We start from the raw sequence: 49,377 nt of genomic DNA, 5'->3' as shown, positions 1-49,377 counted from the left end.
GAAACCCCCGCCCGACAAGGCGGGGGTTTTTGCATTGGGGCGGCGGAAATGCACGAGATGACAGAGAGCCGTCCCCATCTTGCAAACTGCATGCTCTCCCGAGGACTCCTTTTCAGCGATCTCGAGAGTGCCTTCGCATCGGCCGCACGCGCTTCACGAACGCTAACGCCGTGGCGCATCTCTTCCTCCCGTCATCGGCAACGGTTGCCGAGCACTGTCGGTGCGCGACAGCGGTAGCATCGGCTCACCTTTCGATCCAGCAGTTTCCTGATTTGCGGGCATGTCGTAAGTTCAACCGATCTGCGATGCATGTCCGGCGACGACACGCCACTCGCTACCCGATCGGCGCCACAGGCGCGTATAGGCGAACATGCCATCGAATGCGTTGCCGTCGAAACGACCGGCAAGCTTCGCCTTCGTCGTGGTGAGGATCATCTCGCCGACCGTCTTCGCCTGAGTCTCCTGGACATCGAGTGTGTCGAGGCGCAGCAGTTTCGCGCGATGCGCGGACAGATCGTCATCTTTCGAAATGACCAGCCCGCTCGGGACGGTGAAGACTAGGTCGTCGTCCAGCAACGTGTCGAGTGTGTCGACGTCGTTGGCGAGCATCGCCGCTCGCAGTGCGGCTTCATACGGTTCGATGACTGCACGAACGGCATCCATATCGGGGCCTCGCAACGGTTCGAAGGGTCCGAATTTCATACGCGACCGGCAATCGGGCTGCGGCGGCCCTCGCATTCCGGCACCAAGGCTATTCGACAGAGGCTACCCCGGTTTCGACAGCGCCTGACGTCGCACCATCATCACCAAGCAGATGCCGATCGACGCGACGATATTGACCGCAGGATAGAACGCGACCGTGACATTCCACGTGCTTAGCGCCAGCAGCACCAATGCGTACTTGAGCACGCACAACGCGAAATACGTGAGGCTCTCGCTCCACGGATCGCGAAGCGTCTTGCGTATGGTCGGTCCCAGGCCGGCAAGCTCGATCAGCGTGACCAGGCAGATCGACATCGTAGGGTCCTCGGTCAGCATCCAGAGCGGAATAGCCGATAGCGCTGCGCACAGGAAGAGCCAATCGATGCGGGTCCAGCCGCGCTCACCTCGAAACAGACTCGCGACGAAAGTCAGAAAGCAGGTCAGTGCGATCGCGGCAGTGCACCATGCAGACGGTCCGGCACCCGCAACGAACTGGCCGGTGGCCGCGATCACCGTGACGACCGACCAGATGAGCCATGTGAACAGGTGCGCCCGAACGGTGCGCCGGTAGATCGCGAGCGCGTACGGAATGGCTGCCGACAGGGACACAGCAGATCCCACGACACCCAGCACTGAAGCGGCACCCTGATCGACAGTCACTATCAACGCGGTCTTGTTCGCATGGGCGGTCAGTATGTGGTCAGGCAGCGCAACGCGCAACTTCGCGCCGGCATGCGGCACCGTCGATTCTGCGCCGTGTCGTTGCCGAAGCCGGAAGCGATTGAACGCCAACAAACTGCAGCGTGATTGCGTGCTCCCAGCCGAATCGAATGCGTGGGGATCGCCTCTTGAAGCAAAAGAGAGCGGTTCTTCCAGAATGTCCTTTGAAGGCCAACAGCTCGAGCAACCGCACGACTGCCGAATTTCACCGCGATCATGCACGTCAGCCTTACCCTTTAGCCCACTCGCACTGAACGTGGCGCACACCCGCGCCGCAATTCAATGCTCCGCCTGCGCCGCATTGACATCCCGCCGAAATGCGCCCGGGCTCGTCCCGGTCCATTTCCGGAACGCGCGATGAAACGCGCTGGGCTCGGTAAAACCGAGTTCCGCCGCGATTTCCGCGACGCTGAGCGTGTGCCCGCGCAGCAGCGACTGGGCCAGCGCACCGCGCAGCTCGTCCTTGATCGACGCGAAGCTCTGCCCCTCGCTGCGCAACCGTCGCCGCAGCGTCGCGGGCGTCGTGCCGAGGCGCACGGCCAGCGTGTCGAAGTCCGGCCACTCGGCGGCCGGTTGCGCTTTCAGATGCGCACGTGTCTTTGCCACCCAGCCGGTGTCGTGCCGATAGCGCACGAGCAGGTTGCCGGGCGCGCCGCGCAGGAAGGTTTTCAGCGCCTGCGCGGAGCGGATCGTCGGCAGCGCGAGGTACGCGGCGTTGAACGCGAGCCGGCTGTCCGGTCGATCGAAATGCACGGGCACGCCGAAGAACTGGTGGTAGTCGCTGCGCTGGTCGGGGCTCGGGCACGCGAAATCGATGCGCTGCAGCGGAATGCGTCGGCCGATCAGCCAGCAGGCGACGCCGAGCAGGATCAGCCAGAACGTCCGGTACGCGAACGCCGAATACGGTGCGCCCGCCTGCGTGAGGACGATCTGCGCCTGGCCGTCGGCGACCACGAGCTCGCCGCGCGGTTCGTCGAGCACCACGCGCAGGAACTGCAGCGCACGCCGCAGCGCTTTCTCGAGCGTACCCGCGTGCAGCACGGCGTGGCACAGCAGCGTGAAGCTGCCGCGCCGCATCGGGCGGGCCGCGAGCCCGAAGAATTCGTCGTCGATCGCGTTGGCGATCGCCAGCCACAGGCGACCGTACTGCTGTGGCGTGACGGGCTCGCGCACGGTGGCCGGCAGGCCGGCCACGCGCAGCACGGGCTCGGTCGGAATCCGTTGCCGGCGCAGGCTCTCGAGCGCATCCTCGACGAAATCCGGCGAGATCATCTGCGGCCCCATTTATTTCATGCCCTCCAGACATGGCAAAAGCGATCACGATTCTAGATTCTGTTTGTCATTGATTGCAATGTGGCGGCTGTCTACCATCATCGATATACCCCCGGCTCGCCGGCGGGCATAACGAACAGGAGACACGCATGCGTGATGGAGCAACCGCCCGGGTGGTGCCGGCCTACGCCGACGCCGTGGCCGGCTTCCGTATCGAGACCGCCGCCGCACATCTGCACAGCGACCTGGAGCAGGGCCTGAACGCCTGCGTCGAATGCTGCGACCGGCATGCGGCGGCGGACGCGAATGCGATCGCACTCGACTGGATCGACGTCGGCGGCCAGCATCGCAGCTTCACGTTCGCGCAGATGCAGGCGCTGTCGGCGCGGGTTGCGAACCTGCTGGTCGAGCAGGGCGTGAAGCCGGGCGACGTGGTGGCCGGCCTGTTGCCGCGCACGCCCGAACTCGTCGCGACGATCCTCGGCACGTGGCGCGCGGGCGCCGTCTATCAGCCGCTCTTCACCGCGTTCGGGCCGAAGGCGATCGAGCACCGGCTGCGCATGAGCGATGCACGGCTGGTCGTCACCAACATCGCGAATCGCGCGAAGCTCGACGAGATCGTCGATTGCCCGCGGGTCGCGACGGTGCGCGAGTCGGGCGACGCGCTGCCGGCGCGCGACATCGATTTCCGCGCGGCGCTCGACGCGCAGTCCGACGTATTCGAACCGGTGCTTCGAAAGGGCGCCGACCTGTTCATGATGATGTCGACGTCGGGCACGACGGGTTTGCCGAAGGGCGTGCCGGTACCGTTGCGCGCGCTGCTCGCGTTCGGCGCGTACATGCGTGACGCGGTGGACCTTCGCGCCGGCGACCGCTTCTGGAACATCGCCGATCCGGGCTGGGCATACGGCCTCTATTACGCGATCACGGGCCCGCTGCTGCTCGGCCATGCAACGACGCTGTACGAGGGTGGTTTCACGGTCGACAGTACCTACGACGTGATCGGACGGCTCGGCATCACGAGCCTGGCCGGTTCGCCGACGGCGTTCCGGATGCTGATGGCGGCCGGTACCGAAGCGGCCGCGCGCCTGAAAGGGCAACTGCGCGTCGTCAGCAGCGCGGGCGAACCGCTGAATCCGGAAGTCGTGCGATGGTTTCACGCGGCGCTCGGCGCGCCGATCTATGACCACTACGGCCAGACCGAACTCGGGATGGTCGTGAACAATCATCACGGACTCGCGCACGTCGTCCATGCCGGCTCGGCGGGTTTTGCGATGCCCGGCTATCGCGTCGCGGTGCTCGACGAAGCCGGTCGCGAACTTGGCCCCGGCGAGCCCGGCATTCTCGCGATCGACATCGCGCACTCGCCGCTGCTGTGGTTCTACGGTTACTGGCAGCAGGACACGCCGGCGATCGCGGGCGGCTATTACCGGACCGGCGACAACGTCGAACTCGAGCCGGACGGTACCGTGAGCTTCATCGGCCGCGCGGACGATGTGATCACATCGTCCGGTTACCGGATCGGTCCATTCGACGTGGAAAGCGCGCTGATCGAGCATCCGGCTGTCAGCGAGGCCGCGGTGATCGGCGTGCCGGACCCGGAGCGCACCGAGATCGTCAAGGCGTTCGTCGTGCTGTCGAAAGGCTTCGACGGCACACCGGCGCTGGCCGAAGAACTTTGCCAGCACGTGAAGCGGCGGCTGTCGGCACACGCCTATCCTCGCGCGATCGACTTCGTCGACGCACTGCCGAAAACCCCGAGCGGCAAGATCCAGCGCTTCGTGCTGCGCAAGCTGGAAGCCGAGAAGACCGCTCACTCCTGAATACTGAATACGGACTGCGAATGAATATCAAGGATCGCGTTTTTCTGATTACGGGCGCCGGTTCGGGCCTCGGCGCGGCGGTGGCGCGCATGGTGGTCGCCGAAGGCGGCAAGGCCGTGCTGCTGGACGTCAATGAAGACGCCGGCACGAACCTCGCGCACGAACTCGGCGCGCCCGCACGCTTCGTGAAGACCGACGTGACGAGCGAAGCCGACGGGCAGGCCGCCGTTGCCGCTGCGCGCGACGCGTTCGGCCGCATCGATGCGCTCGTGAACTGCGCGGGCGTCGCGCCGGGCGAGAAGGTCGTCGGCCGCGAAGGCCCGCATTCACTTGACCGTTTCGCGCGTGCGGTGTCGATCAATCTGGTCGGCACGTTCAACATGATTCGGCTGGCCGCCGACGCAATGTCGAAGCAGGACGCCGACGCGGAAGGCGAGCGCGGCGTGATCGTCAACACCGCGTCGGTCGCGGCGTTCGACGGACAGATCGGGCAGGCCGCGTATGCGGCATCGAAGAGCGGCGTGGTGGGCATGACGTTGCCGATCGCGCGCGAACTCGCGCGGTTCGGCATTCGCGTGGTGACGATCGCGCCGGGCATCTTCGCGACGCCGATGATGGCCGGCATGCCGCAGGACGTGCAGGACGCGCTCGGCAAGAGCGTGCCGTTCCCGCCGCGGCTCGGCCGCCCCGATGAATTCGCGGCGCTGGTGCGCCACATCGCCGAGAATACGATGCTGAACGGCGAAGTCATCCGTCTCGATGGCGCGCTGCGCATGGCACCGCGCTGACACTGGAGGAATGCAATCATGACGACACAGGATCCGATCGTAATCGTCGGCGCGGCGCGCACGCCGATGGGTGGTTTTCAGGGCGACCTGGCCGCGGCCAGCGCGAGCGAGCTCGGCGCGGTGGCGATTCGCGCGGCGCTCGAACGCGCGAACGTGCCCGCCGAGCGCATCGATGAAATCGTGTTCGGCTGCGTGTTGCCGGCCGGTCAGGGGCAGGCACCTGCGCGGCAGGCCGCGCTGAAGGCGGGCTTGCCGCTGGCGACGGGCGCGACCACGGTCAACAAGATGTGCGGCTCCGGGATGAAGGCCGCGATGTTCGTGCACGACCTGCTGCTGGCCGGATCGGCCAACGTCGCGGTCGCGGGCGGGATGGAGAGCATGACGAATGCGCCGTACTTGCTACCGAAGGCGCGCGCCGGGATGCGCATGGGGCATGGCCAGGTGCTCGATCACATGTTCCTCGACGGGCTCGAGGACGCATACGACAAGGGCCGGCTGATGGGCACGTTCGCGGAGGATTGCGCGCAGGCCTACCAGTTCACCCGCGAGGAGCAGGATGCGTTCGCGATCGCATCGTTGACGCGCGCGCAGCGCGCGATTGCAGAAGGACGCTTCGTATCGGAGATCGCGCCGGTGACGGTGAAGGCCGGCAAGACGGAAGCCGTCGTATCGATCGACGAGCAACCGGGCAACGCGAAGCTCGACAAGATTCCGACGCTCAAGCCGGCATTCCGCGAAGGCGGTACGGTGACGGCCGCCAATTCGTCGTCGATTTCCGACGGCGCGGCCGCGCTCGTGATGATGCGTCGCTCGGAAGCGGACCGGCTCGGCCTCGCGCCGAAGGCGGTGATCGTCGGGCATTCGACCTACGCGAACAAGCCGGGCCTGTTCGCGACGGCACCGATCGGCGCGATCCGCAAGCTGTCGGAGAAAACCGGCTGGAACCTGCGCGACGTCGACCTGTTCGAGATCAACGAAGCCTTCGCGGTGGTGGCGATGGCCGCGATGCGCGATCTCGACCTGCCGCACGACAAGGTCAACGTGCACGGCGGCGCGTGTGCGCTCGGCCATCCGATCGGCGCATCGGGCGCACGCGTGATGGTGACGCTGCTGGCCGCGCTCGAAGCGTATGGGCTGAAGCGCGGCGTCGCGTCGCTGTGCATCGGCGGCGGCGAGGCGACGGCGATCGCGATCGAGCGGGTCGCGTAACGCAAGCGCATCGACGCGTCACGCGCGAGACGGCACGCATGCCGTCTCGCGACGCGGGTGGCGGGCATCGTGCCCGTCGCCCGTTTTGCTTTCAGGGGCGTGCGCGATCGCGTTACGCGTTCGCCTCCGGCGACACCGCACCGCACGCACGGATCACGAGCTGTACGACCTGCTCGGTCCTCTCGGCGAACGCCTTCTGCGTGAACGCACGCTTGCCGCTCAGCGCGCGGATCTGCGCATCGAAATCCGCATAGTGCTGCGTGGTCGCCCAGATCAGGTACATCAACGCATGTGCATCGATCGGCGCGAGCAGCCCGCGCGCGATCCAGCCTTCGATCACCTTCACGCGCGTGTCGAACCAGGGCTTCACGCGTTCCGACAGGATGTCCTGCATGTGCGCGGCACCGTGGATGATCTCGTTGGCCCAGACCTTCGAGCCGAGCGGGCGCCGTCGCGACAGATCCATCTTCGCGCGCACGTAGCCGCCGATCGCCTCGACCGGATCGTCGCCGGCCTCGAACGATCCGGCCGCGCGGTGCCAGTCTTCGAACAGGTCGTCGAGCACGCGACGGTATAACGCAAGCTTCGTCGGGAAGTAGTAATGCAGGTTCGCCTTCGGCAGGCCCGCACGTTCGGCGATCATCGCCGTGCTCGCGCCGTCGAGCCCGCGCTCCGCGAATACGGCTTCCGCACAGGCCAGCAGATGCGCTTCGTTGGACTCGCGGATGTGCGCCTTGCGTCGCCGCAAAGGCATGTTCGCTTCGTCGTCGCCGGTGACTTCGGCGGCCGCTTCGTCATGTCTCATCGTTACCCTCGCGCGGCTCGCATGCCGCGTTGCGCTTCATTCTAGCCGCTGGTTCGCATCGAACGCACGTACTCGTCCGCATCGGCGTGCGCGATGCTGCGATGCGGTGGCACGTTTCTCGCTCGCTCGATTCACGCAAGAAAGACATTGCGCTGGGCATTTTGATCGTCTAAAACCTGTCCAATCGGACAGGATTTGATGATCGACGGAATGCAGTGCCGGCAATCTGCGGATCGATCGGACGAATCACGCGAACGATGCACATCTGCACCTCGCCGGTGCGGGTTTGCCCCGACGGCAGCAATGCGCGCACCGGCTGCGACCGGAATGACGGCATGACCGACCCCACAGGAGCGATACGAATGGACGCGGTATCGGAAACAGTGAAGCGGGCAGCATTCGACACGTCGATCAAGGTCGACGGCAGGCGGTTGTGGGACAGCCTGATGGAGGTGGCGAAGATCGGCGCGACGCCGAAGGGCGGCGTTTGCCGCCTCGCGCTGACCGATCTCGACAAGGCAGGCCGTGATCTGATCGTCGGCTGGGCGAAAGCCGCCGGCTGCACGGTGACGGTCGATACGATGGGCAATGTGTTCATGCGCCGCGCGGGCCGCGTGGCCGACGCGGCGCCGGTCGTCACCGGCTCGCACGCGGATTCGCAGCCGACGGGCGGTCGCTTCGACGGCATCTACGGCGTGCTCGGTGGCCTCGAGGTGATTCGCAGTCTGAACGATCACGGCATCGAGACCGAGCATCCGGTCGAGGTCGTGATCTGGACCAACGAGGAAGGCTCGCGTTTCGCGCCGGCGATGGTCGCGTCGGGCGTGTTCGCAGGCGTGTTCCCGCTCGAGTACGGGCTGTCGCGCAAGGACGTCGACGGCAAGACGATCGGCGAGGAACTCGCGCGCATCGGCTACGCGGGCGACGTACCCTGCGGCGGCCGCAAGTTGCATGCGGCGTTCGAGCTGCATATCGAGCAGGGGCCGATTCTCGAAGCGGAGTGCAAGACGATCGGCGTCGTGACCGATGCGCAGGGGCAGCGCTGGTACGAGATCACGTTCACCGGTCAGGAAGCGCACGCGGGGCCGACGCCGATGCCGCGCCGCCGCGACGCGCTGCTCGGCGCATCGCGCGTGGTCGATCTCGTGAACCGGATCGGCCTCGATCACGCGCCGTTCGGCTGCGCGACGGTCGGGATGATGCAGGTTCACCCGAACTCGCGCAACGTGATTCCGGGCCGCGTGTTCTTCACCGTCGATTTCCGTCATCCGGACGACGTCGTGCTCGCGAAGATGGACGCCGCGCTGCGCGACGGCGTCGCGCGCATCGCGGGCGAGATCGGGCTCGACACCGCGCTCGAGCAGATTTTCTACTACAAGCCCGTCGCGTTCGATCCGGCCTGCGTGGCCGCCGTGCGCGGCGCGGCCGATCGCTTCGGCTACTCGCATCGCGACATCGTGTCGGGCGCGGGGCATGACGCGTGCTACCTGGCGCAGGTCGCGCCGACGTCAATGGTGTTCGTACCGTGCGTCGACGGCATCAGTCACAACGAGATCGAGGACGCGACGCCTGCGTGGATCGAGGCCGGCGCGAACGTGCTGCTGCACGCGATGCTGTCGCGCGCATGCGAGCCGGCTTCATGACGGATCGGATCTAGCGCAGCCGGCAGGCTGATCGTCGCCTGACCGTGGCATTCCCAAGCAGGACCGCCCCGACTGTGCATTCGCAGCCGGCGGGGACGGCTTTGTCTCCACCCAGTCGAAGGAACGCGTATGACCACCAAGCCAACCGGCGATATCGCCGCGCATCGCCTGTCGTCCACGCAACTCTCGTGCGAATTCGCCGATATCGCGCCGCTGCTCGATCCGACTGCCGCCGCGGCCGCTGCCAGCCGCTGCCACTACTGCTACGACGCGCCGTGCGTGCAGGCCTGCCCGACGCAGATCGACATCCCGAGCTTCATCCGCAAGATCGGCAACGGCAACCTGAAGGGCGCCGCGACCGACATCCTGTCCGCGAATCCGCTCGGCGGGATGTGCGCACGCGTGTGCCCGACCGAGATCCTGTGCGAAGGCGCGTGCGTGCGGAATCATCAGGATGCGCAGCCGGTCGCGATCGGCGCGCTGCAGCGGCACGCGACCGACTGGGCGATGGCGAGCGGCGCGCTGCGCTTCACGCGTGCGCCCGATACGGGGCGCCATGTCGCGGTGGTCGGCGCGGGGCCGGCCGGGCTCGCCTGTGCGCACCGGCTCGCGCTCGCCGGGCATCGCGTCACGCTGTTCGACGCGCGGCCGAAGGCGGGCGGCTTGAACGAATACGGGATCGCCGCATACAAGACCGTCGACGATTTCGCGCAACGCGAAGTCGAATGGCTGCTATCGGTCGGCGGTATCGCGGTGGAAACGGGTGTCGCGCTCGGCCGCGACGTGACGCTCGACGCGCTGCGCGAGCGGCATGACGCGGTGTTTCTTGCGATGGGCCTGGGCGGCGTGCGCACGCTCGCGATCGACGGCGAGCAATTGACCGGCGTGATGAACGCGGTCGACTTCATCGAGCAGGTGCGGCAGGCCGACGCGCTGGAGAACGTGCCGGTCGGGCGGCGCGTGGTCGTGATCGGCGGCGGCAACACGGCGATCGACGCGTCCGTGCAGAGCCGCAAGCTCGGTGCGGAGCGCGTGACGATGGTGTACCGGCGCGGCGTGGACGCGATGAGCGCGACCTGGGCCGAACGCGAGTTCGCGCAAAAGAGCGGCGTCACGCTCGTCACGCACGCGAAGCCGATGCGCATCGCGGGCGTGGACGGGCACGTGACGGGTGTCGAATTCGAGGCCGCGTCGGGCGAGCGTTTCACCGTCGACGCGGACATGGTGCTGAAGGCGATCGGTCAGACGCTGGCGCCGGACGGTGTCGCGGCCGCGCTGCTGACGGCAGACGGCACGCGCATCGCGGTCGACGCGGACGGACGCACGGCGTTGCCCGACGTGTGGGCCGGCGGCGATTGCGCGGCGACGGACGGCATCGACCTCACGGTGCAGGCCGTGCAGGACGGCAAGCGCGCGGCGGCGGCGATCGACGCGGCGCTCGCGCAGCGCGCCGCCAAGGCCGCGTGAGCACGGCATACGCACCGGCATTGCGCGGATTGCGCGCATGGCGCGCGTCACGCGAACCACGATAAACGCCCCATTTTCACGGAGCCGAACATGGCCGACCTTCGCTGCACCATCGCAGGCATCACTTCGCCGAATCCGTTCTGGCTGGCCTCCGCGCCGCCGACCGACAAGGCGTACAACGTCAATCGCGCGTTCGAGGCAGGCTGGGGCGGCGTCGTCTGGAAGACGCTCGGGCTCGATCCGCACGTCGTCAACGTCAGCTCGCGCTACGGCGCGGTGCAGTGGAACGGCCAACGCATCGCCGGCCTGAACAACATCGAGCTGATCACCGACCGCCCGCTCGACGTGAACCTGAAAGAGATCGCACAGGTGAAGCGCGACTGGCCCGACCGTGCGCTGATCGTGTCGCTGATGGTGCCGTGCAACGAGCGCGACTGGAAATGGGTCCTGCCGCTCGTCGAGGATACGGGCGCGGATGCGGTCGAGCTGAACTTCGGCTGCCCGCACGGGATGAGCGAGCGCGGGATGGGCGCGGCCGTCGGGCAGGTGCCGGAATACGTCGAGATGGTCACGCGCTGGGTCAAGGAAGGCACGAAGCTGCCGTGCCTCGTGAAGCTCACGCCGAACATCAGCGACATCCGGATGGGCTCGCGCGCCGCGTACAAGGGCGGCGCGGACGGCGTGTCGCTGATCAACACGATCAACTCGATCGTCGCGGTGGATCTCGACCAGATGGCGCCGATGCCGACCGTCGACGGCAAGGGCACGCACGGCGGCTACTGCGGCCCGGCGGTCAAGCCGATCGCGCTGAACATGGTCGCGGAGATCGCGCGCGACCCCGAAACGCCGAACCTGCCGATCTCCGGAATCGGCGGGATTTCGTCGTGGCGCGACGCGGCCGAGTTCATGGTGCTCGGCGCCGGCAGCGTGCAGGTATGCACCGCCGCGATGCATTACGGATTCCGTATCGTGTCCGATCTTGCCGACGGGCTGTCGAACTGGATGGACGAAAAGGGCTACGCGACGCTCGACGACGTGCGCGGCCGCGCGGTGCCGAACGTGACCGACTGGAAATACCTGAACCTGAAGTACGACATCAAGGCGCGCATCGACCAGGACCGCTGCATCCAGTGCGGGCTGTGCCATATCGCGTGCGAGGACACGTCGCACCAGGCGATCACGGCCGAGAAGGACGGCGTGCGGCACTTCGAAGTGGTGGACGCGGAGTGCGTCGGGTGCAATCTTTGCATGCATGTGTGTCCGGTCGAGCAATGCATCACGATGGAGCGGGTCGACGCGGGCGATTATGCGAACTGGACCACGCATCCGAACAACCCGGCGCGCGCCGACGCGGGTGCGAGCCCGGCGGAGCCCGCGAAGCACGCGAAGGCGGCCTGACCGGCGGCCGGCGGCGCGGTATCGCCCGCGCTGCTGATTGTGTCCTGTTCTGCCGGCATCGCACGATGCCGGCGCTGACGTTTACGTGGAGCGCGTCCGATGAAACCAGCAGCGATTCCCGCCGATCCCGACAGCGCCGCGGCGCCGGCCGGCAGCCTGTACAACGACGACCTCGCGCCGACGACGGCGTCGCAGCGCACGTGGCGCTGGTATCACTTCGCGGCCCTGTGGGTCGGGATGGTGATGAACATCGCGTCGTACATGCTCGCGGCCGGGCTGATCCAGGAAGGCATGTCGCCGTGGCAGGCCGTGCTGACCGTTTTGTTCGGGAACCTGATCGTTCTCGTGCCGATGCTGCTGATCGGCCATGCGGGCGCGAAGCACGGGATTCCGTATGCGGTGCTCGTGCGCGCGTCGTTCGGCACGCAGGGCGCGAAGCTGCCCGCGCTGTTGCGCGCGATCGTCGCGTGCGGTTGGTACGGCATCCAGACCTGGCTCGGCGGCAGCGCGATCTACACGCTGCTGAACATCCTGACCGGCAACGCATTGCACGGCGCCGCGCTGCCGCTCGTCGGCATTTCGTTCGGGCAGCTCGCGTGTTTTCTCGTGTTCTGGGCGCTGCAGCTGTACTTCATCTGGCACGGCACCGATTCGATCCGCTGGCTCGAGAGCTGGTCCGCGCCGATCAAGGTCGTGATGTGCATCGCGCTCGTTTGGTGGGCGACGTCGCAGGCGGGCGGCTTCGGCACGATGCTGTCGGCGCCGTCGCAGTTCGTCGCGGGCGGCAAGAAGGCCGGACTCTTCTGGGCGACGTTCTGGCCGGGCCTGACCGCGATGGTCGGCTTCTGGGCGACGCTCGCGCTGAACATTCCCGACTTCACGCGCTTCGCGCATTCGCAGCGCGACCAGATGATCGGGCAGTCGATCGGGCTGCCGCTGCCGATGGCGCTGCTGTCGGTGGTGTCGGTCGTGGTGACGTCGGCCACCGTCGTGATCTACGGCAACGCGATCTGGGATCCGATCGACCTGACGAGCCGGATGACCGGCATCGGCGTCGGCATCGCGCTCGTGATCCTCACGCTCGACACGATGTGCTGCAACCTTGCGGCGAATCTGGTCGGTCCTGCTTACGATTTCTCGAGCCTGTGGCCGAAGGCGATCTCGTACCGCACGGGAGGGATGATCACCGCGACGCTCGCGATCGTGATGATGCCGTGGAAGATCCTCGCGACGACGGACGGCTACATCTTCACCTGGCTCGTCGGCTACTCGGCGTTGCTCGGGCCGGTCGCGGGCATCCTGATGGTCGACTACTTCCTGATTCGCGGCACGCGGCTCGATACGCGCGCGCTGTTCGACGAGCGCGGCGACTTCAGCTACGCACGCGGCTGGAACCCGGCCGCGCTGGCGGCGCTCGCGATCGGCGTGCTGCCGAACCTGCCCGGCTTCCTGCATACCGCGTTCCCGGCGTCGTTCCCGAACGTGCCGGCGTTCTTCAACACGCTTTACACGTATGCGTGGTTCGTCGGCCTCGTGCTGGCGTCCGGCGTGTACGGCACCTGGATGAAGTGGCGCGCCGGACAGCGCGCGCAGATCGCGAGCGCGTGATGCGCGAACGCATGCGGCACCCGACAGTCAACGAGGAGGCAACCAAATGGCAATCCTGATTCGCGGCGGCACCGTGGTCGATGCGGACCGCACCTATCGCGCGGACGTACTGTGTGCCGACCCGCAGGACGGCGGCACGATCCTGCAGATCGCGGAAGCGATCGACGCGCCGGCCGGCGCGACGGTGGTCGATGCGCACGACCAGTACGTGATGCCGGGCGGCATCGATCCGCATACGCACATGGAACTGCCGTTCATGGGCACGACGGCGAGCGACGATTTCTACTCGGGTACGGCCGCCGGGCTGTCGGGCGGCACGACCAGCATCATCGACTTCGTGATTCCGAGCCCGAAGCAGCCGCTGATGGATGCGTTCCACGCGTGGCGCGGCTGGGCCGAGAAGGCCGCGGCCGACTATGGCTTTCACGTGGCCGTCACGTGGTGGGACGAATCGGTGCACCGCGACATGGGCACGCTCGTGCGCGAGCATGGCGTGTCGAGCTTCAAGCACTTCATGGCGTACAAGAACGCGATCATGGCCGACGACGAGGTCCTCGTGAACAGCTTCTCGCGTTCGCTCGAACTCGGCGCGCTGCCGACCGTGCACGCGGAGAACGGCGAGCTCGTGTTCCAGTTGCAGAAGGCGCTGCTCGCACGCGGGATGACCGGACCGGAGGCGCATCCGCTGTCGCGTCCGCCCGAGGTCGAGGGCGAGGCCGCGAACCGCGCGATTCGCATCGCGCAAGTGCTCGGCGTGCCCGTGTATATCGTGCACGTGTCGGCGAAGGACGCGGTCGATGCGATCACGCGCGCGCGCAGCGAAGGGCTGCGCGTGTTCGGCGAGGTGCTGCCGGGCCACCTGGTGATCGACGAGTCGGTGTATCGCGATCCGGACTGGACGCGTGCGGCCGCGCACGTGATGAGCCCGCCGTTCCGGTCGGCCGAGCATCGCGAGGCGCTATGGCGCGGGCTGCAGGCGGGGCAGCTGCATACGACCGCGACCGATCATTGCGTGTTCTGCGCGTCGCAGAAGGCGATGGGCCGCGAGGACTTCACGAAGATCCCGAACGGCTGCGGCGGCGTCGAGGATCGCATGTCGGTGCTGTGGCATCACGGCGTCAATCATGGCCGCATCACGCCGAACGAATTCGTGCGGATCACATCGACGAACGCCGCGCAGATCTTCAACCTGTATCCGCGTAAGGGGGCCGTGCAGGTCGGCGCCGATGCCGATCTGGTCGTATGGGATCCCGCCGCGACGAAGACGATCTCGGTGAAGACCCATCACCAGCAGGTCGACTTCAACGTGTTCGAAGGCATGACCGTGCAGGGCGTCGCGACCCATACGCTCACGCGCGGCGCGCTCGCATGGACCGACGGCGAGCTGCGTGCGGTGCGCGGCGCGGGCCGCTATCTGAAACGGCCGCCCGCGGCCGGCTACTACGAGGCTGCGCGCATTGCGAACCGGCTGCGCGAGCCGCATCCGGTCGAACGCTCGGGCTGAGCGACATACGTCGTCCATTGCGCGGGGCGTGTCCGTTCGAACGGCACGCCCCGCGCGCGTTCATGCGGCTCGTCATGTGCATTGCCGCCCCGTCTATTTCCGGCCTCCACTCGATTCTTTCAATATATGGGATCGATCGAACGTCGTCGCGTCCGTTCAACTTGCATGTAAATAGAAAAACTGAGTAAATCGGCGACGCAAACGAAACCGCACGTAGCATGCCTTTTTGTTGGCGTTGTCGTCATGCATGACGGCGAGTAATATCCACCGACGGCGTTACACGCGCGTGCCGGGCCGGGCCGCCTGCCGAGCAGTCCAATAAACATAGAGAGAAAGGAGCACAAGGTGGATATTCTGCGCAGTCTCCTGGGCATGCTGTTCCTGCTGCTGGTAGCCTATCTGCTGTCGAACAACCGGCGTGCGGTGAGCGGCCGGACCCTGATCGCCGCGCTGCTCACGCAGTTCGCGATCGGCGCGCTGGTGCTGTTCGTGCCGTCGGGCCGCGTGGCGCTGGCGGCGGCCGCGAACGGTGTCAATCGCGTGCTCGACATGGGCAATCACGGCATCGCGTTCGTCTTTGGCGGGCTGGTCGACGCCCGGATGTTCCAGCTGTTCGGCGACGGCGGGTTTGTGTTCGGCCTGCGCGTGCTGCCGATGATCATCTTCGTCACCGCGCTGATCGCGGTGCTCTACTACGTCGGCGTGATGAAGTGGATCGTCGCGATCCTCGGCGCGGGGCTCGCGAAAGTGCTCGGCGTGAGCCGCATCGAGGCGTGCTCGGCCGTCGCGACGATCTTTCTCGGGCAGAGCGAGATGCCCGCGCTCGTGAAGCCGTTCGTGCGGCACATGACGGGCGCCGAGATCTTCACGGTGATGGCGAGCGGCATGGCGTCGGTCGCGGGCTCGGTGCTGGTCGGCTATGCCGGCCTCGGCGTGAAGATGGAGTACCTGCTCGCCGCATCGTTCATGGCGGTGCCGGGCGGGCTGCTGTTCGGCAAGCTGCTGTTTCCGACCGTCGAGCCGAGCCGCGTCGTGGTCGACGGGCTCGATTTCGACGACAAGCGGGCCGCCAACGTGATCGAGGCGGCGGCATCCGGCGCGTCGGTCGGCCTGCGGATCGCGATCAACGTCGGCGCGATGCTCATCGCGTTCGTGGGGCTCATCGCGCTGATGAACCTCATCGTCGGCGGCGTGGCCGCGTTCGCGGGCTTTCCGCAGGTGACGCTGCTGGGCATCATCGGCCACCTGTTCGCGCCGCTGGCGTGGATCATCGGCGTGCCGTGGCACGACGCGGCACTGGCCGGCAACTTCATCGGCGAGAAACTGATCTTCAATGAATTCGTCGCGTACGGCGACCTGTCGCCGTATCTGAAGGGCGGCGAGCACGTCGCGGCGGCCGGCCTGCAGGTGCTCGACCCGAAGACGCTCGCGATCGTGTCGTTCGCGCTGTGCGGTTTCGCGAACTTCTCGTCGATCGCCATTCTCGCGGGCGGCTTCAGCGCGGTCGCGCCCGAGCGCCGCTCGGAAGTCGCGCGGCACGGCTTGCGTGCGCTGACGGCCGCGACGCTGTCGAACCTGATGAGCGCGGCGATCGCGGGCCTGTTCTTTTCGCTGCACTGAGCAATCGAGGAGACGCAACGATGTTTCTGCCGCAGGAGTTCATTCGCCGCAAGCGCGACCGGCAGCCGCTCGATCGCGACGAGATCGCCGCGTTCGTGCGCGGCGTGACCGATGGCAGCGTGACCGAGGGCCAGGTGGCGGCGTTCGCGATGGCCGTGTACTTCAACGACCTGAGCACCGATGAGCGCGTCGCGCTGACGATCGCGCAGCGCGACTCGGGCGACGTGCTCGACTGGCGCGCGCTCGATCTCGGCGGGCCGGTGATCGACAAGCATTCGACGGGCGGCGTCGGCGATGTCGTGTCGCTGATGCTCGGGCCGATGGTGGCCGCATGCGGCGGCTACGTGCCGATGATCTCGGGGCGCGGGCTCGGCCACACGGGCGGCACGCTCGACAAGCTCAGTGCGATCCCCGGCTATGACGTGACACCGGACACGGACGCGTTTCGCCGCACGGTGCGCGACGTCGGCGTCGCGATCATCGGGCAGACCGCGCGGCTCGCGCCGGCGGACAAGCGCATTTATGCGATTCGCGACGTGACGGCGACCGTCGAGTCGGTCGCGATGATCACCGCGTCGATCCTGTCGAAGAAGCTCGCGGCGGGGCTCGACGGGCTCGTGATGGACGTCAAGGTCGGCTCCGGTGCGTTCATGCCGACTGCCGAGAAATCGGCCGAACTGGCACGCAGCATCGTCGACGTCGGCAACGGCGCGGGCATGAAGACGACCGCGATCCTGACCGACATGAACCAGTCGCTTGCGCCGTGCGCGGGCAATGCGCTCGAAGTCGCGTGTGCGATCGATTACCTGACGGGCCAGTCGCGACCGGCGCGCCTGCATGACGTCACGATGGCGCTGTCGGCGCAGTTGCTCGTCACCGGCGGGCTGGCGAGCGATGTCGCACAGGCGCGCACGATGTTGCAGCGGGCGCTCGACTCGGGCGCGGCGGCGGAGCGCTTCGCGAGAATGGTGGCTGCGCTCGGCGGCCCGGTGGACCTGATCGACGCACCCGCGCGTCATCTTGCGCGGGCGGATGTGATCGTGCCGGTTCCGTCGCCCGCGAGCGGTGTGGTGCAGCGGGTCGATTGCCGCGCACTCGGGCTCGCGGTCGTCGCGCTCGGCGGCGGCCGCACGCGCGCGGAGGATGCGATCGACTACCGTGTCGGCCTGACGGCGCTCGCGGAGATCGGGCAGCGTGTCGAAGCCGGCCAGCCGCTCGGCTACGTGCATGCCCGCGACGACGCGGCCGCCGCACGTGCGGTGGACGAGGTGCGGCAAAGCTACTTGCTGGACGAGGCGGGCGAAACGGGCGAGGCGCCGCCGACCATTTACGCGCAGATCGGCTGACCGGGCGCCGATGCCGGCGCGGCGGAACGCGCGGGTATCGGCGCCCGCTTCACATGACGGGTGTATCGTGCCGGCCGGGATGTGTCGTGTCGAGGCATCCCCGCACACGACTGGAGGCACCATCGAGATGGAACGAGACGAACTGATCGAACAGGCCAGGGCGGCGCGCGAACGCGCGTATGCGCCGTATTCGCGCTTCAAGGTCGGCGCTGCGCTGCAGGCGCGCGACGGAACGGTTTTTCACGGCTGCAACGTCGAGAACGCGTCGTACGGACTGTGCAATTGCGCGGAACGCACGGCGATGTTCGCGGCGATCGCCGCCGGCTATCGTCCGGGCGACTTCACGCGGCTCGCGGTGATCGGCGACACCGACGGCCCGATCGCGCCGTGCGGCGCGTGCCGCCAGGTGATCATCGAGATCGGCCGGCCCGATATCGAAGTGATCCTGGCCAACCTGAAAGGGGCCGTCGAGATTACGACGGCCCGCGCGTTGCTGCCCGGCGCGTTCAGCCTTTAGCGGAGCACGCCGCGGCACGCATCACGCGCCGTCGCGTGCGTCGCGCGCGTCGCGGATCGGGATCACGGTGCGCGCGCCGCACTGGCGCAGCAGGTCGCGCAGTTCGTTGATGACCGGAAACACTTCGTGGTTCCAGTCGGCGCCCTGCCGGTCGTGCGCTTCCTGCTCGCGCTCGACGATCCAGCGATCCTCGCGGAAGATCCGCTCGGTGAACCAGACGAGCAGCGGCCACGCGAGATCGAGCGCGAACGGAATGCCGGGCTTGTGGATCGACAGCAGTCCGAACGTGCGATTGGTGCGCTGCTCCGCATCGAGCGGCACGTAGACGATCCACAGGTCCATCACGAGCGTGCCTTCGCTCGAGCGGATCTGCAGCGTCTGGTACGGGTAGCCGGTGCGCACCGTCATCACGCTCTTGTCGGCCTGGTCGCCGGGCTTCTTGCTCGAGCCGAACACGAGCGCCTCGCCGACCGGCTGCTTGCCTTCCATCCGCGCGAACGTGTAATCGACCTCGACCCAGTCGTCGCCGCGGCGCCGGCCGAGTGCGCGCGCCCGCATCTGCCCCATCTGCTTGCGATGCAGGAACTGATGGTTCATGTCCATCAGGTTCTCGTGCATGAAAGAGTAGTGGCACTTGACCTCGCGGCCGAAGCGGCGCGTCTTGAATGCAGGGTCGTCCGCCGAGTCGAGCGCGGGGAACGGGCGTTCGTCGGCGAGCGTTGCGTCGCCGGGGAACACGAAGATCACTCCGTGCGCCTCGCGGCACGGATAGGCGCGCACGCCATTGGGCAAACGCTCGCGGCCGAGGTAGGGCACGTCGACGCAGCGGCCGCTGTCGCACGCGTAGGTCCAGCCGTGGTAGCAGCAGCGCAGCGTTTCGCCGCTCACGACGCCCGCATGCAGCGGCACCTGGCGGTGCGCGCAACGATCTTCGAGCGCATGCACAGCGCCGGATTCGGTGCGCACGAGCACGATCGGATCGCCGGCGAAGCGCACGCCGAGCGTCTTGCCGCGCTTCAGCTCGCGCGACCACGCGAGCGGATACCAGTGATCGGGATGGATGGGCACGCGGCGCAGGTCGCGCACGACCGCGCCGGTGGACGGTTCTTCGAGGGTGCTGCTGTCAGACAAAGGCACTGCGCGCATGCGTGACGCCTCCTGGCTGGACGGAAGGTCCGGACGCCGCAACAAGCGGCGTGGCTTGGGAGAAGTCTACGCGAAGTTGCATCGCATGGCGGACGCGATGCGGGTTTGCCCCGGCACGGCGGGTGCGGATTGTTTGATGCGGCGCAATCCGCGGCACGGGCGGCAGGGGCGGCATGCGAGGCCGCCCGGCCTCGGCCGCACGACGGGCCGCAGCCCGTCACGCGGCCGGTTGCCGGTCACGAGCGGGCGTCGCGCCACAGGACCGGATCGGCGCGGTACAGCGCCGGGAAGTAGTGTTTCAGCCCGGCGACCTTCGGCAGGTCGTTGAACGCGATGTACGGCGCGTCGGGATGCTGTTCGAGGTAGTTCTGGTGATAGGCCTCGGCCGGGTAGAACCCCTTGTAGGCCTCGATGCGCGTGACGACCGGCGCCGGAAACGCGTGCGCGGTGCCGAGCTGCGCGATGTACGCGGTCGCGACCGCGCGTTGCTGCGCGGTGGTCGGGAAGATCGCCGACCGGTACTGCGACCCTTCGTCGGGGCCCTGCCGGTTGAGCTGGGTCGGATCGTGCGCGACCGAGAAGAACACCTGCAGCAGCCGGCCGTAGGTGATCTGTGTCGGGTCGTAGACGATGCGTACCGATTCCGCGTGCCCCGTCAGCCCGGACCCGACGAGTGCATAGTGCGCGGTTTCGGACGCGCCGCCCGCATAGCCGGCCGTGACCTGCTTCACGCCCTTCACGTGCTCGAACACGCCCTGCACGCCCCAGAAACAGCCGCCGGCAAGCACGGCCGTCTCGTCGTGCGATGCGCCGGGCGTTTCGTCGAGCGTCGGCGCGGGCACGGTGCGCATCGGCTCGGCGGAGTTGACGATGCGCTGGTAGCCGAACACGGCGGCGGCCGCGACGGCGAGGGCGCCGATGCGGCGCAGCATCGCTGTGCGCCGTCTCGGCGTCGCAGCGCGGGTGGGTGTCGGGTTCATCGTTGGCTCCTTCGGAATGCGTTGGGGAAGACGGCGGTCGGGTGTCGGCCTGGCATGCGTTCAACCGAACGTGAATGCGTACGCATCGACACCCGGATCGAGAAACTCGATCGCGAACGTGCGATCGGCGATCGCGCCGGGCTGGCGGACGAGCTGGTACAGGCGCTGCCCGGTGACCGTGCCGTAGCCCTGCGCGTCGACGTCGGCGCCGTGTGCGGCACCGGGGGCCGCGCCGTCGAGCGTCACGCGAAAGCGCACCGGCTTGCCGTTCGCACCCGGGCCGAGCACGAGGTGCAGGTCGCGCGCATGGAAGCGGTAGACGATCCGGCCGGACGGCGCGGCGAGCGACGCGCGCTCGGCGCCGACCTGCCAGGTGCCCGCGAGGCCCCAGTCGTTCAGGTCGGGGTGCGCGGGCGCGTCGTAGCGGTGTGCCGTGTCGCGCACCACGCCGCCCGGGGACGTGAAGTCGTCCGCGCGTGCATAGCCGACATAGGTTTCGGGCGAGCGGACGTCGGCACTGTCGGCCGCCGCGAGCGCGCCTTTCGCGGGCGCGCCGGCGAGCCCGAGCGGCACGTTAAGCGCTTCCGGGTGGCCGGCTTCGGCGAGCAGCGACTGGATCGCGCGTTCCGACTGCGCATATTCGCCTTCGCCGAAGTGATGGCGGCGCACGCGTCCCTGCGCGTCGACGAAGTAGTGCGCGGGCCAGTATTCGTTGCTGAACGCGCGCCAGATCGTGTAGTGGTTGTCGATCGCGACAGGGAAGTCGATGCCGAGGTCGTGCACGGCCTTCTTCACGTTGCCGATGTCGCGCTCGAACGCGAACTCCGGTGCGTGCACGCCGATCACGACGAGACCGTACGGCGCGTACTTGTGTGCCCAGGCCGTGGTGTACGGCAGCGTGCGCAGGCAGTTGATGCACGAATAGGTCCAGAAGTCGACGAGCACGACCTTGCCGTGCAGGCCGGCCGCGGTCAACGGAGGCGAATTCAGCCACTGCACGGCGCCGTCGAGCGACGGCAGCGTGCCTTCGACGGGCAGCGCGGCCGGCGCCAGCGGCGCGGGCGTGACCTCGGCCGCGCGCATCATCGCGCCGCCGGGCTGCGCGGCATCGGCCGTGGCGGCCATCATCGCGTCGCCCGAACCGTTCGCGGTGCGGTCTGCCGGGCCGTCCGCCGGCGAGCCCGTCGCGGCCATCGCCGCCGGCGCGCCGTTCGAGCGCCCGCCGAGCCGGTCGACGAGCTTCGCCTCGAGGCCGCCCGTCGTGACGGTCGACAGCTGCGCGAGCGCCCCCGTATCGAGGCCGAGCGCGATCGCGGCGACGCCCGCCAGCAGCGCGGCGCCGATCCCGCGCTTGATCCATTCGCCCGCGCCGAGCGAGCGCTTCATCGCGGCGAACACCTTGCCGCCGATCACGAGCGCGACGCCGAGCGACGTCGCCGCGCCGGCCGCGTACGCCACGAGCAGCAGCGTGGTGCCGACGCTCGCGCCGCGCAGCGCGGCGCCGGTCAGCACGAGCCCGAGGATCGGGCCGGCGCACGGTGCCCACAGCAGGCCGGTGGCGACGCCGAGCAGCAGCGACGACAGCGGGCCGGCCGGGCGGCCGTCGCGCTGCGCGAGGCCGGTGAGACGGTTGCCTGCGGCGACGAGCGGGCGCGTCAGGTGTTCGGCGAGGCGCGGCATCAGCAGCGCCAGGCCGAATACCGCGAGCAGCACGATGGCGGCCCAGCGGCCGGCCTGGTTGGCCTGCGCGACCCAGCCACCGCCGACGGCGGCGAGCGTCGCGACGACGGCGAACGTGAGCGCCATGCCGGCCAGCAGCGGCAGGCCGGTGCGCACGAACGGCTGGTCGGCGCGCGCGAACACGAACGGCAGCACGGGCAGGATGCACGGGCTCAGGATCGTGAGCACGCCGCCGAGATAGGCGAGGACGATGAGCAGCATGATGCGTTCTCCAGTCGGTCGGGAGTGGGGCCGGATCAGGCGGCGGCCGGGTGGAAGGCGAGTGCGAGCCCGTTCATGCAGTAGCGCAGGCCGGTGGGCGGCGGGCCGTCGTCGAACACGTGGCCGAGATGGCCGCCGCAGCGGCGGCAGTGCACTTCGGTGCGGACCATCCCGAACGACGTGTCGGCGTCGGTCGCGACCGCGTGGTCGAGCGGCTTCCAGAAGCTCGGCCAGCCCGTGTGGCTGTCGAACTTGGTGGCCGACGAGAACAGCGCGAGGCCGCAGCCCGCGCACGCGAACGTGCCGGCGCGGTGCTCGTCGTTCAGCGGGCTGCTGAACGGCCGCTCGGTGCCGGCGTCGCGCAGGATCGCGTACTGGGCGGGCGTGAGCCGGCGATGCCATTCGGCGTCGCTGAGGGTGACCTCGTATGGCGCGGCCACCTTCGGCGCAGCCGCCGACGCGGCGAATGCGCGGCCGACCAGTGCGCGGCGGCCGGCCGACGACAGCGCCGCGAGCGTGGCGAGGCCGGTGGCGCCGGCGAACAGCAGCAGATGTCTGCGGGTGGGCATGATGGGCTCCTGGAAGCAGGTCCTGAAAACATGCGCCTATCGTAGACAGCGGCCGGTGTCGAAGTCCTCACGGAAAGTTAAAGGAATTGTGATTATTTTTCGGGTGTTCCGGCCGGGTCCGCTGAAATCCGTCAGAGCCCCGTCGGACAAGGGTTTTCGGGGAATTGGTGGTCCGTCCATTTCCGCAGAAATCCCGCACGAACCGCAACTTTTTAGTGTCTTTTTAGTGTTCGCGGTGAGGGGTAGGCTCTGGGATGGTCCAATGGCTTAACCGCGCCCGCCAAGCGCCTGCGGCTTCGACTGAACTCCCGTTATGCGGCCGGCCTGCGCACCAACCGGCTGGTCGGTACGACGGTCGGTGGCATCTGTCGCCACGGTCGCGAGCTGCCGCGTGCCGGTCCATTTCACACCGGCTTCGCAGCCGGGTCCTTTCTCTGAATCGAGCGCGCCGCGGTTCACGCGGTAAATGATCCAGGGTCGCGGGCTCAGCGCCGACTGCAGTCGGCTCGTCGTCACGCCCTTCAGGCGATTCTTGACCGACTGACAAAAGCGATCCCTGGACAGCCAACGAGCGCTTTCCAATTCGTGCCGGACCCGAGCGAGTCCAGCGCGTACTGGCCCTGACCGTCGGCGCTCTCGAGCAGGTTTGTCGCGGTGCGAGGCACGGGCGCCGACTTGCTGCATACCCCTCCTTATGTTTGGTGAAATCCCGAAATGTGGTAAATGAATAACATTGCATTGTCTTTCTGGCGAGACGTTGTCACCCGGAATCTGGCAATTTATCGGCATTCTTGGTTATTCTGCTGCCGAGGGGGGATGTGGTTGTGTTTGACAAATCCCGTAATTAGGGATTACAGTAAAAAACACCTTAGCCAAACCCGTCGAGCAGCCGCATGAACATCCCACAGTTGGGCAGCGATACCGAAGCAAGAAGCGGGGCGAGCGTCGTGCTCACCACGGCGCGCGACGCCGGTGTCGACGTCTGTTTTGCCAATCCAGGCACGACCGAGATGCCGTTCGTCGGTGCGCTCGATACCGTGGCGGGCATGCGCTCGATCCTCGGGCTGTTCGAGGGCGTGTGCACGGGCGCCGCGGACGGCTATGGCCGCATGACCGGCAAGCCCGCGATGACGCTGCTGCATCTCGGCCCCGGCCACGCGAACGGCATTGCCAACCTGCACAATGCGCGCCGCGCCCGCACGCCGATCCTGAACATCGTCGGCGATCACACGCGAGAGCATCTGAAGTACGACGCACCGCTGACGTCGGACATCGAATCGCTCGCCCGTCCGGTGTCGGTGTGGTATCGCAGCGTGGCGCGCGACGCCGATCTCGCGACGGATACGGCCGACGCGATTTCCGCCGCGATGGGCACGCGGCGTGGCGTCGCGACGCTCGTGCTTCCAGTCGATCTCCAATCGGCCCGGGTGCGCAGTGCGGCGTGGCCCGCCATCGTGCGCCCGGCCGCGGTGACGTTCGATGCCGCTCGGGTCGAACAGGTGGCCGACCTGCTGCTCAGCGGTCATCGCGCTGTCCTGCTGATGGGCGCCCGCGCGCTGTCGGCACGTGGGCAGCGGGCGGCAGCGCGCATCGCGGCGGCCACCGGTGCGACCTGCTTCAGCGAGACTTTTCCTGCGCGGGCGGAGCGCGGCGGCGGTCTGCCGGACATCGACCGCCTGCCTTATTTTCCCGAACCGGCGCTCGCCGCGCTGGCCGGTCGGCGCGTGGTGCTGGCCGGCGCGCTCGCGCCCGTCACCTACTTCGGCTACGAGGGCATTCCGGGCGAACTCGCGCGGCCCGAGGACATCGTGACGCTGGCAACACCAGCCGATGCGGCGGACGACGCGCTGGAGGCGCTGGCCGATCGCATCGGCGCGGCAACGAACGACGATGGGGTGCGTATCGAACGCTGGCGCGTGGAGGACGGGCCGCTGACGCCGCAGACCGTCGGCCGCGTGCTGGCGAATGCGCTGCCCGACGACGCGATCGTGTCGATCGAAGGAGGCACGTGCGGTTATCCGTTCGTGACCGCGTCGGCGCGCGCGCGCCGTCACACGATCCTCACGAACACGGGCGGCGCGATCGGCCAGGGCTTGCCGGTGGCGCTCGGCGCCGCCGTCGCGTGCCCTGAGCGCCGCGTGTTCGCGCTGCAGTCCGACGGCAGCGCGCAGTACACGATCCAGGCATTGTGGACGATGGCGCGCGAGCGTCTGCCGATCGTCATGCTGATCGCCTCGAACCGGCGCTACGGCATCCTGCAGACCGAGCTCGCACGCGGCGGCCTGCCGGCCGACACGCCGCACGCGAGCCGCCTTACGTTGCTCGACGATCCGCCGATCGACTGGCTCGCGCTGTCGCGCGGCTACGGCGTACCGGCCGAGCGCGCGAATACCGTGCAGGCGCTGTCCCAAGCGCTCGACGTCGCGCTCGCGCACTCCGACGGGCCGCGGCTCATCGAAATGTGCCTGCCCTGATCGCGCTACCCGCAGATTTCTTCAATCCCGACTCTGATCTTTCATCGTTATGGACCTGCAACTCCACGGAAAAGCCGCATTCATCACCGGCGGCAGCATGGGCATCGGCAAGGCGGTCGCGCTCGAACTGGCCCGCGAAGGCGTCAACGTCGCCATTGCCGCGCGACGCCTCGAACACCTCGAGGCCGCCGCCGCAGAGATTCGCGCGACGCTCGCGCCGCTGGGCGACGCGGCCGGCGCGATCCTGCCCGTCACGCTTGACACGACCGACATGGCGTCCATCGAAGCGGCGATGGCGACGAGCGTCGAACGTTTCGGCCGGCTCGACATCCTGCTGAACGGCGCTGCGCATCCGGGCGGCCTCGTGCGCGCGGAGCTGGAGCACGCGGATCCGCAGGGGCTGCTCCAGGACATCGACATCAAGGTCGTCGGCTACCTGCGTTGCGCGAAGGCGGCCGCGCCCTACATGCGGCGCCATGGTTTCGGCCGGATCGTCAATATCGGCGGGCTCACCGGCCGCGGCAGCAAGCAGCTGTCCGGCATGCGCAACGTCGCGATCGTGCACCTGACCAAGACGCTGTCCGACCAGCTCGGCCCGTTTGGCATCACGGTCAACACGATTCACCCGGGCGTCGTCGAGACGCCGCACATTCACGAGCTCTACGAGAAGGAAGCGCAGAAGCAGGGGCTGACGGCCGCGGAGGTCGAGGCCAACTACGTGAAGGTCACGCCGATCCGGCGCGTGCTGCAGCCGGAAGAAATGGGATGGATCGTGGCGTTTCTCGCGTCACCGAAGTCCGGCTCGATCACCGGCGAGTCGATCGGCTGCGACGGTGGGCTCACGCGCGGCATTTTTCTCTGACACAAGGAGCATCGCATGACCGCAACCGTACTGGTCGCCACCGCGGGACAAGGCATCCTGCGCTCGAACGACGACGGCAAGACCTGGCATCGTCTCGGGCTGGACGAGCCCATCGAGTTCGACGGCATCGTTCGCGCGCTCGCGGTGGACCCCGCGACGCCGTCGCGCGTGTATGCCGGCGCCGATTCGGGGCTGTGCATCAGCGAGGATGGCGGCGCGCACTGGTTTCGCCCCGAGAACCTGCTGAACGGGCAGACAGTCTGGTCCATCGCGATTGATCCGGCGAATCCGGCCGTGCTGTATGCGGGCACCGGCGCGCCGTCGCGTGCCGCGCTTTACAAGTCGAGCGACGCGGGGCTGACCTGGGCGCGAACGGCTCCCGAGTTTCCGGAGTTCTGTTCAGGCGTCAATCGTCCGCGGCTGCTGACGATCTGCGTGGACCCGGAAGACAGCCGCAACGTGTGGTACGGCGTGGAGGAAGGCGGCGCATGGCGCAGCCGCGACGCCGGTGCGACCTGGACGCGCGTGGACGGCCCCGGCACGACGATCCGCAACAGCGACATTCATGCGATCGCCGTGCTGCCCGCCGGGCCGCACCAGCCGAAGACCACGGTGCTGCTGACAGTGAACGCGGTGCACGTGAGCGACGACGACGGCCTGACCTGGGACGGCAAGCTGTCGCGCGACCGCTTCGACGGGCTGTACTACACGCGCACGGTCGTCCCGCTGGCGGCGCCCGGCGGCGACCTGCTGATGGCGATCGGCGACGGCACGCCGGGCACGCGCAGCCGTATCTACCGCTCGCCCGATCGCGGCCGTGCATGGCACGAGACGGATCTGCACACACCGCCGAATTCGACGTTCTGGGCATTCGGCGTCCATGCGGCGCGGCCCGGGCTCGTCTATGCGGGGACCAAGTACGGGCACCTGTTCCGTTCGCACGACGGCGGCCGGAGCTGGACCAAGGAATGGCGCGATTTCAGCGAGATCACGGCCGTGGCGTGGACGCCGTTCGAAGCGCCGCTCGTCGCCCACGCGCAGTCGACGCATTGAGCGGAGCGAGCGATGACCCAGCCTGACCTCCAGCAACGGGCGGCGCACGCGAACGAAAGCGGGCTGCCGCTGCCGGTACCGCGTGTGCAGCGCACGCACCTGTCGCTGTTCGTGCGCGATCCGGTGCGCTCGAGCATCTGGTATGCCGACGTGCTCGGCATGACGGAAACCGCTCGCGGCGAGCAGTGGGTGTTCATGTCGTTCGGCCAGAAACACCATGACATCGCGCTGATTCGCGCGGCGTCCGATGCGGAACTCGGCACGATCGGCCTGCAGCACTACGGCCTCGAAATCGCGGGCGGCCTGACCGAGCTGCGCCGGCTGTACGGGATGCTGATCCGTCGCGACGTGCCGATCGTGAAGATCACCGATCACAAGGTCGGAATCGGCGTGTATTTTTCGGACCCGGACGGCAACCGGCTCGAATTCTTTTGCGAAACCGTCACGGACGACGAGGAAGGCAAGCGCGTGCTGCACCGGTACAACGCGCCCAGCGATCCCTTTCAGCTCGAGCCGCTGTTCGACTGACGTGCCCGCCATCCATTCCGACACCATCGATACTTTATAGAGGATTACTGATGAGCAAGATAGCCAATTTCGAGGGCTTTCATATCCGCAAGTGGTATACGCAGATCGAGGATTCGCTCGCGAACGAGACCGGCCAGCTCGCGGACGGCGAACCGCTGCGCAAGATCGTGATCGCCGCGGCCGTGCACAACCCGTATGCGGGGCGGTACAGCGAAAATCTTGACGATCTCGTACGCCCGTCGCCGGCGCTCGGGCAGGAATTCGCGCGACGCATCGAGTCGTTCGCGGCGGGCCGCGCGATCGAGAGCTACGGCAAGGCGTGCCTGGTCGGCTCGGCGGGCGAATACGAACACGGCAACGCGTTCCTCACGTCGATCTTCGCGGAGCCGATCCGTGCGGCATTGGGCGGCGGCAAATCGTGGGTGCCGTCGAGCGGCAAGCGCGGCCCGATCAACACGGTGATCGACGTGCCGCTCGCGCACAAGGATGCGCTCTACGTGCGCTCGCACTACGACACGGTGACGTGCCTGTTTCCCGACGCGCCCAACGACGACGAAGTACTGGTGATCTTCGCGTTCGCGACGCGCGGCCGCCTGCATGCGCGGCTCGGCGGGCTGAAGGCGAGCGAGATCGTCGGTCGCGATGGCCTGGTGTGAAAGCAGGGGCTGCCGGAGAGCGAATGATGAATACGGTGTCCGTCAAGGATGAATGGGTCGAGAGCGACGGGTTGCGGCTGCACTACGTGAGCTGGGGTCGCGACGATGCGCCGGCCGTGGTGATGCTGCACGGCTTGCGCAGCTACGCGCGGACGTGGGAGCCCGTTGCCGACGCGCTGGCCGACCGCTACCGGGTCGTCGCGCTCGATCAGCGCGGGCGCGGGCTGAGCGACTGGGATCCTCGGCGGGACTATCACGCGGCGGCCTACGTGCGCGATCTCGATGCGCTGGTACGCGCGCTCGACCTGCGACGATTCGTGCTGGCCGGGCATTCGATGGGCGGCGCCAATGCGTTCGTCTACGCGGCATCGAATCCGGACCGGCTTGCCGGTCTCGTGATCGAGGACATGGGCCCGGGCGCGTCGGCCGGCTCGCAAGGTTCCGAGCGCATCAAGCGCGAGCTGAAGGAAACGCCGGACGCGTTCGCGTCGTGGGACGACGCGCGCGCATTCTGGCGGCATCAGCGACCGAACATCGCGGAATCCGCGCTCGATTCGCGCGTCGCGCACTCGCTGAAGGAGGACGCACACGGACGGATCGTGTGGCGGCACGACGCCGCCGGGATTGCGGCGGCCCGGCTGGCCGCGACGCCGGAGCAGCTCGTCCATCTGTGGCCGCTCGTCCTCAACCTGCACGTGCCCACCCTGCTGTTGCGCGGCAGCGCGTCGGACTTCCTGTCCGCGGAGGTGGCGGCCGAAATGGCGGCCGCCAATGCGGAAATCGAGCGTATCGACCTGCCTGGCGCGACGCATTACGTACATGACGACCAGCCCGATGCATTCAATCGTGCGCTGCGATCATGGCTCGATGGTCTCGACGATCCGGCATGGCGGACGGGAGCCGACGCATGAAGGCGAACAATCCGGAGCGGACATCGGTCGCGATCGTCGGCGCCGGGCCGAACGGCGTGGCGATGGCGAATCTGCTCGGCCTCTACGGCATCGCGACGGTGATCGTCGAGAAGGCGGCGGACGTCGTCGAATTTCCGCGCGCGGTCGGCATCGACGACGAAGCGTTGCGGATGTTTCAGACAGCGGGGCTCGCCGACGAACTGAGCCGCGACATCATCCAGAACGTGCCGCTGCGCATGTTCAAGGCGAACGGTGAATGCTTTGCCGATATCCGCCCGTCGATCCGCGAATTCGGCTGGTGGCGGCGCAACATCTTCATGCAGCAACTGGCCGAACGAACGCTGCGTGCCGGGCTGGCCCGCTATCCGCACGTGTCGCTGCGAACCAGCGAGGAAGTGGTGGATGTGGAACAGGACGACGGAGGCGTCACGTTGCAGGTGCGCCGCGAGGACGGCCGGCAGTATGCGCTCCAGGCCGACTACGTGGTCGCGGCCGACGGCGGACGCAGCCCGATGCGCGAGCTGCTCGGCGTCACGCTCGCCGGCACGACGCATCCGATCAAGTGGGTCGTGGTCGATGTGAAGAACGCCGGCCTCGACCAGCCTTGCACGGCGCTGAACTGCGACCCGCGCCGCCCGAACGTCTGCATCTATCTGCCGTTCGATTTCCGGCGCTGGGAATTTCTCGTGTTTCCGCACGAGGACGAAGCGGCGATCGCCCAGCCCGACTCGATTCGCGCGCTGATCGCGCCGTACGTCGACGACATCGATCGCGTCGAGATCGTGCGGGCGCGCACCTACACGCACCATTCGCGCGTGGCCGAGCGTTTCGTCATCGGTCGCGTGGCGTTCGTCGGCGATGCCGCGCACCTGAGTCCGCCGTGGATCGGCCAGGGCCTGAACGCGGGCCTGCGCGACGTGGGCAACCTCGCGTGGAAGCTGGCCGGCATCGTCCGTGGCGCGTTGCATCCCGGCGTGATCTCGACGTACGAATCCGAGCGGCGCGATCACGCGAAGGCGATGATCGACCTCGCGGACACCTTCGGCGCGATGCTGATGCCGACCAACCGGCTCGTCGCGTTTCTGCGCGATCGCGTCCTCGGGCTCGTCCGCTTTGCACCGGGGCTGAAGGACTACATCCTGCAGATGCGGTTCAAGCCGATGCCGAGCTACACGCGCGGCATCGTGCTGCCGGGCGGCTCGGATGCGGTCGGCAGGATGATCGTGCAGCCCGACGTCGAAACGGCCGATGGCTTGCGCCGCAAACTCGACGACGTGCTGGGCCCGTGGTTCTCGATCGTCGGCTGGCAGTGCGATCCGCTAGCGTGCCTGAGTGACGACGATCGTGCGTACTGGACGTCGCTCGGCGCGACCTTCGTGCAGGTCAGCCGTTCGCGCAGCGGGACGAGTCGCGCCCGGCGCGTGACCAGCGTGCACGGCAGCGCCTGCGTCGAGGACGTCGACAACGCGCTGGCGGCATGGTTCGACCGGCATGCCGGCCCGCTGGTGGTGGTGCGCCCCGATCGCTACGTGGCGGCGCAGACGGACGCCGTGGGGATGGCCCGCGCGACCGCGGCCTTTCAGGCGTTCGCGCCGCGACAACGGGAGGAAGCGCATGTTTGTTGAGCAACGCACCTATACGCTGGTGCCGGGCGGCGTCGCCGAATATCTGCGGCTGTATGCGGAATGCGGGCGCGCCGCGCAGGAGCGGGCACTCGGCACGATGATCGGCTGTTTCGCGACGGAAGTCGGGCCGCTGAACCAGCTCGTCTATCTGTGGGCATTCGATTCGCTCGACACGCGTGCGCGGCGCCGGGCCGCGCTGATGGCCGATCCCGAGTTCGGGACGTTCCGCGGCAAAGTCCGGCATCTGCTCGTCAGGCAGGAAAACCAGATTCTCCGGCAGGAAATCGGCGGCTTGCTGCAAGCGCCGCAACAGGCGGCGTGACACGACCGTCGCACCGTCCGCGCCAACCGCGCACTTTCAACCGAGGGTACCGTCTTGATTCCGTTTACGCCGCTGACTTCGCGCATGGTGCCTGATGCGTGCGCCGATTACCCGCCGCTTCGTCTGTATGTCGATGGACGGTTCCTGCCGGCCGACGGCCGGCGCACGCAGCCCGTCATCGATCCAGGCAACGGCCGCGTGCTCGGCGACCTGCCGCATGCGACGCGGGCCGATATCGACGCCGCCGTGCATGCCGCGCATCGCGCGTTCGCGGCATGGCGCCGCGAGTCGCCGCTCGTGCGCTCGGACATCCTGCGGCGCGCCGCTTCGCTCGTGCGCGAGCGCGCCGAGTCCATCGGCCGCCACATCACGATGGACCAGGGCAAGCCGCTTCGCGAGGCGGTCGCGGAGGTCGTATCGTCCGCGGAACAGCTCGAGTGGCACGCGGAGGAGGGGCGTCGCACCTACGGCCGCGTCGTGCCCGCGCGTTCGCCGGACGTGATGCAGACGGTGCTGCGGGAGCCGATCGGCGTGTGCGCGGCGTTTTCGCCGTGGAATTTTCCGTTCAGCCAGGCGATGCACAAGATCGCGGCCGCGCTTGCGTCGGGGTGCACGCTGGTGCTGAAAGGGCCCGAGGAATCGCCGAGCGCGCTCGTCGCGCTCGCGCACCTCTTCCACGATGCGGGGTTGCCGCCGGGCTGCCTGAACATCGTGTGGGGTGTGCCGGGCGACGTGTCGACGCAACTGATCGAGGCGCCGCAGGTGCGCAAGATCTCGTTCACCGGTTCGGTGCCGGTCGGCAAGCGGCTGGCGGCGCTCGCCGCGGCGCACATGAAGCGCATGACGATGGAGCTGGGCGGACACGCGCCGGTGATCGTCTGCGCGGATGCCGAGATCGAGCGCGCCGCGGCGATGCTGGCCGCGTACAAGTTTCGCAATGCCGGGCAGGTGTGCGTGTCGCCGACGCGGTTCTTCGTGCAACGCGCGGTGTTCGACCGCTTCGTTGCCGCGTATCTGGAAGCGGTCGGCAAGATCCGCGTCGGCTACGGACTGGAGGAGGGTGTCACGATGGGGCCGCTCGCGCATGCGCGGCGCGTGTCGGAGATCGACGCGTTCGTCGCCGACGCGAAGGCGAACGGCGCGGCGATCGTCGCGGGCGGCACGCGTTTGCCGGGGGGCGGCCATTACTTCGCGCCGACGGTCGTCGTGGCACCGCCGCGCGAGGCGCGCCTGATGAATGACGAGCCGTTCGGCCCGATCGTCGGGATCGTGCCGTTCGAGGCACTCGACGATGCGCTCGCCGAAGCCAATCGTTTGCCGTTCGGCCTGGCGTCGTACGCATTCACGACATCGGTACGCAACGCGCACCGCATCGGCCGCGCGCTCGAAGCCGGCATGGTCAACATCAATCACTTCGGCATGGGGCCGGCGGAGATCCCGTTCGGCGGCGTGAAGGACAGCGGCTTCGGCAGCGAGGGAGGCACGGAGACCTTCGACGGTTATCTGGTCACCAAATTCATCACGCAACTGAACTGACGGTGCGCACGCCGGCGCCCGCGCGCGGCGTCGCGCCAGCCGTCAGGTGGCTTCGCCGATCTGCGCGGTAGCGTCGATCAGCAGCTTGCCGAGCACGTGCTCGTCGAACAGCGCGAAGTGCTCGGCGCGAAAGACCAGCGACAGGCTGCTGTTGATCTCGCCGCTGCTGGCGGTGCGGATCGGGGCGGCGATGCCGACGAAACCGGCGTCGAGTTCGCCGCGCGAGATCCAGTAGCCGGTCTCGACGATCTGCTGGCAGTGCCGCCAGAACTGTGTCCAGTCGGCCGCGAACTCGCCGAACGCGGCGTTGTGCCGTTCGTGCAGCCGTTTCAGGCGCGCGCGCGACATCGCGGCCACGATCACTTTCGACGATGCGCCCTGGAACAGCGGCATGATGCGGCCGCGGCCGAAACCGAGCTGCAGGTTCTCGGCACCGGTTTCGTGCATGACGTTGATGATCTGTTCGTCGAACAGCGTCGACACGAGCGCATCGCCGCCGGTGACCTGGACCAGTTTCTGGATGACGGGCTTCGCGGCGGTGAGCGTCGGGTCCGACTGCCGCATGTTGTAGTCGAGATGGATGATGCGCGGGCCCAGCGTATAGCGGCCGTTGGTGCCGACGAGCAGGCCGACGGAAGCCAGTTCCTTCACGTAGCGATAACACGTGGTGCGTGAAAAGCCCATGTGTTCGGCGATTTCCTCGGCGGTCATCGACGTCGCGGACGAAGAGAAGACGTCTAGGATGGACAGCATTTTGGTGAGGCTCGACATGACGTGATCCGGAAATCAGGCGGCTTGCGGCAATGGAACGGGAGAATCGGAAACGGCTCGCGCCGCGCCGCGGTCGCGGGTGACGCGACACATCGGCGACGGCAGGGCCGTAGTCTAACTTAAGTCGTGGCGGCGGCAACCGGACCCGCATCAAGGAAGGCGCGTGACACATGCCGCTGATCGTCCTGTGATCGCGTCGCGTCGAATCAATATGGAATCCTATGTTGACGATGTAGATAACGCAACTCGACACGGCCTGCGTGCGATCCGGCGTCGCGGACGCGATGCATGAATATTCGATGAGGAGAAGAAGATGGGAACGTGGTTGAAGATGGTGGCGCTGTGCGGCTGCGGTGCGGTTTCGCCGGTGTTCGCGCAGTCGAGCGTGACGCTCTACGGTTCGCTCGACACCGGCATCACCTATACGAGCGATGTCGCTTCCGCGCCGCGCGGCGGCCGCCAGCTCGCGCTCCAGGCGGGCGTGTCGCGCAACGACGTGTGGGGCCTGACGGGCAGGGAAGACCTCGGCGGCGGCAACTTCGCAGTATTCCGGCTCGAAAGCCAGTTCCAGACATCGGACGGCACGTTGACCGTGCCGGGCTCCGCGTTCAGTTCGCAAGCGTACGTCGGGCTCGGCGGCGACTGGGGCACCGTGACGCTCGGGCGGCAGTTCGATTTCGTCGGCGATCTCATGCCGTCGTTCGCGATCGGCGCGAACACGCCGGCCGGGCTGCTCGCGTGGGGCTTGCCGGCGAACGCGTCGGCGGGCGGCGCGCTCGACAACCGCGTGTGGGGTGTGCAGGTGAACAACGCGGTGAAGTACGTGAGTCCGACGTTCGGCGGTGTCGCGTTCGGCGGCATGTGGGGGTTCGGCAACGTGCCCGGCACGGTCGCGCGCAGCAGCGTGCAAAGCGCGATGCTGTCCTACACGCAAGGCGCGTTCAGCGCAGCGCTCGCCTATTTCGGCCAGCACGACGTGACGGCCGGCGGCAATCTGCGCAACTTCTCGGGCGGGGCCGGCTACAACGTCGGGCCGTTCCGCGTCTTCGGCATGGTGTCGGACGTACGGATCAGCGCCGCCGCGCCGTTGCGCGCCACCACCTACGACGCCGGGTTGACCTATTCGGTCGCGCCCTCGTTGCAGTTCGGCGGCGGTTTTCAGTACCAGCAGCGCGGCGGGGACATCGGCTCGGCCAACCAGATCACCCTGAGCGCCGACTATTCGCTGTCGAAGCGCACGGGGCTGTACGCGGTGGTCGCGCGCGGGCACGACAGTGCTTACGGTGCCCAGGTCGAGGCCGCGCTCGGCGCAGCGGCGGCGGGCACGTCGCAGACCGCGGTGCGCGTCGGGGTGCGGCATCAGTTCTGACCGCACGGGAAAGCACGGGTTGCCGCGTGCGGCAACCCGGCCCGCGGGTCGCCGCGCTCAGAACCGATGCATCATCCCGATCCGCAGCGCCAGCTGGTTGCGGCCCGACGACTGCCCGGCCGTGCCGAGCACGTGCGCATAGTCGAAGTCGGTACCGGTGTTGCCGGTTGCATGCTGGTATGCAGCCTGGAGGTAGGTCGAGGTCCGCTTGCTGAGGTCGTAGTCGAGCATCATCGACAGCTGGTGCCAGCTCGGCGATGCGTCGCCGGCCGTCGTGGCGACATGCGCATGCGTGAATGCATAGGCGGCACCGAGCCAGAAGTCAGGCCGGAAGAAATACTGGCCGTTGACCTCGAAGTTGTCGAATTTCCACGCGTTCTGCGTGCCTGCCGCAGGCGGGTTCGCGAAGTAGAGATTCGATTCGGGGTTGGTCACGTCGACGTGCGAATACGCGGCGGAGAGCGTGAACTTGTCGCTGAACTTGTATGACGCGCCGGCATCGATGTTCTGCTGCGAGCGGCCGCTGAATACCGTGTCGTCGCTCGACAGCGCGCCGCCCGCGGTCGCGCCGCCGTTGTTTGCCTTCAGGTAGGCGACGGCGGCAGAGAACGCGCCCATCTGGTACTGCACGGCCGCGCTGTAGACGCGGTTTCGCGCGAAGCCGCCCGCCTGGTTCGAGAGGCCGTAGAGCACTTCGCCCTTGAAGCCGGCATACGCGGGCGACACGTATTTGACGCTGTTCTGGATGCGGTAGTCCCAGTCGGCGTTGTCGTTGTCGTACGGGTGCGCGCCGAAGTCGCCGAGCCAGTTTCCGGTGGCCGTGAACGGGCTCCACATGTCAAGCGTGGGGTCGTACTGGCGGCCGAGCGTAAGCGTGCCGAACCGGTCGGAATCGAGTCCGACATAAGCCTGCCTGCCGAACATCCGGGACGTCACGCCGAGCGCGCCCGTACTCGCGCTGAAGCCGTTTTCGAGCTGGAACAGCGCCCTCAGGCCGCCGCCGAGGTCTTCGGTACCTTTCAACCCCCAGTTGCTGCCGACGGTATCGCCGCTGATCATCTGGTAAGCCGTGCTGCCGCCCGCGTTGCTTGTGAAATTGATGCCTTCGTCGATCAGGCCGTACAGCGTCACGGTGCTTTGCGCGTGGGCCGGCAGGCCGAAACCCATGGCGCTCGCGGCCGATACGGCCGCCATCATCTTCTTCATCGTCGATCTCCAGGTGTGGGCGGCCCACGCGTGGCGACACGGTTTCCGACGGCGTGCGTCAGCACCGGACGCGTGCAGCGGGTTCGTTTATCATTAGTTAAACGAAGTATGAATCGGGAAGAAAATCGGTCCGCCGCGATCGAGCGGACCGAATACGGCGCCTCGCCGGGCGCGAGGTTCCGCGTAGCGGAGCTACAGCATCCGCCGCAGCACGTCGTTTTCCGGGTTGCGGTCGAAGAAGCGGTGCTTCAGCGCGCCGAGCACATGCAGCACGATGAGCGCGAGCAACGTGTAGGCGAGCGTCCGGTGCAGCCACTGAAACGCCTCGAACCAGTGGTCGTTCTTCGGCAGCAGCTCGGGTACGCGGAAAAAGAAGAACGGCACGCCGTCGCTCTGCGTGAAAGTGCTGGACATCGAATAACCCATCAGCGGCACGACGATCGCCAGCGCGTACAGCAGGTAGTGGCCGATCTTGGCGAGCTTGCGGTCGAGCGTCGGCAGGGTGGCAGGCAGCGGCGGCAACGGCTTCATCGACCGAATCGCCAGTTGCGTGACGACCACCAGCAGCGTGAGCACGCCGAACTCCTTGTGCGTCGGGTAGTACCAGTCGAACTTGGCCGGCAGGTTGTCGTCGAGCCGGACCATCGTCCAGCCGGTCCAGAGCTGCGCGCCGATCAGGATCGCCCTGACCCAGTGCAACAGCCGAAGCGCGAGCGGGTATTTCTCCACGGTGAATGCAATGGCCTGGTGTTCCATTTGATTTGTCTTCCTTTGAAGCGACGCTGCGACAGGCGGGATGCCGATCGTCAACGTCTCGCGCCGATCTTCGTCGAACCGAGGCCGGATGGCGATGCGCACGAACCTTCGACGAGAGGCTCGTGCGCCAGGCTATTTCGCGCGCTCAGGCGATCGCCAGCGAATCCGCGCAGCATTCCTGCAGTGCTTCGCGCAGCGTCACCGCGATGAAGTCGGCTTCGTCCTGCCGCAGCGTCAACGGCGGCGACATCACGACCTTGTTCGCGATCGCCCGTACCAGGACGCCGCGCTTGCGCGCGGCATCGGCCACGCGGGCGGCGAACCCCTGTCCCGGATCGAGCGGCGTGCGGCTGGCCTTGTCGGTCACCAGATCGAGCGCCAGCATCAGTCCCTTGCCGCGGACGTCGCCGACCGTCTCGAAGTCGGCCTTCAGCGGCAGCAATTGCTCGAGCAGGCGCTGGCCGACCCGCGCCGCATTACCGGGCAGATCCTCGGCCTCGACGATGTCGAGCACGACAAGCGACGCCGCGCAAGCGAGCGGATGCCCGCTGTACGTATAGCCGTGCATGACCACGTGCGAGAAGCCCGCACCATGTTCGATCGCGTCGGCGATCCGGCCGTTGTACAGTGTCGCGCCGAGCGGCACGTAGCCGGCGGAAATGCCCTTGGCGACGCACAGGATGTCGGCGGCGACGCCCCAGCCGCGGCTGCCGAGCAGGCTGCCGGTGCGGCCGAAGCCGGTGACCACCTCGTCGGCGATCAGCAGGATGCCGTTGCGATCGCATACGGCCCGCACGCGCGGCCAGTAATCGGCCGGTGGGACGATCAGGCCGCCGGCGCCCTGCACCGGTTCGGCGACGAACGCGGCAATGGTCTGCGGGCCGTGAAACGCGATCGTTTCCTCGAGCTGCCGGATGCAGTGCTCGACGAGCTGTTGCGGATCGTCGCAGTTCCACGGATTGCGGTAGAGCCACGGCGTGTCGAGCAGCACGCAGCCGGGCAGCAGCGGGCCGTGATTGTAATGGTAGACGCCGTTGCCGCCGATCGACGTGCCGCCCATGTGTACGCCGTGATAGCCGTTGCGCAGCGACAGGAATTTCGTGCGCGACGGCTCGCCTGCGGCGACCCAGTACTGACGCGCCATCTTGAGCGCGGTCTCGATCGCGTCGGACCCGCCGCTGCCGAACATCACCCGTTGCATGTCCTCCTGCGCGAACATAGCGCACAGGCGGTCGGCCAGGTCGTAGACGCGCGGATGGGCGACGCCGTCGAAGGTCTGGTAGTAAGACAGCTCGTCCATCTGCCGAGCGATCGCGCTTTTCACTTCCGGCCGGTTGTGGCCGACGTTGACGTTCCACAGTCCGCCGACGCCGTCGAGCATGCGGTGGCCGTCGACGTCGTACACGTAGTTGCCGTCGCCGCGTGCGATGACGACGGTGGGGGTCGTATGGCCGGCGGCGGCCGAGCTCATCGGATGCCAGAATCGTTTTTGACGCTTTTGATAGTCCATGGTGTCTCTCGTCTCTCTTACGAAGTGCTTGAACAGAGGGGTGCGACGTGGTGTGCGCCGCGGGTCACAGGGCTGCGGTGACGATCTTTTCCTCGAGGTATGCATCGAGCGCGGCCTTCGACAGGTCGCGCCCGATCCCGCTTTGCTTGGTGCCGCCCCACGGCAGGCGTGCGTCGATCGGGCTCCATGCATTGATTGCGACCGCGCCGACGTCGAGCCGCTCGGCGACGCGGTGCGCGGTGTCGACATCCTGTGTCCACACCGAAGCGGAGAGGCCGAACGGCGTGTCGTTGGCGATGCGAACGGCCTCGTCCTCGGTCTCGAACGGCATGACCATGCCGACCGGGCCGAACACTTCGTCGCGGGCGATTCGCATGCCCGGATGGACACCGCCCAGGATAGTCGGTCGCATGAAGCAGCCGCGCGGCGGCACCTGTTCGTTGCCGACGAGCATGACCGCCCCTTCGGCGAGCGCGCCGTCGACGAGCGCACGGACGCGCGCGAGGTGACGCGGGTTGATCAGCGCGCCCATCTGCACGCCGGGCTCCGACGGCGGACCGACACGGATGGCCCGGGCCGCCTCGGCAAGCCGCTCTTCGAGTGCGTGCGCGATCGAGCGGTGCGCGAGCACGCGCGAGCCGGCCGCGCACGTCTGGCCCTGGTTCGCGAACATGCCGGCCATCAGCGACGGAATCGCACGATCGAGATCGGCATCCGCGAACACGATCTGCGCGGCCTTGCCGCCGAGTTCGAGCGTGACGCGCTTGAAGGTCTTCGCTGCCGCGGTCGCGATCGCGCGGCCGACTTCGGTGCTGCCGGTGAAGCTGATCTTGTTCACGAGCGGGTGCGCGACCAGCGCGGCGCCGACTTCCGCGCCCACGCCGTGAACGATGTTGACGACCCCGGCGGGCAGGCCGGCTTCGCAGACGAGATCGCCGAGCCGGGCGACGGCCAGCGGCGTGTCCTCCGACGGCTTGATGACCACCGGGCAGCCGGCCGCGAGCGCAGGCGCGAGTTTCCACACGGCGATCATCAACGGCGCGTTCCACGGAATGATCAGACCGGCGACGCCCACCGGTGCACGCCGCGTGTAGCTGAGCGTCGGTCGGCCCATGAAGCCGTCGGTCGGAATCGTGCGGCCCTCGAGCTTGTCGGCCCAGCCGGCGAAGTAGCGCAGCGTGTCGATGCACATCGGGAGGTCCATCATGCGCATCTCGGCAAGCGGGCGTCCCTGTTCGACGGCCAGCAATTCCGTCAGCGCATTGCCGTTGCGCTCGACCAGATCCGCGAGCCGAAGGAGCCAGCGGGCGCGGGCCGAGCCGCCGGCGCGGGCCCACGCGTCGTCGTGCAGCGCGGCGTGCGCGGCACGCACCGCGCGATCGACGTCCTCGGCGGTCGATGCGGGCACGGCGGCGACGTAGTCGCCGGTTGCCGGCGCCAGCTTTTCGAAAGTGCGGCCGGTCGCTGCATCGCAATGCCTGCCGCCGATCAGATTCTGAATTTTCATCATGGTGTCCATGTTTCACAGGGGCGAATCGTCGGGCTGAACGGGGCGGCGGCGAGGGCGGCTGCCACCGTGCTGCGGCGACGTCGCTTTCACTGTATGTCGATGAAATCGTGCGCCTTGTCCGCTATCGGCAATCGTTGCTGTGCGATCGGGATAGGGAATACCCGTGCCGGCGCGACGCATTGCGAGTCGCGTCGGCAGCGGGAGATGCCCGGGGAGGGCGTAACGAGACGACGGGGCGGCGCGGCACCGTCCGGGCAGCGGCTACTGGGCGGCGCGCCCGAGTTCGCGGTACAGGTCGGGATCGCTGCGCTTCAGCCGCAGCGCGGCGCGGATGCCGAGCGCGCCGACGGCGACGAGGAAATACGGAAACATCGCGACGAAGGTCGAATCCGATCCACTCAGCACGGACAGGTTGCGCACGACCAGCACGAGGCATGCACCGAGCGCGATCACGCTGACGAGCGGCGCGATCAGGCGGTGCACGACGCTGGCGTCCCGGCGATCGCGCGCGAAGAACGCGATTACCGAGGCCGCCACCAGGATCTGCACCGCGATGATGCCGATCGTGGCCAGCGCACTCATCCACGAGAACACGACCGCGAACGGATCGAGGCGGAACACCGCCGACCCGACGATGGCCGCGAGCGCGATCAGCGTCTGCACCTTGCCGGCGACGTCCGGGCAACGATGCACGGGGCACGTATGACCGAGCTTGCGCCACAGCACGCGTTCGCGGCCCATCGCGTAGAAATAGCGCGTGATCGTGTTGTGGAACGACAGGATGGCCGCGAAGAGGCTCGTGACGAGCAGCACGTTCATCGCGTCCGTCGCGATGCCGCCGAGCAGCCGGCCGCTGACGGCAAACCACAGATTGGCCGGATCGCGGCCCGCCTGTGCGGCGATCTGCCCCTCGCCCCACGCCTCGACGATCGCCCACGACGACAGCGCGTAGAACGCCATGATGAGGATCACGGCCAGGTAGGTGGCGCGCGGAATCGTGCGTTTCGGGTCGCGCGCCTCCTCGGAGAAGATCGCCGTCGCCTCGAAGCCCATGTACGAGCCGAGCACGAACACGAGCGCGGTGCCGAGCCCGGGTGCGAACACCATCGCGGGGCTGAACGGTTTCGCGCTGAAGCCGCCGGCGCTCGCGCCGTGCGCAATGATCGCGAGATCGAGCAGCATCACGATCGCGATTTCGCCGATCATCAGCATGCCGAGCAGCCGGCCGCTGAACTCGATGCGCCGCGCGCCACAGAAGTGGACCGCGACGACGCACGCGAGCGCGTACGCCCACCACGGTACGTCGACGCCGTAGTGACGCTGGATGCTGTCGTTCAGGAAGAAGCCGAACATGCAGTAGATCGCGATCTGCACCGCGTTGTACGCGACGATCGCGACGAACGCGCCGCCTACGCCGGCGGGGCGTCCGAGCCCGTTCGCGATGTACGCATAGAACGCGCCCGCATTGGAGATGTGCCGACTCATCGCGGCATAGCCGATGCTGAAGATCAGGTACATGACGCCCGCCAGCACGAATACGCCGGGCACGCCGGGGCCGTTGCCGAGCGAGAATGCCGCGGGCGTCGCGCCGACCATCGCGGTGAGCGGCGCGGCCGCGGCGACGACGAAGAAAACGATGTGTGAAAGTCCGACGGCGTTCTTGCTGAGCCCCGCTTCGGACCGGGGTGACGATTCGTTCATGAGTAGTCCCGCTGGCCGGATCGTCCGTCAGGAATCGACACCGGCATGCCTGATCGATATTCCCGTGCCGCGCGCCGATCCTGACGAGCCGGCAAGGGATGCCGACGGCCGACCACCGACGACGACACAGGTGTGCGCTTGGACGGCCGCTCGATGCGGTGAAGCGCACACAAGTAGGCCGACGACAAAAATTTAAGGTGCCTAAATCACGCGCGTTGTCCGTTATCGGCAATCCGCATGCGCGGGGGCGGCAGGGGATTACCCGGATGCGCCGTCACCATGCGTCGTTCGCGGGCTCAGCTCAGGCGCGGCGTGTGTGATGGCAGCTCGTGGAAATGCTGCTGGTAGTACGCGGAGAAGCGCCCGAAGTGGCAAAAGCCGAATTGCGCCGCCGCGTCGCCGATCCGCATCGTCTCGGGCGTCGTCATCAGGAAGCGCCGCACGGCGTTTAGCCGGATCGAGCGGAGATAGGCGGTCGGCGTCGTGCCGACTACGTTCTGGAAACTGTATTGCAGCGTGCGGCGGCTGATTCTGAGGTGGTGACAGAGATCGATCACCGTCGGCACGTCGTCGCATTCGAGCGCGATTTCCTGGCTGCGACGAACGATGTAGCTTTGCGTCGAGGCCGACGGCAGCGCGCCGGCATCGGCATCGTCGGACTGCACGAGGTCGAGCAGGATGCCGACGACACTGTGCGCGAGCACGCGTTCGTCGAATGCATCGCGTGCGGTGAGCGAACCGCTGTCGAGCGCCTGGCAAAGCACGCGCTCGAGCCCGTCCAGTGCATGGCCGTAGCGTGCGGGCGAGATCGGCAGCACTGGCTGCTTCAGGATGCGGGCAGGCAGGTTCGCGAGTTCGTCCAGTTCGCGATCGCCCGTGAGCGTGCGATCGATCGTGAAGGCGAGCACCTCGGTGTCGCACGGCAGATGCGCGACGAACTCCTCGCCGCCGCGCAGCGTCAGCAGGCTCGGGCGCTCGACGGTGCGCCCCTGGACCACGGGCGCGACCGCGCTGACGATCGGCAGCGCGAAGCAGAGCCGGTCGCGCGGCGCGAGGCCGTGCTGCATCACGCGCTGATTGATGCGTTCGCGAAAGACGTGGAAACGCTGGCCGGCGACCTGGCGCAGCGTGGTCGTTGCGGTGCCGGGACTGATCTGGTCGTAGTGCTGCGACCAGTTCACGATCGCCTGGGAATGGAGGAACACATCCGAGAAGCACAGTGTTTCAGCGTGCAGATTCATGGCGTGGCTGATGCATACCGTCTGAAATTCGATGCCGGCCGAGGCCGACGCAGGTTGCCCGGGCGCGGGCAGCACGCGCGATGCGCGCGGTTCGCCTGGATTCGCCCGGATGGATGGCTTCCGAAGATGCCGTGCCATGCGGCCGGTCCCGCCGACGATCATATCCAGAAAAAAACAACGGGTGACGCGATCGAAAACCCCGTTGACGCTCGCGGCCGTTTGTTTTTGTAAATCTCATTATATGGGATTGAATTTATTTTTATGATGGGGGTTTACGTGCGATATGGCGCGATACCTTGCAGTGTAGGCGAAATGACCGTGATATCCGCGGGATTTCGATGTTTTCTTACAAAACTGACGAATGAAGGCTGGCGATGCGGAGCAGGCGACGCCTGGCGGATTTTCTCGTGTTAACTACCAATGAATCCCGAATTGTGAGATTCGTATAATTCTCCCGTGGCGCTTCGACTGGCCGTGCACATGCATGGCGCCGCCGATTACAGCCGCGAGCAACGCACGCGACTGCAGATGCATGTCCACCTACCGGGAGCGGTCCATGTCCGAGTCACCCCCTGCCGTCTTGTACCGCCGGATCGCGCTGCGCGTGATTCCGTTTCTGTTCGTCTGCTACGTCATCAACTTCGTCGATCGCGTCAACATCGGGTTCGCCAAGCTGCAGTTCCTGCAGGATCTCGGCTTGAGCGAAGCCGTGTTCGGCTCCGCGACGGCCATTTTCTTCATCAGTTACGCCGCCTTCGAGGTGCCGAGCAATCTGGTGCTGGCGCGCATCGGCGCGAGCCGCACGCTGATGCGCATCATGGTGCTGTGGGGCCTTTGCACGGTGGCGCAGATGTTCGTAACCGGCAGCGTGTCGCTGTACGTGGTGCGGTTTCTGCTCGGCGCCGCCGAGGCCGGCTTCTTTCCGGGCCTGATCCTGTACCTGTCGTACTGGTTTCCGGACGCGGTGCGCGCCCGTGTCAACAGCATGCTGCTGCTCGCCGTTCCGGTTGCAGGAATGGTCGGCGGACCGCTGTCCGGCTGGATCATGGCGCACATGCAGGGCGTGATGGGGTTGCGCGGATGGCAATGGCTGTTTCTGATCGAGGGGTTGCCGGCCATCGCGCTCGGGCTGGTTGCGCCGCTGATGCTGAGTGACCGGCCGGAACAGGCGGCATGGCTGTCGTCTTTGGACCGGCAGGCGCTCTTGCGCGATCTGGACGCCGAGCGGGCCTCGGCCGTGGTCGGCCATGACCGGGTCGGCGTTGTCGACATCGTTGGCAACGGTCGCGTGCTGGGGCTTGCCGCGATCTATTTCTGCATCTACGTCGGGATGGGTACGGTGACGTTCTGGTCGCCCACGGTGCTGAAGTCGGCCGGGGTGTCGAGCGTCTCCGGAATCGGCTGGTTATCCGGGCTGATATCGGTGTTCACGATGATCGGAAACGTGGCGATCGCATGGAGTTCCGACCGATTTGGCGAGCGCCGGTGGCATACGGTCGTCTGCATGCTCGTCACCGCGTGCAGTCTACTGCTCCTGCGCTTCTCGGTCGGCCACGTATGGATCACCGTGGCCTTGCTGGCGATCGCGCAGCTGTGTGCGTTCACCGTGCCGATCGTTTTCTGGACGATTCCGGCTGCACAACTGACCGGTCGCGCGGCGGCGGCGGGCATCGCGGTGATCAGCATGCTGGGTTCGCTCGGCGGCGCCTTCAGTTCGTGGCTGGTCGGCCTCCTGTTTGCGCGTACGGGGGCGCCGTATGCCGGGCTCGGGGTGGTCGCGGGGCTGCTGGTGGTCGGTTCGGTGCTCGTGACGAGCCTGGTGCCGCGCACTCTGCCGCCGCGCCGCGCGGCGAGCGAACGGGCGTGTCTCCGTACAAGCCGGGGAGGTCGAGCGTGCTAGAGGACAAAGACACAAGGCGGCTCGTTGCTCACGGGGAACGCATTCAAAAAAGTGGCGTGCTCGGAAAATCGTCGCAGATCAATCGTCTTTTCGAATTACTGCTCGAACGTTCGCTGGCCGACGCCGCACCGAAGGAAATCGAGATTGCGCAAACGGTCTTCGGCAAATCCATCGACGTGGATCTTGCCGCCGATGCGACCGTGAGGGTGCATGTCCACCGGCTACGGAAGAAACTCGAGGAACTGCCACCGGACGAGCATGGTGAACGCCTGGCCCTTCCGCGCGGGGAATATCGGCTCGTCGTCGTTCCGCCGGCTGCGGCCGCGGCAGACGATCGTGCCGCACCGCGCCGCCGCCTGCCGCGCGGCGCCTGGATGTGGTTCGCAGGAGGCGCCGTGCTTCTCGCCGGGCTCAATCTGATTTGCTGGAACTGGTTCGCAGGCAATCCCGCCGGAGACGCTCGCCTCGGGACCAATCTCTGGAGTGCGCTGGCGGGGAGCCATATTCCGACTCTTGTCGTTTATGGCGGCGATTATGTTTTCGGCGAGCTGGATTCCGACAACGAGGTTTCCCGCCTGATACTCGACCCCCGAATTCACTCTGCGGATGAGTTGGGTCAGTACCGGTTGCGGACCTCGGGCGCGAATCAAAAATATATCGACTTGAACACCTACACCCTTCCTGAAGGTGTGGCGCCGGCTATGGCTGCCATTACTCCCATCATTGCGACCGCGCGAGCCGGTGAGCTGCCGTCGCTGCAATCCATCGCGATGTCGCGCTTCACCAACAATATGTTGCGGACTCACGATCTCGTCTATGTCGGTTTGCTGAGGAATCTGGCGGACCTGAAAGAACCGCTTTGCGATATCTCGGGTTTCTCTCTGTCGGACGACGGCGATACGCTTGTCGATCGGGCGAGCGGGAATCAGTTTCAATCCGACTGGGACAACCCTTCGACCGAGGGGATTATGCGCCGCGACTATGCATATATAGCCAGCTTTCCGGGCTCATCGGGAAATCATATCGTCGTTATTGCTGGCACCAGGGATCCTGCGCTCATGGAGGCGATACATGTTGCGTCGAGTAAATCTGAACTGGACAAGCTGAAGAAGAGTCTCGGCTCCGATAACACGTTCGAGGCACTGTATGAAGTCCGTACATTCGGACCGTCAAATGTCGGTAATAAGCCGGTCATTGTTCGCCATCTCAAGGTCGGCCAGATGTGGCCTGTAAGAGAAAGCGAGCTTGCGCCCAAAAAAGCCGGAGCCGGCGAACCCGCAAAACCAAAATAAAAAGTTGCGCTGCGTACGGTGATCCATGGAGCCGGTCCGGGCTCGAGATCGTGGTGAGCATGCGGGACGCACCTGTTTCGACGGCGATCCGGATGTGCTCTCGATGCCGCATCGAGATTGAATGCCCGATACCGCGCCGTCTTCTATTTCTCTACCCGTTCCTCCCGTTTCGAGACGTCGTTATTTCGGCTGGGCCGAACCGGTGCGCGCCGCAAGCGAGCGGAGCAGAAGAGCGAGCGCAATGGACGCCGGAATCGATATGCCCGCGATACGCAGGCATCCGCGATGCGATGAAACCGGGTTTACCCTCGGAATTGCAGTTGTCCGGTCACGCGAAAACACCAAAAAAACGTTCGTTAACCGTTCGTCCACCGTTCGTTACTGGCCTGTGGGAGGGCGGCAGACCACCATGAACACACTATCCCGACGGCCGCGTCTTCCTTCTGCGTCGAACAGGCCGAGGGCATAGACGGTACCTGGCAAGTGCGGCGTGCGCGACTCGCGGCCATGCCCTGGCTCGTGACAATATGCAATCCCGGAGACGAAGATGCTAAATGAGATATGGACCTCGGTTGCTGACTTTTATGACCCGACCATCGGAATGCTGCGGCAGTGGGCATGGGGTCTTCCGATTTATTTCGTGGTAGTTGCATGGATCGCGTTCCTGGCAAGAAAAGAACGAGAGCCGGTGACGTTACGGGCGGTGGTGAGGTCCGTATTTCCGAAGGACCAGTACGATCACGCGTCGGCCCGCGTCGACCGATGGAACGGACTTATTCTTCTGGCGATCGGTTTTCCACTTTCTGTATTCGTCGCAATCAATGCGATATCGGTGGCGGACAATCTGGCGGGTTTTCTGGCGACGTATTTCGGGGCGAGAGCGCCTCTGATGCACACCGACTGGAAAATGGTTGCGGTTCAGTTCGCTATCTATTTTCTGGCTCTGGATTTTTCCGGCTACTGGGTGCACCGCTGGTGCCACGAGGTTCCCGTGCTGTGGCCACTGCACAAGCCGCACCATACGGCCGAAACGCTGACGCCATGGACGCTCTTTCGTCAACACCCGGTTGAATTCTTTTTTCTGAACACGATTCCGTCGTTTTTCGCCGGCGTGATGCTGGGCTTGCTGCTTTACGCCACCGGAACCGCAGTCAATCCGGGAACCGTGACCGTGATCGGAATTCAGGTGTATGTTTCCTTTTTTGTCGTCGACACGATGTCTCACGTACACGTGCACGTTTCGTACGGAAACTGGGTGAATCGTATCGTTCTCGCGCCTGTCATGCATAACCTCCATCACAGCATCGAGCTACCGCATCGAGATAAAAACTACGGGGTGATTTTGACGGTATGGGACTGGATGTTCGGAACCCTTTATCTGCCGAAAAAGAACGAAACATGGCGCTGGGGGCTGAATGAAGTGGAGTTTGGGGAAAAAAATCCTCACAAAACCCTGCGAGGCTTCTATCTCGAGCCATTCGTTTCGTTCTGGCAGGGTTTGCTTCAAATCGGCGCTCGCCAGGATACCGTGACGCCGACCCACGAGTGAGTTTTCGCCGACGGGCGGATATCCAGGCCGCACGCACGACTCGATATCGAACAGAGTCGCGCGTGCTCGTTAAAAAATCACCTTTCTTGAATATGCCAAAAGTTACCTATATCGAAGCGAATGGCGACGAGCATGTCGTGGTCGCGCCGGACGGCGCCAATGCAATGGAGACCGCACTGGAAAATGGGGTGCCGGGTATCGACGGCTTTTGCGGCGGCCAGGCCTCGTGTGCGACTTGCCATGTCTATGTCGACGAACCCTGGCTCGGCGTGACCGGCAAAGCCGATCCGGCGATCGAGCTTGCCCTCCTCGAGCCGTTGGGTGCAACGCAGGAGAACAGCAGGCTCGCTTGTCAGATCAAGTTGACACGAGAATTGCACGGCCTGGTGCTGAGAATGCCCGAGAAGCAAGGCTAGGCGGCTATCCCGAGCCTGTTCCTGACGGCTCGGCGCGCGTACTTCGACGGAGTACGACGGTGATGAACCGGGGGCGCGAATGCGAATCTTCGTGTTTCGTGCCCGTTCGTGCGCGTTGTGCATCGACGGTGCCGCGGCCGGTTCGGCGATCGGAGACGCGCTCGTGTGGGCGTATCCGATTGCCTGTCGGCGAGACACGCTCGTCATCCTCTTCAACGCATTTGGAGTCCGTACTGCCCGGCAAGTGATCCACCTCGTCGAACATCGTTCCGGCTGCGCGATTGTCGAAGCGACGGTTTGCCGGCGAACGTCGTCCTCGACAGCCGGTTCCGGTGCGCACGCCGCACGCCGTGCGCCGATCCGGTTCAAACCCGTGGATTGCCAGGGCGTTTCCTCGGGAGACAACTTTGACATCCTCACAAAAAGCGCCGCTCGTTATCGTCGGTGCCTCGTATGCCGGAACTCATCTCGCCGCGGCTGCGCGCGAACTGGGATTCGATGGACCTATCGTCCTGATCGGAGACGAGCCGCACGCACCCTACCAGCGCCCGCCTCTTTCCAAGGGCCTGCTCACGGGCAAGACCGGCATGGGCCAGCTCGCGCTGCGCAGCCCGGATTTCTATACTGAACAATGCATCGATCTGCGCGTGGGGCAGCGCGCTACAGCGCTGGATCTGGCCGCGCGCCGCGTGTGGCTGGCGGACGGCGAGCATCTCGAATACAGCTGGCTTGCACTCGCGACGGGCGCGCGCTGCCGCCCGCTTCCGGTTCCCGGCGCTGAGCTTCAGGGCGTGCATCAACTGCGCACGCTCGACGATGCGCTGGCGGTACAGCGCAGGCTTGGCCGTTGCTCGAGCGCGTGCATCGTTGGCGGCGGGTTTATTGGTCTGGAGGTCGCGGCCGCGCTGAGCTCGGCTGGAACGCGGGTTACCGTGGTCGAGAGCCAGACAAGCCTCCTCACGCGCGCCTTCCCGGCGTTCATGTCGGACTATGTCGCGCATGCGCATCGCCGGCGCGGCGTCTCGCTGGAACTGGGCCGCAGCGTACGGGCGCTGCTGGGCCGTCAGGGTAGCGTCGAGGCAGTCCAGTTCGACGATGGCCGCACGTTGGATTGCGACTTGGTCGTAACAG

At 66.6% G+C, this 49,377-nt stretch carries 41 protein-coding genes (1 of these 41 only partly in view); 26 read left to right on the top strand and 15 right to left on the bottom strand.

The genetic code is table 11. The features are described from left to right. Positions 1 to 291 precede the first annotated feature (291 nt). From ACV22W_RS25155 to ACV22W_RS25145, 3 genes are all read right to left on the bottom strand, one after another. Positions 292 to 663, bottom strand: a complete 372-nt coding sequence (locus ACV22W_RS25155; protein WP_448022326.1) for a nuclear transport factor 2 family protein — start codon at positions 661 to 663, stop codon at positions 292 to 294. Positions 664 to 765: 102 nt separating this feature from the next. Beyond that, complete coding sequence (locus tag ACV22W_RS25150; RefSeq protein ID WP_448022329.1) at positions 766 to 1,365, bottom strand: hypothetical protein; 600 nt, start codon at positions 1,363 to 1,365, stop codon at positions 766 to 768. A gap of 336 nt (positions 1,366 to 1,701) precedes the next feature. Further along, positions 1,702 to 2,706, bottom strand: a complete 1,005-nt coding sequence (locus ACV22W_RS25145) for an AraC family transcriptional regulator (protein WP_448022325.1) — start codon at positions 2,704 to 2,706, stop codon at positions 1,702 to 1,704. Between the two features lie 137 nt (positions 2,707 to 2,843). Here ACV22W_RS25145 and ACV22W_RS25140 point away from each other — a divergent pair, with 137 nt between their 5' ends. From ACV22W_RS25140 to ACV22W_RS25130, 3 genes are read left to right on the top strand one after another with little or no spacing between them, the layout of a single operon-like run. Beyond that, entirely contained in the window at positions 2,844 to 4,517 is a 1,674-nt protein-coding gene (locus tag ACV22W_RS25140; protein WP_448022324.1) for an acyl-CoA synthetase, read from the top strand. A 20-nt stretch (positions 4,518 to 4,537) separates the two neighbouring features. Then, positions 4,538 to 5,305, top strand: a complete 768-nt coding sequence (locus ACV22W_RS25135; protein ID WP_448022323.1) for a 3-hydroxyacyl-CoA dehydrogenase — start codon at positions 4,538 to 4,540, stop codon at positions 5,303 to 5,305. An 18-nt stretch (positions 5,306 to 5,323) separates the two neighbouring features. Further along, positions 5,324 to 6,514 (top strand): acetyl-CoA C-acetyltransferase, encoded by a 1,191-nt coding sequence (locus tag ACV22W_RS25130; RefSeq protein ID WP_448022322.1) that lies wholly within the window; start codon positions 5,324 to 5,326, stop codon positions 6,512 to 6,514. Positions 6,515 to 6,626: 112 nt separating this feature from the next. On the opposite strand, the gene ACV22W_RS25125 is transcribed toward ACV22W_RS25130, so the two are convergent. Continuing rightward, positions 6,627 to 7,319: a TetR/AcrR family transcriptional regulator gene (locus ACV22W_RS25125; protein ID WP_321852649.1), complete on the bottom strand. Its 693-nt coding sequence runs from the start codon at positions 7,317 to 7,319 to the stop codon at positions 6,627 to 6,629. A gap of 362 nt (positions 7,320 to 7,681) precedes the next feature. Between ACV22W_RS25125 and ACV22W_RS25120 the strand changes: the two genes are divergently transcribed. The 8 genes from ACV22W_RS25120 to ACV22W_RS25085 all read left to right on the top strand — a co-directional run bounded on the left by ACV22W_RS25120 (position 7,682) and on the right by ACV22W_RS25085 (position 18,422). Then, positions 7,682 to 8,962, top strand: coding sequence for an allantoate amidohydrolase (locus ACV22W_RS25120; protein WP_448022321.1), 1,281 nt, complete (start codon positions 7,682 to 7,684; stop codon positions 8,960 to 8,962). Positions 8,963 to 9,091: 129 nt separating this feature from the next. Next, complete coding sequence (locus tag ACV22W_RS25115) at positions 9,092 to 10,429, top strand: NAD(P)-dependent oxidoreductase (protein WP_448022320.1); 1,338 nt, start codon at positions 9,092 to 9,094, stop codon at positions 10,427 to 10,429. A gap of 90 nt (positions 10,430 to 10,519) precedes the next feature. Continuing rightward, positions 10,520 to 11,827 (top strand): NAD-dependent dihydropyrimidine dehydrogenase subunit PreA, encoded by a 1,308-nt coding sequence (gene preA / locus ACV22W_RS25110; RefSeq protein ID WP_448022319.1) that lies wholly within the window; start codon positions 10,520 to 10,522, stop codon positions 11,825 to 11,827. A 99-nt stretch (positions 11,828 to 11,926) separates the two neighbouring features. Then, positions 11,927 to 13,435 (top strand): NCS1 family nucleobase:cation symporter-1, encoded by a 1,509-nt coding sequence (locus tag ACV22W_RS25105; RefSeq protein WP_448022318.1) that lies wholly within the window; start codon positions 11,927 to 11,929, stop codon positions 13,433 to 13,435. A 46-nt stretch (positions 13,436 to 13,481) separates the two neighbouring features. After that, positions 13,482 to 14,939 (top strand): dihydropyrimidinase, encoded by a 1,458-nt coding sequence (gene hydA, locus ACV22W_RS25100; RefSeq protein ID WP_448022317.1) that lies wholly within the window; start codon positions 13,482 to 13,484, stop codon positions 14,937 to 14,939. A gap of 345 nt (positions 14,940 to 15,284) precedes the next feature. After that, the gene (locus ACV22W_RS25095) at positions 15,285 to 16,559 is read left to right on the top strand and encodes a NupC/NupG family nucleoside CNT transporter (RefSeq protein WP_448022316.1); all 1,275 of its coding nucleotides are present in this window, start codon (positions 15,285 to 15,287) and stop codon (positions 16,557 to 16,559) included. A gap of 20 nt (positions 16,560 to 16,579) precedes the next feature. Beyond that, positions 16,580 to 17,905, top strand: coding sequence for a thymidine phosphorylase (gene deoA / locus ACV22W_RS25090; protein ID WP_448022315.1), 1,326 nt, complete (start codon positions 16,580 to 16,582; stop codon positions 17,903 to 17,905). 127 nt (positions 17,906 to 18,032) lie between these two features. Further along, on the top strand, positions 18,033 to 18,422 hold the full coding sequence (locus ACV22W_RS25085; RefSeq protein WP_059534451.1) for a cytidine deaminase: 390 nt from the start codon (positions 18,033 to 18,035) through the stop codon (positions 18,420 to 18,422). 21 nt (positions 18,423 to 18,443) lie between these two features. On the opposite strand, the gene ACV22W_RS25080 is transcribed toward ACV22W_RS25085, so the two are convergent. The 4 genes from ACV22W_RS25080 to msrB form a co-directional block, all read right to left on the bottom strand. Continuing rightward, a complete protein-coding gene (locus tag ACV22W_RS25080) occupies positions 18,444 to 19,568 on the bottom strand; it encodes a Rieske 2Fe-2S domain-containing protein (protein WP_448022314.1) in 1,125 nt (374 codons plus the stop codon). Positions 19,569 to 19,804: 236 nt separating this feature from the next. Continuing rightward, the gene (msrA, locus tag ACV22W_RS25075) at positions 19,805 to 20,548 is read right to left on the bottom strand and encodes a peptide-methionine (S)-S-oxide reductase MsrA (RefSeq protein ID WP_448022313.1); all 744 of its coding nucleotides are present in this window, start codon (positions 20,546 to 20,548) and stop codon (positions 19,805 to 19,807) included. A gap of 60 nt (positions 20,549 to 20,608) precedes the next feature. Continuing rightward, positions 20,609 to 22,489, bottom strand: coding sequence for a cytochrome c biogenesis protein DipZ (locus ACV22W_RS25070; protein WP_448022312.1), 1,881 nt, complete (start codon positions 22,487 to 22,489; stop codon positions 20,609 to 20,611). Positions 22,490 to 22,524: 35 nt separating this feature from the next. Then, positions 22,525 to 23,058: a peptide-methionine (R)-S-oxide reductase MsrB gene (msrB, locus tag ACV22W_RS25065; RefSeq protein ID WP_448022311.1), complete on the bottom strand. Its 534-nt coding sequence runs from the start codon at positions 23,056 to 23,058 to the stop codon at positions 22,525 to 22,527. Positions 23,059 to 23,951: 893 nt separating this feature from the next. Here msrB and ACV22W_RS25060 point away from each other — a divergent pair. From ACV22W_RS25060 to ACV22W_RS25020, 9 genes are all read left to right on the top strand, one after another. After that, positions 23,952 to 25,532, top strand: a complete 1,581-nt coding sequence (locus tag ACV22W_RS25060) for an acetolactate synthase large subunit (protein WP_448022310.1) — start codon at positions 23,952 to 23,954, stop codon at positions 25,530 to 25,532. A 49-nt stretch (positions 25,533 to 25,581) separates the two neighbouring features. Beyond that, positions 25,582 to 26,394, top strand: coding sequence for an SDR family NAD(P)-dependent oxidoreductase (locus tag ACV22W_RS25055; protein ID WP_448022309.1), 813 nt, complete (start codon positions 25,582 to 25,584; stop codon positions 26,392 to 26,394). 15 nt (positions 26,395 to 26,409) lie between these two features. Further along, positions 26,410 to 27,447, top strand: a complete 1,038-nt coding sequence (locus tag ACV22W_RS25050) for a WD40/YVTN/BNR-like repeat-containing protein (protein ID WP_448022308.1) — start codon at positions 26,410 to 26,412, stop codon at positions 27,445 to 27,447. A gap of 12 nt (positions 27,448 to 27,459) precedes the next feature. After that, positions 27,460 to 27,975: a VOC family protein gene (locus ACV22W_RS25045; protein ID WP_059495588.1), complete on the top strand. Its 516-nt coding sequence runs from the start codon at positions 27,460 to 27,462 to the stop codon at positions 27,973 to 27,975. Positions 27,976 to 28,025: 50 nt separating this feature from the next. Then, positions 28,026 to 28,631, top strand: a complete 606-nt coding sequence (locus ACV22W_RS25040) for an amino acid synthesis family protein (protein WP_448022307.1) — start codon at positions 28,026 to 28,028, stop codon at positions 28,629 to 28,631. 26 nt (positions 28,632 to 28,657) lie between these two features. Beyond that, complete coding sequence (locus ACV22W_RS25035) at positions 28,658 to 29,542, top strand: alpha/beta fold hydrolase (protein WP_448022306.1); 885 nt, start codon at positions 28,658 to 28,660, stop codon at positions 29,540 to 29,542. Continuing rightward, positions 29,539 to 31,167: a bifunctional 3-(3-hydroxy-phenyl)propionate/3-hydroxycinnamic acid hydroxylase gene (locus ACV22W_RS25030; protein WP_448022305.1), complete on the top strand. Its 1,629-nt coding sequence runs from the start codon at positions 29,539 to 29,541 to the stop codon at positions 31,165 to 31,167. Before ACV22W_RS25035 ends, ACV22W_RS25030 begins: the two co-directional genes overlap by 4 nt. After that, positions 31,157 to 31,489: an NIPSNAP family protein gene (locus ACV22W_RS25025; protein WP_034191827.1), complete on the top strand. Its 333-nt coding sequence runs from the start codon at positions 31,157 to 31,159 to the stop codon at positions 31,487 to 31,489. The genes ACV22W_RS25030 and ACV22W_RS25025 overlap by 11 nt, the downstream gene beginning before the upstream one ends. An 84-nt stretch (positions 31,490 to 31,573) precedes the next feature. Then, positions 31,574 to 33,025, top strand: coding sequence for an NAD-dependent succinate-semialdehyde dehydrogenase (locus ACV22W_RS25020; RefSeq protein WP_448022328.1), 1,452 nt, complete (start codon positions 31,574 to 31,576; stop codon positions 33,023 to 33,025). A gap of 42 nt (positions 33,026 to 33,067) precedes the next feature. Here the strand turns inward: ACV22W_RS25020 and ACV22W_RS25015 are convergent, their stop codons facing one another. Beyond that, positions 33,068 to 33,796 carry an IclR family transcriptional regulator gene (locus ACV22W_RS25015; protein ID WP_048027892.1) on the bottom strand — a complete coding sequence of 243 codons (729 nt, stop codon included), beginning with the start codon at positions 33,794 to 33,796 and terminating at the stop codon, positions 33,068 to 33,070. A gap of 313 nt (positions 33,797 to 34,109) precedes the next feature. On the opposite strand from ACV22W_RS25015, the gene ACV22W_RS25010 reads away from it, so the two are divergent. Beyond that, positions 34,110 to 35,165, top strand: coding sequence for a porin (locus ACV22W_RS25010; RefSeq protein ID WP_448022304.1), 1,056 nt, complete (start codon positions 34,110 to 34,112; stop codon positions 35,163 to 35,165). Between the two features lie 57 nt (positions 35,166 to 35,222). Here the strand turns inward: ACV22W_RS25010 and ACV22W_RS25005 are convergent, their stop codons facing one another. From ACV22W_RS25005 to ACV22W_RS24980, 6 genes are all read right to left on the bottom strand, one after another. Next, entirely contained in the window at positions 35,223 to 36,371 is a 1,149-nt protein-coding gene (locus ACV22W_RS25005; RefSeq protein WP_448022303.1) for a porin, read from the bottom strand. Positions 36,372 to 36,563: 192 nt separating this feature from the next. Further along, positions 36,564 to 37,127 (bottom strand): cytochrome b, encoded by a 564-nt coding sequence (locus tag ACV22W_RS25000; protein ID WP_048027888.1) that lies wholly within the window; start codon positions 37,125 to 37,127, stop codon positions 36,564 to 36,566. Between the two features lie 145 nt (positions 37,128 to 37,272). Then, entirely contained in the window at positions 37,273 to 38,637 is a 1,365-nt protein-coding gene (locus ACV22W_RS24995) for an aminotransferase class III-fold pyridoxal phosphate-dependent enzyme (RefSeq protein ID WP_448022302.1), read from the bottom strand. Between the two features lie 64 nt (positions 38,638 to 38,701). Next, positions 38,702 to 40,147 (bottom strand): aldehyde dehydrogenase family protein, encoded by a 1,446-nt coding sequence (locus ACV22W_RS24990; protein WP_448022301.1) that lies wholly within the window; start codon positions 40,145 to 40,147, stop codon positions 38,702 to 38,704. Positions 40,148 to 40,408: 261 nt separating this feature from the next. Next, on the bottom strand, positions 40,409 to 41,848 hold the full coding sequence (locus ACV22W_RS24985) for an APC family permease (RefSeq protein WP_448022300.1): 1,440 nt from the start codon (positions 41,846 to 41,848) through the stop codon (positions 40,409 to 40,411). Positions 41,849 to 42,144: 296 nt separating this feature from the next. Then, entirely contained in the window at positions 42,145 to 43,089 is a 945-nt protein-coding gene (locus tag ACV22W_RS24980; RefSeq protein ID WP_448022299.1) for a helix-turn-helix domain-containing protein, read from the bottom strand. A 532-nt stretch (positions 43,090 to 43,621) separates the two neighbouring features. On the opposite strand from ACV22W_RS24980, the gene ACV22W_RS24975 reads away from it, so the two are divergent. The 5 genes from ACV22W_RS24975 to ACV22W_RS24955 form a co-directional block, all read left to right on the top strand. Beyond that, positions 43,622 to 44,989 (top strand): MFS transporter, encoded by a 1,368-nt coding sequence (locus tag ACV22W_RS24975; RefSeq protein WP_448022298.1) that lies wholly within the window; start codon positions 43,622 to 43,624, stop codon positions 44,987 to 44,989. Continuing rightward, on the top strand, positions 44,983 to 46,281 hold the full coding sequence (locus ACV22W_RS24970) for a hypothetical protein (RefSeq protein ID WP_146756323.1): 1,299 nt from the start codon (positions 44,983 to 44,985) through the stop codon (positions 46,279 to 46,281). Before ACV22W_RS24975 ends, ACV22W_RS24970 begins: the two co-directional genes overlap by 7 nt. 547 nt (positions 46,282 to 46,828) lie before the next feature. Beyond that, positions 46,829 to 47,830 carry a sterol desaturase family protein gene (locus tag ACV22W_RS24965; RefSeq protein ID WP_448022297.1) on the top strand — a complete coding sequence of 334 codons (1,002 nt, stop codon included), beginning with the start codon at positions 46,829 to 46,831 and terminating at the stop codon, positions 47,828 to 47,830. Between the two features lie 62 nt (positions 47,831 to 47,892). Continuing rightward, complete coding sequence (locus tag ACV22W_RS24960; RefSeq protein ID WP_021157738.1) at positions 47,893 to 48,246, top strand: 2Fe-2S iron-sulfur cluster-binding protein; 354 nt, start codon at positions 47,893 to 47,895, stop codon at positions 48,244 to 48,246. A 407-nt stretch (positions 48,247 to 48,653) separates the two neighbouring features. Next, on the top strand, positions 48,654 to 49,377 hold the 5' portion of the coding sequence (locus ACV22W_RS24955; RefSeq protein ID WP_448022296.1) for an NAD(P)/FAD-dependent oxidoreductase. Its footprint extends 533 nt past the window's final position; the window shows 724 of its 1,257 coding nt (coding positions 1–724); the start codon lies at positions 48,654 to 48,656; its stop codon lies off the right edge, out of view.

The sequence above is a fragment of the Burkholderia sp. AW49-1 genome (genome assembly GCF_053427845.1).
Note: the sequence above shows the minus strand (reverse complement) of the source record. Positions and strands in the feature narration are given on the sequence as shown.

Excerpts from the sequence above, each read along its gene's own strand:
- ACV22W_RS25155 (WP_448022326.1), bottom strand. The coding sequence starts at position 663 with ATGGATGCCGTTCGTGCAGTCATCGAACCGTATGAAGCCGCACTGCGA.
- ACV22W_RS24995 (WP_448022302.1), bottom strand. The coding sequence starts at position 38,637 with ATGGACTATCAAAAGCGTCAAAAACGATTCTGGCATCCGATGAGCTCG.
- ACV22W_RS25005 (WP_448022303.1), bottom strand. The coding sequence starts at position 36,371 with ATGAAGAAGATGATGGCGGCCGTATCGGCCGCGAGCGCCATGGGTTTC.
- ACV22W_RS25145 (WP_448022325.1), bottom strand. The coding sequence starts at position 2,706 with ATGGGGCCGCAGATGATCTCGCCGGATTTCGTCGAGGATGCGCTCGAG.
- ACV22W_RS25025 (WP_034191827.1), top strand. The coding sequence starts at position 31,157 with ATGTTTGTTGAGCAACGCACCTATACGCTGGTGCCGGGCGGCGTCGCC.
- ACV22W_RS25010 (WP_448022304.1), top strand. The coding sequence starts at position 34,110 with ATGGGAACGTGGTTGAAGATGGTGGCGCTGTGCGGCTGCGGTGCGGTT.
- ACV22W_RS25085 (WP_059534451.1), top strand. The coding sequence starts at position 18,033 with ATGGAACGAGACGAACTGATCGAACAGGCCAGGGCGGCGCGCGAACGC.
- ACV22W_RS25130 (WP_448022322.1), top strand. The coding sequence starts at position 5,324 with ATGACGACACAGGATCCGATCGTAATCGTCGGCGCGGCGCGCACGCCG.
- ACV22W_RS25115 (WP_448022320.1), top strand. The coding sequence starts at position 9,092 with ATGACCACCAAGCCAACCGGCGATATCGCCGCGCATCGCCTGTCGTCC.
- ACV22W_RS24975 (WP_448022298.1), top strand. The coding sequence starts at position 43,622 with ATGTCCACCTACCGGGAGCGGTCCATGTCCGAGTCACCCCCTGCCGTC.
- ACV22W_RS25055 (WP_448022309.1), top strand. The coding sequence starts at position 25,582 with ATGGACCTGCAACTCCACGGAAAAGCCGCATTCATCACCGGCGGCAGC.
- hydA (WP_448022317.1), top strand. The coding sequence starts at position 13,482 with ATGGCAATCCTGATTCGCGGCGGCACCGTGGTCGATGCGGACCGCACC.
- preA (WP_448022319.1), top strand. The coding sequence starts at position 10,520 with ATGGCCGACCTTCGCTGCACCATCGCAGGCATCACTTCGCCGAATCCG.
- ACV22W_RS25040 (WP_448022307.1), top strand. The coding sequence starts at position 28,026 with ATGAGCAAGATAGCCAATTTCGAGGGCTTTCATATCCGCAAGTGGTAT.
- ACV22W_RS25135 (WP_448022323.1), top strand. The coding sequence starts at position 4,538 with ATGAATATCAAGGATCGCGTTTTTCTGATTACGGGCGCCGGTTCGGGC.
- ACV22W_RS25105 (WP_448022318.1), top strand. The coding sequence starts at position 11,927 with ATGAAACCAGCAGCGATTCCCGCCGATCCCGACAGCGCCGCGGCGCCG.
- ACV22W_RS25140 (WP_448022324.1), top strand. The coding sequence starts at position 2,844 with ATGCGTGATGGAGCAACCGCCCGGGTGGTGCCGGCCTACGCCGACGCC.
- ACV22W_RS25035 (WP_448022306.1), top strand. The coding sequence starts at position 28,658 with ATGAATACGGTGTCCGTCAAGGATGAATGGGTCGAGAGCGACGGGTTG.
- deoA (WP_448022315.1), top strand. The coding sequence starts at position 16,580 with ATGTTTCTGCCGCAGGAGTTCATTCGCCGCAAGCGCGACCGGCAGCCG.
- ACV22W_RS25015 (WP_048027892.1), bottom strand. The coding sequence starts at position 33,796 with ATGTCGAGCCTCACCAAAATGCTGTCCATCCTAGACGTCTTCTCTTCG.
- ACV22W_RS25045 (WP_059495588.1), top strand. The coding sequence starts at position 27,460 with ATGACCCAGCCTGACCTCCAGCAACGGGCGGCGCACGCGAACGAAAGC.
- ACV22W_RS24980 (WP_448022299.1), bottom strand. The coding sequence starts at position 43,089 with ATGAATCTGCACGCTGAAACACTGTGCTTCTCGGATGTGTTCCTCCAT.
- ACV22W_RS25000 (WP_048027888.1), bottom strand. The coding sequence starts at position 37,127 with ATGGAACACCAGGCCATTGCATTCACCGTGGAGAAATACCCGCTCGCG.
- ACV22W_RS25070 (WP_448022312.1), bottom strand. The coding sequence starts at position 22,489 with ATGCTGCTCATCGTCCTCGCCTATCTCGGCGGCGTGCTCACGATCCTG.
- msrB (WP_448022311.1), bottom strand. The coding sequence starts at position 23,058 with ATGCCCACCCGCAGACATCTGCTGCTGTTCGCCGGCGCCACCGGCCTC.
- ACV22W_RS24985 (WP_448022300.1), bottom strand. The coding sequence starts at position 41,848 with ATGAACGAATCGTCACCCCGGTCCGAAGCGGGGCTCAGCAAGAACGCC.
- ACV22W_RS25020 (WP_448022328.1), top strand. The coding sequence starts at position 31,574 with ATGGTGCCTGATGCGTGCGCCGATTACCCGCCGCTTCGTCTGTATGTC.
- msrA (WP_448022313.1), bottom strand. The coding sequence starts at position 20,548 with ATGAACCCGACACCCACCCGCGCTGCGACGCCGAGACGGCGCACAGCG.
- ACV22W_RS25080 (WP_448022314.1), bottom strand. The coding sequence starts at position 19,568 with ATGCGCGCAGTGCCTTTGTCTGACAGCAGCACCCTCGAAGAACCGTCC.
- ACV22W_RS25060 (WP_448022310.1), top strand. The coding sequence starts at position 23,952 with ATGAACATCCCACAGTTGGGCAGCGATACCGAAGCAAGAAGCGGGGCG.
- ACV22W_RS25050 (WP_448022308.1), top strand. The coding sequence starts at position 26,410 with ATGACCGCAACCGTACTGGTCGCCACCGCGGGACAAGGCATCCTGCGC.
- ACV22W_RS24965 (WP_448022297.1), top strand. The coding sequence starts at position 46,829 with ATGCTAAATGAGATATGGACCTCGGTTGCTGACTTTTATGACCCGACC.
- ACV22W_RS25030 (WP_448022305.1), top strand. The coding sequence starts at position 29,539 with ATGAAGGCGAACAATCCGGAGCGGACATCGGTCGCGATCGTCGGCGCC.
- ACV22W_RS25125 (WP_321852649.1), bottom strand. The coding sequence starts at position 7,319 with ATGAGACATGACGAAGCGGCCGCCGAAGTCACCGGCGACGACGAAGCG.
- ACV22W_RS25120 (WP_448022321.1), top strand. The coding sequence starts at position 7,682 with ATGGACGCGGTATCGGAAACAGTGAAGCGGGCAGCATTCGACACGTCG.
- ACV22W_RS24990 (WP_448022301.1), bottom strand. The coding sequence starts at position 40,147 with ATGATGAAAATTCAGAATCTGATCGGCGGCAGGCATTGCGATGCAGCG.